The sequence below is a fragment of the Pseudanabaena sp. SR411 genome (genome assembly GCF_002251945.1).
In the GTDB taxonomy this organism is placed as follows: Bacteria; Cyanobacteriota; Cyanobacteriia; order Pseudanabaenales; family Pseudanabaenaceae; genus Pseudanabaena.
The window spans coordinates 1-57,671 of sequence record NZ_NDHW01000170.1 but is presented as its reverse complement, the minus strand read 5'-3'; the positions used below and the strand labels follow the sequence as shown (position 1 = coordinate 57,671).

The window sequence follows — 57,671 nt, the reverse complement described above, 5'->3', positions numbered from 1 at the left end:
GCAATGCTTCATCTTGGGGAACTGATTTCGACAAATGGGAAAGTTCTGGCTTATTAAAAATTATTTGTGTTTACCCTGAGTCATCTGGTCTAGAAGATCATCTACAGGTAATTAAGTCTGAAATTGAGTCCTTTAAGCCATCTCGAATTGCGATCGATTCTCTTTCGGCTCTAGCTAGAGGTGTCAGCAACAATACCTTCCGTCAGTTCGTGATTGGCTTAACTGGCTATGTTAAGCAAGAAGAAATTACTGGCTTATTTACGAATACAACCGATCAGTTCATGGGTTCGCATTCAATTACTGAGTCACATATTTCGACGATTACAGACACAATTATTCTGTTGCAATATGTTGAAATTCGTGGACAAATGTCGCGTGCGGTCAATGTATTCAAGATGCGGGGATCGCGCCATGACAGCCGTATTCGTGAATATGTTATTACCGATGAAGGGGCACAAATCAAGGATTCATTCCAAGGATTTGAGCGGATTTTAAGTGGTTCACCAACAAGAGTATCTGTGGATGAAAAATCAGAACTGTCACGGATCATTCGCGGTGTATCCGTTGAGCCTTTGGAATAACAAAGGAGCGCGTTGCGCTCCTTTGTTTTAGCAGCCTAGAGATTCGCGGGTATCAACACCTGTTTTCGAGTTTGTGCCAGAAGCGTTAATACAAAGTTTCTTTAATTGCTGCACATCTATCAATGCATTGGTGAAGTCAGTACCTGTGACATCCACACCATCAAAGGTCGATCGCAACATATTGGTATCAGCTAAGATTGCGTCACTCAGATCGACATTCTTAAATCTAGTGACGTAAGCTATTCCTGAACTAAAATCACTCCCATGTAAATTCGCTCCATCTAATAAAACGCCGTTGAAAAGTGCGCCACGCAAATCAGCATTGGTAAAATTAGCATTTTTTAAAGTCACACTTGTAAATTCAGCTCTAATTAAGTTTTTCCCAGAGAAATCCTCTCCTTCGGCTTTGTTGAGAATTGATCCAGTCACACTGGAGGAGCTAGCGGCTTGTACTGGCAAAGGGCTTAAAAATAAAACAGTTGCTAGGATAATGCTGGTGATGAATCGCCAATATTTCATGATTTATTGAGAATAAGTTAGGATAGTTTGTCTTTTGTTAATAACTATTAAATCTCAATTATAGTCAGCCGTGTTAACTGTTCCTGCACAAAACCCAAAAGGCGACGCGTTGCAACGCGTCGCCTTTTGGGTTTGAGCGCAAAGCGCTGTAGTTCGAGCTTTGCTATAGCAATGTTAGTTTTGCTTAGGACATAAACCCAAAAAGATGAGTGGCGGCGCTTCGCGCCGCCACTCATCTTTTTGGGTTTGATTTGTCTAGCTATCTCTTGCGTTGCTATATAAATTAAAAAGGCTTCCAGTCGGGCGATCGCAGCATCTTGAAATGTTCGAGACGATAGTGGAAGTAACTATCATCAAGTTTGCTGTGATTATGCACGATCGCCGACTTGACACTGATTGCCCATGACCAGATCTGCGCGACTTGCATTAAGGGTTGCATACATTTCAACTCAATGTCCTCAAGGGGCTGGGCTGATTGATAACCATGTAAAAAAGCTTTGCGGACGCTAGGACTGATACCTGCTTGCAAAGTAACTTGCAAAAATTTGGCAATATCAAACGATCGCCAGCCATAACCACATTGATCAAAATCAAATAGGGTGATCTCATTGGTTTCCGTAAAATGCACATTACCACTATGCGGATCACCCCAGCAGACGCTCCAAATGGGAAATTCTTTGGGTAAATGATGGATTTGTTCTTTGATTTGGGCGATCGCCTCATTCATATAGGATCTGGCTGAGCCACGCAAAAACGGTGACAGTTCTCGTAAGGAGTCATCTAGCAAATATTCGATCGTCAAATGGGGACGATCAACATGACAGTGAAAATTTTGGGCTGTATTGTGCAGCTTGGCTAAGGTTTCCCCTAATCTTTGAGCCTGTACTTTATTTAGATCCCCAACAGCCACTTGACCTGTAGCGTAGGTAAATAATGAAGCATAGCGTTTACCCTCAAGGGCTGGAATTTCGATCGCTAATTGTCCATCATTGGTGGTGAGGGGATAGGCTACGGGAATATAATTTTTATGTAAAAACGCTAATAATTCTAGTTCAAATTCAATTTCAGCCTTAGATCGCCAATGGGCATGGGAAACTCGCAATACATAACGGCGATCGCCTGCTTCCACTAGATAGATATCGCTCAGCCCCCGCATCCAAAATACACAACTAGTAATTTCACCCACGGCATAGCGGGATAAGACACGATCTACCAATGCTTGCGGCGCAAGGGTGGAATAGGTAATGGGGAAAATATGGTGGTCAGACATACTGGGGAAATGCTTTAAAGACCAATCCGCGACAGGCATAGCGATCGATAAGTTGGTGAATTTTTAGCGTTATCCAGATATATCGCAGAGCTGGGATCAAAAGTGTTTACCAAAAACCAAAAGTCGTTTTTTGTCAGTTGTTTTGGCATGATCTGAAGAGGTATCCTTAAATACTATGCAAGACTCCTCAACTCCCCAACCCAAAACATCCCCAACCGAAATCATTGTCAACGTTAGCAATGAAAATGTTTCGCGACGGGCGCGTGTGCGTGAACACGTTAATCCATTAGCTAAAAAATACAGCGTGGCGATCGCACCACCAGTCTGGACAGAAGTTTATGCTGATTGGTCAAAGCCCTTAAGTCTAGATATTGGCTCGGCAAGGGGACGTTATATTTTGCAAATGGCGCAACTTAAGCCAGATTGGAATTTTTTGGGTTTAGAAATTCGGGAGCCGCTAGTCGATCGCTGTAATGAGGTGCGTGATGAACTAGATTTAAAAAATCTGCATTATATTTTTTGCAATGCCAATGTGTCGCTAGCAGGACTATTAACTAAAGGCTCATTGCATGAAGTTACAGTCCAATTTCCCGATCCTTGGTTTAAGCGTCGCCAACAAAAACGCCGCGCCGTCCAACCTGAGTTAGTGGCAACTTTAGCGGAGTTACTTATGCCTAATGCCGATGTATTTTTGCAGTCTGATGTATTGGAAGTCGCTGAGGATATGCGCCAACATTTCGATGCCAATGATAATTTTATTAATCTCGCTGGGGCTGGAAATTTTGCCGATAGTTCGATTTTTCCTGAGCATATTCCCACCGAGCGCGAAAGTTCAGTAATCTCTCAAGGTCTGCCAGTTTATCGAGTTTATTTCAAACGAAAATAGACTGTTTCTCATAAAAAAAGGCGGTGCGAAGCACCGCTTTTTTTATTATTCATTGGGCTTCAGTGCATGAAACCCAATGGAATTGCCTTCTGTATCGAGAATCAGTCCGATAAAACCTGGGTCACCAATATCGGTTTTTGGCATATAAACCTTGCCGCCATTTGATTCTACCCGTTCGAGTGCTTGCTCTAGGTTCTCAACAGTACCCAGATTTAGGTAGATCAAAGTACCTGTCGCTGAAGGAGTTAATCGATCGCTTTTGACGATCGCGCCACCAACACTTTCTCGATCCATAGGAAAGAAAGCCTGTGGCTCTCCCATAAATTCTGCCTTTTGGATATCCACTGCCAGCACGGCGCTGTAAAAGGCGACTGCACGATCAAAGTCAGTCGCAGGGATCTCAAACCAGTTAATTGCATTCTGCATACAAATTCTTTCTGAGCGATAGGACTTCTAAAGGTTACTGCACTGCATATTGGGGGACAAGTTCCCTCAATACATCTTAATCTTTGAAAAGCGTACGAATATCTTTTAAGCAGTATTTAGAGTTTTAAAAGCTGTCTCCACAGCTTTTTCGCGCCATTCATGTAATACACGATCGAGGTAACTTGATTCTTTTACTACTTCATCATATTTAGTTTGAATTGGCTTAAGATGCGCGATCGCCGCATCAGTCAGTACAGTCTTAGAATCACCCCAACCGCGCCATGTCGCCGCTTCAGCTTGTACTTGCTCCTTAGTTTTGTTCGCGAAAATTACATATAAGCCGAGAAGATTATTCGCTTCAGGGCGATCGCAACATAGTAAGAATTCATTAACTTTGCATCAAAATTGATGTACGTGCTGTTGCTGCTCTTAACTCAGCTTCAACTAATTGATCTAGCTCTTGTTGTTGATTGATTGATAATTCTTGGTCTTGATCTCGTGCAAGTCTCCACAAGTCCATTAACTCAGATAGGCGTTTTTGTTGTTCCGCCCCAAACAATGAGTCAGGCTGAAAGCTTTGAATAAGAATGATCGCACTGAATTCTATTTCACCTAGTTGAGCCGTTAATGCGTCTAAAGCTTGCCCCGCAGTTTTGCCCTCAGAGTGTTTGTCACCTGCAAGGGCGCGATATGATTTTTCACCTTTAGGATCAGAAATTGGCAAAATTGATACGGTAGCCATGCTTTCATCTCAAAATTGTTGAACCAATCATAGCTTACTCAATAACATAAAGTTCATTGTCCTAGTTGTCTTGATTTCTCTATTGTTGCCCCATTTTCTAGCCATACGAGTGCATTTTCTTCTGGCTTATCAGGATTAACCCACATAATCTCATGTAATTCCTTTATGGATTTAGCGGCTTTATCAAATGGGTTTCTCGCTTTTTCGTCTAGAGAAACAACAATCTTATCAGTCGCGATCGCTGCTTCTAAAAGGTGGCAATCTTTCCACATTGTCTCTCGCGGTCTATCGCTTTCTGCAACTTTATCTAGTCTGTCTCTAAGTGCCTGATTAAAAGCTACATCTGCGCGGTATTCAACCTTTCTCTTAGCTACCATGCTCGAACGCCACTTTTTTGCATAGATTGATTGGTGCTTGTCCCATTCTTCTTTAATGTCATCTGTGAGTACCATGCGATGACAAATAGTTAGGACTGAGTTAAGGAAATCACGGCAATTTTTAGATGTAGGGAAAGTTGCATTGGGCGCACCACAAGATCTTGCGATCGAGGCATCAATCACTAATAACTTGGAGACTTTTGCTTTCTTCGACATGATTTAGACTGCCATCAATTTAGATTCGGCAGCATCTAAATAACGACTCTCCTCTTGCAAAGAAATCTCGCTAAAGTCTTCTGGCCAGTCTCCAAAAGCTCCTGTTTCATCAAGTTCGGCTGTAGTTACTTTTGTAAAGCCATTATCATCTTGACTAAACCAATGCAATTTCACTTTTTCAGCCGCAATTTTATCTTCAGCAATAAGTGATTGCACTCGTCTAATTAATAACTCACTATGGGTTTCGACAACGACTCTAACACCTCGATTTGCGGCATTAACAAGGAGTTGCGCTAGGTTAGCTTGGGCGCGAGGATGTAAATGAATTTCTGGTTGTTCTAAATATACTAATTGCTCTGGTTCAGCGACTAATAAGGCTACAACTACTGGCAAGGTTTGTGATAATCCAAATCCAACATCAGCAATACTAACCATGTCATTAGATTTGCTATTGCCTTTATTTACCGATCTACCAACTCTCACTTCAATTTGTGTATCGTCAATTTGTTTTGTATCAACTTTCCAAGTTAACCCTAATATTTGAAGTGCCTCATCCAGTTGTTTTAGCCGTTTATCTTTATTAATTTTCCAATCATGAATAATATTAGCAACGTAATTCTCAAATGTTCCAGTAAAACTTCCACCTACAAAGCTAACAGGATAGGTACGTTCAGGATTTCCTCTTAATCCTGGTACATGTATCAACTGACGAATTTGCATTTCTATAGAAAGACATAAACCCTCATTGCCAAATGCTTTAAGTAAACGTATTAATTCAAGTAAATTTACAGATAAACCAAACCGTGGATTTTCTATCGCCATCAAAGATGAAGAGTCCACATACAACAAACATTTATATCTTTCAATCCAAAACTTATGTTTGTCTGTTACGGGTACGGGATCATAATATGTATTCTTATAATATTTCTGAATCTGAGGGGGAAGATTATTTACTATGTTTTCGTGGGTCATATCTGATCGTAAGGTCATAGTTAGGTCTTCTTGTTTATACATTGAAGAATAAACCTGTATGCCTTTAACTTTATTTACCTTTTTGAAAATACTCTTCAGTATTTTCTGTTTTCCCATTTCTATGGAAACAGAAAAAATATTATTTGCAGACGATGAACCATTAAAGACTTTTGTAAATATTTGATCTGTTGAAGTTAAGCGAACATTTGCACCATTTAGCTTTAGAGAACCTGCATCATATATAGACTCTAAAGTTTGTTTCATTAACAATAGTGGCTGCATAATACTGGACTTACCAGAACTATTTGCACCAGAGAGAATAGTTAAAGGAGATATTTCAATACTGCATTCTTCTGCAAGCGACTTATATCCTGAAACAGAAATCCTTGTAATTCCTTTTTCGGGCTTACTATTCTGATCATCTTTTAATGTGCTTTTTGTTTTAGTCATTGACTTTAACTAGTAGAAAAACTTGGATAAATTCTTACATGTTTCAATTTTATAAGATGCAAGCAAGGAGCTTAAGCCCCTTGCTTGGAAAATGAGATATATCTGATTAACTATTATAAAGGTGGCAAATAACCCATTGCATCTTTGACAGCATTGAGGGTTTTAAAAGCAGTTTCAGATGCTTTTTCACGACCTTCTTTTAATACGTGATCAAGATAGCCTGACTCTTTGACCACTTCATCATACTTAGTTTGAATTGGCTCAAGATGCCCGATCGCCGCATCAGTCAACACAGTCTTAAAATCGCCCCAGCCGCGCCATGTCGCCGCCTCAGCTTGTACTTCTTCCTTAGTCTTATTCGCAAAAATTGCGTATAAACCGAGGAGGTTATTCGCTTCAGGGCGATCGCTATCATCAAAGGCTAACTCGCGCACTGCATCGGTCTTGCATTTCTTAATTTTCTTGGCAATCTCATCGGGCTTATCAAGCACATGAATCCGACTCATTTCCGAAGGATCGGACTTAGACATTTTTTTTGTGCCATCGGTGAGGCTCATCACCCGCGCTCCTTCCTTGCGAATTAAAGGATTCGGCACTTTCAAAACTGGTGCAAACTGATCGTTAAATCTTCCCGCAATATCTCGTGTCAGTTCCAAATGTTGCTTCTGATCTTCACCAACAGGAACTAGATCCGCCTGATACAACAAAATATCCGCCGCCATTAGCACAGGATAGTCCAGCAGCCCCACACCCACATTTTCGCCTTGCTTGATCGCCTTCTCCTTAAACTGGATCATCCGCTCCAACCAATTAAGCGGCGTGATGCAATTGAGTAGCCATGTGAGTTCAGCATGTGCCGAAACATGGGACTGCACAAAAATCGTAGAAATACTTGGATCAATGCCACAGGCAATATACAGTGCAGCAATATCGCGAGTATTGCTAGCTAAGGTTTTAGGATCGTGAGGGACAGTGATCGCGTGCAGATCGACAACACAAAAGAAGTTTTCGTAATCAGCCTGAGTCTCTACCCAGTTGCGAATTGCCCCCAAATAATTGCCAATGTGCAGATTGCCAGTCGGTTGTACGCCAGATAGAACTCGTTTTTGCATGGGATTTTTCAGATCATACAGAGAACGCTTTGCGCTCTATATATATTTAAATTACAGGTTGATAATGTATAACACCATAGAATAAGCGCTTCACGCTCATTCTATGTATTGGGGTTACAGGTTGATAATGTATTTACAGGAACAGGCGAGGGAAAAACGATCGCTCGACAAAAAGGCAAGCTAACTTTCCCCAGATCCTGCTCAAAAGCTTTTGGTATTGTACCAATTAGCGTTTCGACTATACTTTTACGCGGATCAGATGGCGCGACTTGGTAGAGAACACTCAGTACATCATCAGGAAACCAAGCTCGCACAAGGGTTAACAACTCTGATGCAGTTAATGGGCGATCGCGATTATCAGAATTTAGACGAATCCCCACTAAGCGATCGCGCTCAAAATAAATATTTGCCGTAAAGCCTCTCACATAAACGAGTTTGCGATCGGGCAAGGCATACAAGCCCTCGCCGCCTGGTTGCAACTTGTGAACGGTATATTCATCCCGATGAATCGTCGCGATCGCCGCCCAATTATTATCCTGAGCATATTTAAGAAACTGCGTCTCTAACATGCCTACATGTAAAGTATCAGGCTGTAATGGTGGACGCGCTCTCGTTTGGAGACTGGGCAAAGTTCTTACTGTGCCTAGCTTTTCATTAGCATTAGCTGAATTATCTGATCGCACCGCAGGAGTATAGGCGATCGCACTAAAGAATGTTGTCGCGATCGCCATACCAATACATATATAAGAGTTAACTCTTCTCGCCATACACTTACCTATACGGCACTACTGACAAGGCTTTAATTTTTCTGCTTCTACCTTAGCAAAAATTCTTGTTTATTGTGACTAAAAACGCCAAAATGAATTATAGCTATAGCTAATCAAGAGAGAGTTACGGCGCGAAGCGCCGTAACTCTCTCTTGGGTTTTAGTTCAGGCTGTGTAGCGGTTTCATGCTATAGGTAGTAACTAATAGTTTCTTGGCAATTTTGTTAGCTTATGTCCCTTAACCCTGAGTCAGAGTCCGATCGCGGGAAAAATAAAGCTTCCTCTAAAAGTTTTGAGGCAATGCGAAAGTTTTCCGAAAAGTACGCAAAAAATACAGGTACATTTTTTTGTGTTGATCCTAGCGTTACTAATGCCGTTATTGAAGGCTTAGCTAAGCATAAAGAAGAGTTAGGCTCGCCTCTCTGTCCCTGTCGCTATTATGAAGACAAGGAAGCTGAAGTCAAAGATACCTACTGGAACTGCCCTTGTGTACCGATGCGTGAGCGCAAAGAATGTCACTGTATGTTATTTCTGACTGAAGACAATCCCTTTGTTGGCACAAAACAAGAACTCGAAGTAGTTGAAATTGTCTACGATGCTTAAACAATAAAGGTGGTGCTTTGCATCACCTTTATTGTTTAAGCGCATCATGAGGCGATCGCGCCCAACAGACTTTTCCAGATTTTGCAAGCTCTAAAGATTTTGAGACGGCTTCACTGAGATTTTGCCATTTTACTTGCCGATCAAGCAGTAATTTACTAACTTTAGCTAGAGATTGCTCTCTCTCATAACGGATTTTAGAGAACATCAAGGGATCGATTCTTTGATAACTCGCATTACGAACTTCTAACATCGACTCATGCACCATAATCGCCACTTCTGAACCAATATTCATTTGGGCGTAATGTCGCAAATGAGCAATCCCCTTTGCGGAGGTTGCATAAAGTGGTGGCAGCCGATTTAAAGTTTTTGCCAACACATCTTCGAGACGAATAAACCGCAGATCAGATGGTGGAAAACTTTGCGCTCGGTTTTGCGCCATTCTAATGATCAGTCGCTCCAGAGAATGAACGAGATATCTGGATTCGAGGAGATAAATTTCATATTCTTTTTGCTTGGATTCAGGGACGGCATTGTATTTTTGCGTAGACTTCCCAAGATACATTTGAGAATTAACGGTTCTTCTTCCTAAAGCTCCATATTTACTAACACGCGGTGATGAGTTAGCAGAATTATATTTAGCGATCGCACTTTCTAGATTTTCTTCTAAAGCATTAGGCAAATCACACCACATGAGATTCGTCCAATTAAGTCGCTCTTGGGCATCAAGCAAAGCATAGGGTGCATTAGCTAACTCTATATCTTCCAATGGTTGAGGCTCACGTAATGGATCGCGACGCACTCCTAATAATGCTTGACGAATTGCCTTAGTAATATCAGCTTGCAGAGTCATGCATTCTTGTCTCTTTGTCTGCAAACCAACATCTGTAGAGGCAAACATCGGTGGTAACCGATTTAAGGCGTAGGCAATTACCTCATCAATATTATATTTATGCCTAATCCCACTACCTAAACCCTGAATTTGGGTATTGGCTTCTCTATAAACAAATTCAAGTAGGACGTTGCGGCAAGATTCCATGGGATTGACTGAATATCTATCTGTCAGTGCTTTCTATATAGCATTTCTAAATCATTTATAGATTTTTGGACTTGTAGAAGAGTAGAAAAACTGCTCATCAACAAGTCATTTAGAATTGGTATATTTAATACCAACTCACAAAAGTGTAACGATAATTTGGTGAATTAAAAAACAAACCCAGCAAGGGTTTGCAAAACACAAAATGGCGCAGCTATTTTGTGCTTTGGGATAAAGCTAAGAATGTAAAATCGTTGACCTCATAATATTTTCAGCTTTTAACAGGTAAAAAATTTCCTCTCTTTCATTAATGTACCCTTTAAAATATGGTCTAAGTGTTGCTGGTACAGAATTAATATTTTGCTCAAGATGATCGCTATGAATATTTACAACCCCCAAAATTTTAGGCACAACCAAGGCGAGAGAAAGTTCCTGCGCTGATATCAAAATTACTTCATAAAGTCTAATATTTTGATCTAGTGGCTGCAATCCCAATAGCATCGCCAAATCGATCGCCCAATAAACACGGCGACGACGGCTTAATATACCTAAGATACAGGACGGTTTATTCGGGACAGGAATAATGTGGGCAGCCTTAATCGTCAAAACCTCTTGGGTGAATTCACTCTCAAGTAAGCCGATAGTTTGCGGATCGATCACAAACTTCAGACAAGTATTTACATCTGGATCTGGCTTTGTGCCTATCTTTGCGTCTTTGGAATGATCGACACTCTCAAAAAGTGCTTGCATGGACATAGGTCAACTTTAGTAAACATTAATACCAATTCACAAAGGTGTGATCACACTTCTGTAAATTAAAAATCAAACCCCGTAAGGGTTTGCAAAACAAAAAATAACTACGCATTTTCTGTTTTGGTATAACCATGTATAGCGAGCAGTGAGCCCGTTTGTATACAGCATTATGGCTGCTTACGCCCCCATTTCTCGATCGCAGCCTGAATTTGCTCGACCTTAAATGGCTTAGCAATGAAATCATTCATTCCCGATGCCAAACATTTTTCGCGATCGTCCTGCATCGCATTAGCAGTAATTGCAATAATTTGCATAGATTTAGCGAGATTGGATAATTTATTCTGCCCACTTTGCTCTATAGCTCGAATTTGTCGAGTTGCCTCTAATCCATCCATTTCTGGCATCTGCACATCCATAAAAATCAAGTCATAGGATTGTTTTTGGATCGCTTCTAATACTTCAATTCCGTTGGCGGCAATATCAATACCGTAACCCATTTTCTCAAAAAGACGATTTGCTAATTTCTGATTGACAGGATTATCTTCAGCTAGCAAGATTTTGAGAGGAATTTGCTCAGCCAATTTGGGAATCTTACTTAACAAAGCTTTGTTTTCAGCAATCTCGACTGGCTCTAACACCATTTCCAAGGTCTGATTAGGAGAGCTTTGCACTGCAACGGGGTGATAGGGAATCGTAAATAAAAAGGTTGTACCTTGCTCGAAAACACTCTCAACCCAAATATCACCGCCCATTAAGCTAATCAGCTTTTTACAAATAGCTAAACCTAGCCCTGTACCTCCAAACTTACGAGTTGTGGAAGAATCTATTTGCGAAAATGGTTGAAATAATTTATCTAATTTATGAGATGGAATGCCAAGCCCAGTGTCTTTTACAGCAAAAAGAAGTTGATTGTCTTGATACTTGCTGACATCTATGGAAACTTTACCCTCAGAGGTAAATTTAATTGCATTACCCACCAAATTGACTAAAATCTGCTGTAAATAGTGGATATCTCCTGCAATAAGTGGAGAGATTTGAGGATCGATCAAGTATTTTACTTCTAAGCTTTTTTCCTTAGACATAAAGGTAACTAGACTGAGAACGGTTTCAATACATGCTCTTATTTCAAAAGGCTCTACTTCCAAACTGACTTTTCCTGATTCAATTTTAGAAAAATCCAAAATATCATTAATCAGCATTAATAGAGCCGCACCACTAGTATTAATTGTTTCCACATATTCGCGTTGCTCTGGCTCTAGCTCAGTATCTAGCAACAAATTAGTCATGCCAATTACGCCATTCATCGGGGTACGCAGTTCATGACTCATGGTGGCTAAGAACTCAGATTTAGTTCGAGCGATCGCTTCCGATATTTCCTTTTGTTGTTGCAGTTCTAATCTTAAGATATTCGTCTTGATCAAATCCTGAATGCTGAGGAAGCCAACTTTGACCACCATATAGACAAATAAAGCGCCAAAAAAGAAGATAACTCCTGTGAGAATCAGGATGAGCCATTGGATTTTCAAAGAGAACAGTATCAATATCCCCAAGTAGCCGAAGAGAAAGAAAATCATCAGCGATCGCAATATGTTCCAACTCTTGCGATACTTATTGTCTTGAAGTAAGGACAAAATCTTTTGTGTTTCTTTAATCGAAAGAAACATCACGAATCCGCCAAGGACAATTAAGACAATAGTAAAAAGATCGCTCATGCTCTTACAAACTTAGGCAGACACAAGTATATAGCAATGCAAGTTTTGCTTAGAATGTAAAACCCAAAAGAGTAATGACGGAGATAAGCGCTGTAATCCAAATGGAAAATCTTGAATGGCGATCGCTATACTAGTTATCTAGACTGAGTTAATCTTTGCACTGAAATATTTAGCTAACGCACAGAAAAAACATATGAATCTGAATCGCCGTAAGTTACTTTCTTGGTTTGGGTTAGGATGGCTGGCTACCCTTCTGCCATCGTCATTAGTTGGATGTAGTGAAGCTACTCCTCCTACTACAGCATCAACAGCATCAGCACCTGAAAGTGTCGCTGCTGCACCGAACGGAACTTTTAAAGCGATCGGTACAGTTGCTCAACTGGAAAAAGATGGTAATTTGCTATCCTCAGACAAGAAAATTGCTGTGGTACGCGATCCTCAAGATGCAACTAAACTGCTGGCTGTTAATCCGACCTGTACTCACAAAGGCTGTACGGTGAAATGGGAAAAGGCGAATAAGGAATTTGTTTGTCCTTGTCATGATGCCAAATTTGCGGCTGACGGTGCAGTTCGCCGAGGTCCTGCCGAAAAACCACTACAACGTTATGCTTCTAAAATTGAGAATGGACAAGTATTGGTTAGTGCATAACATTAAAAATCTTGCAAAGCAAGATTTTTAACTTGTGTCAAATCTCTATAAGAGAACTGTTTAGAATAAATGAAGGCGAAGCTTCGCGCCGCTTTCATTTATTCTAAACAAAACTTAGCTGCAATAATTTTGGTGTTTATGCTGTTTATAGGTAATATATTTTAGATATAACTTTTCTGATTTATATCTAAAATATATTATTTTTATGAATATTAATTATTTTAAGACGGGACTATTTGCAACTGCGGCGATCGCTTTACTATCGGCATGTAATACAACTCCTGCAACTACTGCACCAACAGAAACTGCGACTACGCCTACCGCAACTCCCACCACTTCTGCAACAACCTCTCCAACAACCCCATTTTCTGGAGAGAGAGAAAAGGCGATCGAGTCATCAGGAAGACTTTACTTAGGTTCGTTATCGAGAGCACAGCAAGCCTTCTTTATTGAAAAAGGTAAGTTTAGTAGCACTATTGATGATCTTTCAGTAGGAATCAAGGCTGAAGACAGTAATTATTTATTGCAAATCACTGACACTCAGCCGAAGTCAGTCACCATGACCGCAACTGCTAAACAAGATAATGTGAAAAGTTTTGCAGCTTCAGTATTTGCTGTTGGCAATACTGGTAGTGAGACAACCCTTTTTATCGTCTGTGGCACGGATAAACCATCCAAAACACCTCCTACAGGGATCACTGCACCTAAATCTGAGACCGATAAACCAACTTGTCCCACAGGTTCTTCTCCAGCTAAATAACTGATGATCGCATAAATGACTTATAGCGCTTCGCGCTCAAACCCAAACCAAGAGATTTTTTGAAAGTGTTGCGAAGCAACACTTTCAAAAAATCTCTTGTGGTTCGTTTAATCGGTAATTGCTGTAGGATTGCTATATATTGGTTAATATGGCGATCGCAGAATAAAAGCATAATTAAAGGATAACTATGTCAGGACATATCCTGCTTGTGGATGATGAACCAGGGCTGAGAGAAGCGGTACAAGCCTATCTGGAAGATAGTGGCTTTGCAGTACAAGTTGCCAACAATGCAAGGGATGCATGGCAACTGCTTGAGCAGACCACACCCGATCTCGTGATTTCGGACATCATGATGCCGCAGGTGAGTGGGTATGAATTTCTGAAGCAAATGCGCGAAGATGTGCGTTTTTTAAATTTGCCTGTGGTGTTTTTGACGGCAAAGGGCATGACTAAGGATCGCATCGAAGGCTACAACGCTGGTTGTGATGCTTATTTATCCAAGCCTTTTGATCCTGATGAGTTAGTGGCGATCGCTGAAAATTTGATAGCCCGTCGAGCAATCCAAGCGGTTACGGCAAATAGCAATACCTCAGAAATCACTGATCTGGCAGGTCAACTTGCCGAAATCAAGGCTCTGCTGAAACAAAAACCAGCGATCAATGTGACACCACCACCGATCAAGCTTGAATTTACTCCACGGGAGCAAAGCGTTTTGGAGCTTGTGGTTGAGGGCTTGATGAATAAGGAAATTGCTAAGCGGCTTGGCACAACCATTCGGAATGTGGAGAAATATGTCAGTCGGCTATTTAGTAAAACTGGTACAAGCAGTCGCACTGAATTGGTTCGCTATGCATTGCAACATGGTTTGATTGATGCTTATTCATAATTTAGTCTGGGCATATTTTAGGCGATCGCCCTTACATGAGCTATTTCGCGATCGCGTATACTCCGAACTTGTGATGGCAACACAGAAACAACGGCAACCGTCTCGCCTGTAAAGAGCATAAACTCGACTTCATAGCCTTTCTGTTGTTTATACACAAATACCACAGTGCCAATGTCACCAATTTCTAAGTCTGCTTCATCAATGCGATCGGCTAATACAACACGGTCTAATTCTTTAATCATTTTTTTGTGATTTATGCAGCTTTTTTGTCAGGTGTATAAAACTCAGCATTTTTACGATCTAATTCTGAAATGGCTGATTGGATTACATCAACTTCATGTTCAGCAAAATAGACTTCGCCACACTGATCGCAAACAAAGGCAGGAATTGCATCCCAATGTAAGTAGTAACCATTTTTCTGGATGCTAAATGGTGCAGTCTTTCTCTCCATGTGACCTTTGCAGTAAATACATTCCATTGTTATAACCTCTCTCTAAAATTGTTTGTCCATTGACTGCTGCTGGGTAGGTAAGCCGTAATAATTGCAAGGTATTCTGATTTAGGGGCACAAACTACATGAATTATTCGATCTGTTTGTACTGATTTGAGTAGTAAGCAGCTATGTCCTCTCGCATCTTCTGGATAGTCTTCTATCAATTCTCCTGTCATGACAGTTTCTCTAACTTCTTGAGTAGTAATCATTCGTTCTAGTCGAGACATTTGACGGAGCGCATGAGGAAGAAATAATATTTGCTTTTTTGCTGATTCTCTAACTCGTTGAAGAACGTCTTCCATAATTTTGACTCATGGCATGATTAAGTGTTCTTCTTGACGGCGCTCATCTTCGGGATAAAATAGCAATGGTTCAACCTCGTTATCTATTGAATATTGTTTAATCTGATCAACTGTTTCCACAGAGATATTTTGTTTCCCAAGGAGAACAAACGTTGGAAAGAATTTATTTGGACTATCTGGCGGATAGTGTTGCATCCTTAAATCCTTTAGTTTATTAATGTCTTTTTTCCATTCAATAATCTTTTGAGATTCGCTATGGTTAGTCCTAAATAGTTTAAGTTCAAGGATTATAATAGAGCTTCCCCACAAGGTGTATCCTTTTCGTGAATATAAGCTTCCTGAAGGATTTACATCGTATGTCTGCTTGTCAAGAATGATAATGTCTGGAACTTTTGTGAGCAAGTATGCCTCACCTAGAAGAGAAGGGTTACAGTGTATTCCAATCTGTTTGCTATTTGTTTTGTCACCCCAACCGGACTCTTTTCTAAGATCATACAGAAGGTGATGAAAAATCCATGCCTGTAGATCTGCTTCGGTTAATACCATCTTAGTATTACCAGTCTTTACAGCTTTTGTACAAAACCTATTAATAGATTTGATTACCTTGTTGAATAATTCTTCATTAACAGAGGAATTAGAGTTAAAAATTGGCATTGACTTTCCTCAAAAGAATCTTGATAACACTTTAATCCTCAATCTCCTCACAATCAAACCATCATCGTAAAAAATAATAATCGTATTACCAATTACATTAACGTCATTGACCCACTCGCGCAAAACCAAAATCAATGAGGTAAACATTGAGATAATTATCTGCCAGAATATTTTCAGGCTTAACGTCACGATGGATTACAGGCGGCATTCGCTCTTGCAGATGCACTAAAATTTCTAAAATCTGCACCGCAATTTGCTTAATTTGATCAGGCGTAAAACTCCGTCCCACCGCCAAAGTGTCCGCAGGGAAGTATTCAGTAACCAAGCAATAGCCGTTATCCGTCTCAAACTTGTCTAAATATTTGGGAATACCGCGATGACTTAAACCCTGTAGGCTTTGGATCTCACGCTCGATCGCACTAAATCCATCCCACCCCGCACTTTTAGAAAATTGAAATTGCTTGACTACAGCATCACAATTATCAGAAAGACGTTTTGCTAGATAAGTAAACCTGCCTCCCTCTGAGTTATGCCCCAATTCTTTGATAACTTGAAAGCCATGCGCCGCGAAATCAGGGAAAGAAGTCATAGGGTTTTAGTAATGAGTGACTACTAAATTAATTAGCTTGATTTTAGCTTTTTTACCGCAAGACGGCAATACAATGCTTTGCGCTTCAGAATTAATGATTTGACTTGGCGATCGCCGCTAATTTATCGAAATTAAATAACAATAGGAAGGGACTCGATCTCTAGGCTCCAATCTCTGCTCCTGCTTAACATAAATGAGTAAAGCGATACCAATTTTAATAGCGCGTCGAAGCCCAATGGGTTAGCTGCTAACATTTTTCTGGAAATTTCTAACCTAAAATACATTGCCCTTAATAATTAAACCAGAAGTAAAAAACTTTATTTTTTACTTCTGATTTTGTAAATATTTTTATATGCAGTGGTTTAAGTTTAATTGGCTGAGTATCAAATCGAAACTGATTGTCATGTTACTGACGGTTAGCAGTAGCTCAATCCTCGTCACCGCTTATCTGGGCTATCGCAGTGGTCAGGCTAATTTGACCGATCGCGTATTTAATCAGTTAACCAGTGTCCGTGCTTCCAAGGCTTATCAAATTGAATCCTATTTCAAAATGATTCGCAATCATGTACAGACCCTGAGTAATGATCTATCGACAGCATCGGCGATCGCTGAATTTACCAATGCTTACCGACAGCTTGAGAATGTACCATTACCTGCGGATACTTCTTCCAAAATTAATGGTTATTATGAGAATGAATTTCTGCCAAAGTTAGCACAGACAGAGCAAGGTTCACCTGTTCTCAATTCATTTTTACCAGAATCGATCGCCAGTAATTATCTGCAATATCATTACATCGCTAATAATTCTAACCCGCTAGGCAAAAAACATCTCTTAGATAAAGCTAAAGATAATAGCGAATATAGCCGTCTCCATGAGCGTTATCATCCGATCTTTCGGAATATCATTGAGAAGTTTGGCTACTATGATTTGTTTCTCATTGATCCTGATGGTCGCATAGTTTATACAGTTTACAAAGAGACAGATTTTGCGACTAGTCTCGTTGTTGGCGCATATAACGAAAGCAATCTTGCGCGGCTCTTTTCATCGGTAAGACGTTCCAAAGAAAAAAATTATGCAAGGATCATCGATCTAGAATCCTATGCTCCTTCCTATGGCGCACCTGCGGCTTTTATTGCGGCTCCTATTTACAGTCAAGATAAATTTATTGGTGTACTAGCGATTCAAGTCCCTGTCGATGAGATCAACAATGTAATGACGGGAAATCGCAAATGGGAAAGTGATGGCTTAGGCAAAAGTGGTGAAACTTATCTAGTCGGTCAAGATTATTTAATGCGCTCCGTTTCCCGATTTTTGATCGAAACTCCTGACGAATATATCAAGACTCTAGTTAATTTGGGTGTAAACAAAGAAACGATCGCCCGCATACAACAATATAAAACGTCGATTTTGGCGCAGATTGTGCGAACTCCTGCGGTTGAAGAATCGCTAATGGGTAAACAGGGACTTAAACTCATTCGCGATTATCGAGATATTCCTGTCTTGAGTTCCTACGCTCCTTTACAAATAGAAGGATTAAAATGGGCAATTTTATCGGAAATTGATTTAGCAGAAGCCTATGCACCGATTTATGACTTTGAACGTCAGTTATTGATTTCGGCAACTCTATTGATGTTGTTGGTAATCATCCTCGCAATGGTGATGGCTTCTCTATTTGTGAAACCGATTAATCAATTGATTGAGAGCGCTCGGAAAGTGGCGGCTGGTCAACTGAATGAGATCGCCGTTTTAGAGACTAAAGACGAATTTGGCGAACTTGCCCAATCATTTAATTTGATGGTAACAAGTTTGCATGATCAGACCAATTTAGTCGAAGAAAAGAATCGCGAGAATGAGCAATTGTTGCTGAGCATCTTCCCTGCGGCGATCGCCAAACGTCTAAAGCAAGGTGAAAAGAATATTGCCGAAAGTGCTTCTAATGTAACAGTGCTATTTTCTGATTTAACGGGCTTCTCAAAGTTGTCAGATTCACTCACCGCTTACGAAATTGTGAGCATTCTCAATGATCTGGTTACGAGTTTTGATGAAACTGCCGATCGCTATGGCATGGAAAAAATCAAAACCATTGGTGATAGCTATATGGCAGTCTGTGGCTTGTCAGTTCCCTATCTCGACCATGACAAACGGGCGATCGATTTTGCGCTGGAAATGCAAGCAATCGTGCGGCGGTTTAGCCAAGAGCGTGGTTTCCAACTAAACATTAGTTTAGGAATTAACTCTGGTGATATCGTGGCAGGCATCGTTGGCAGAAATAAATTTATCTACGATGTTTGGGGTGACACGATCAATATTGCTAGTTCCTTAAAGTCAGCCTGTCCCGAAGGCTCTATCTTGGTTTCTAACGAAATTTACCATCGCCTCTGCGACCTCTATGAGTTTGCACCACTAGCCACCAAAGTGGAAGATGGCACAAACCTATTACAAGCATGGCAACTCAAAAGCCCGATCAAAATCAAACCGAGTTAAAAACGTGACTACACCATATTTTTAACCTTATTGGGAAATTACAATATGCTCCAACCTAGTGCCAATTATTTATTTATTTGGGCGATCGCTTTAATTGTCGGATTAGCTCTATCAGTAATTATTCTCGGCGAAGTAATCTATCGCTTACAACATCGTCGTCGCCCCCTCGCCGCCACATTGCAGGTAGTGCGAAACTTGGTGTTGCCAATGCTCGCCTTCATGTTGTTTATCCAGTACGTGTTACAGCGTCCAGCCAATGACGAAATCGTGAAGAGTGTGCAGACTCTTTTTTGGATTTGCGTACTCCATGCAGCGCTCTCTTTGCTGAATGCCGTGATTTTTGAGCAAGCAAAGGCTGACACTTGGCGGGCGAGAGTTCCTAAGCTCTTAATTGATTTGTTTCGTTTGTTTTTAGTACTCCTAGGCACTGCGATCGTGCTAGCTACGGTCTGGAATGCTGATCTTGCAGGACTAGTTACGGCTTTGGGAGTTAGCTCGATTGTGATTGGTTTAGCGCTGCAAGATACGCTCGGCAGCGTCATGTCAGGGATTGCCCTACTATTTGAACGACCTTTTTCTGTGGGAGATTGGCTGACAGTGGGCGAAGTGACTGGTCAGGTGATTGATATCAATTGGCGCGCGGTGAGATTGCAAACCTTCGAGCGGGAAATGGTGATTATTCCCCACAAGCTCATCGGTAATGAAATTATTCGCAACTTTAGCCGCCCGATCGCCATTCATGCGGAAAGGATTCGGCATGGTTTCTCTTATAATGATCCGCCCAATTTAGCCAAGCATGTCCTATTGACTACTGCTTTAGAGACTGAAGGGATCTTAAAAGACCCTGAGCCAGAAATTTTTACGATTTCCTATGATGACTTTGCAATTACCTATGAAGTGAAATTTTATATCAGTGATTACTGCGACATTGAAAGCATTCGCGATCGCTTTATGAGTCGGATCTGGTACGCCGCCCAACGCAATAACCTGACGATTCCTTTTCCCATTCGGACTCTTTATCATTTTAATGGTCCCACCCTACAAGCTCAGGGAACTTCCAAAAAATTTACCGAGAGCCTGCAATCTATACCTGCCTTTGTGCCATTACAAAACCCTGATGCAGTTGCTGATGGGATTGATCTACAACATTATGGCGCAGGGGAGAAAGTCATCTGGCAGGGAGTCAGTAATAATTCCCTATATATTGTGATTGCAGGGCAAGCGATTATGACCGTAAGCGATCGCGACCATCTCGAACATGAGCTATTAACGATCAAGACGGGCGAGTTTTTTGGTGAGATGACCCTCTTTTCTGGTGAACCTAGTCCCATATCCATAACAGCGATCGCCGATCTAGAAGTAATGATGCTTTCGGCAAGTGCTGTTAATCAAATGATTGATCGCCAGCCCAGTTTTGCCCGTGAGATTAGTCAGATCTTAGAAACTCGCCGCCGCCTTGTAAATACAATCCAAAAAGCATGAAGCCCAATTCTTGGTTAGCGGCGCAAAGCGCCGCTAACCAAGAATTGGGCTTGAGCGCTTTGCGCCGCCAACTTGACTACCTCTTTGTATAGGTACAGCCAAATAGTCATCCATACCTTTAGCTAGATTCACATCTCGAAATACTTTGTTATATTTCTTTACATAAGGAATTCAAACAGAGGAAAAAACAATGACTAACAGCTACAGAGTAGATGAAAGAGGCGTTCTCAACAACTTCGCAATTGAACCAAAGATGTATGTTGATGATACTGAGAAAGCTGGTTTTACACCTTATGCAGAATTACTAAACGGTAGACTTGCCATGATTGGTTTTGTCTCTCTTCTAATTACTGAAGCTGCTACGGGGCATGGTTTGATTTGGTTGCTGGGGAATCTATAAATTTTGATTGTTACTCATCAGAGTATTTGAGACAAAGTAAAAAAGAATTTAAACAGAGGAAAAAACAATGACTAATAGCTACAGAGTAGATGAACGCGGTGTACTCAACAACTTCGCAATTGAACCAAAGATGTATGTTGATGATACTGAGAAAGCTGGTTTTACACCTTACGCGGAATTACTAAACGGTAGACTTGCCATGATTGGCTTCGTGTCTCTCCTCATTACCGAAGCTGCTACGGGGCATGGATTGATTTGGTTACTGGGGAATCTATAAACCTTGACCGTTCCCAATCAAAATGTTTGAGACAAAGTAAAAACGATTATTCGACCCTACCGAAAGGTAGGGTTTTTTATTTAGATTTTCTGCCAAAGCTGGATTTCATAACACAGATGCTTATGAAAAAGATTAGAGGCTTGTAGCCCTTCAGCAATCAATTTTTTGATTGACTTGCCGAAGAAGTAGCGCAGAACTTTATAGATTGGTGGCACGGCGATCGCGATCAGATTGCCGACATATTTCATCGTAGAAACCCCAAAGGTTTGGAAGCTCTGGACGCAGATATCTAGAGTTGGGGCAATATGTGCGGAAATATCATCCGTCTTAATCAACTTAAATCCAGCCTTCTCCATTGACTTATGCAGATCGGCATTAATCAAACAGTTGGAAAACATTCCTTCCTTATATTCAGGATCTTTCCGCAACATATCTGCTAACAGTACATAACTGCCAGATTTCGTCACCGCAGCCGAACCTTCAGCAATCATTTCTGGTGACATATATTGAGTGCTTTCACTAAATAGAACTAGGTCATAGGTAAGCTGTGAAGAATACTTCGCAGGGGCTTTCACAAATTCTTGAAAAATATCAATATGAAATAAAGCCTTGCCTTTGGTACGTTCTAGGAAGTTAGCTTGTTGCAATGGATCAGGGGCTAATCCCTCAACTTGCAAACCCTTCTCAATCATCGCCACGGCATTATCACCATTGCCACAACCAACATCTAAGACTGTATGAATATCGGTTGGCAGAAAAGAGAGAAGATGTGTTGCATAGGCTTCTTGGGCAGCACGCAGTTTGGTGACAGTCAACTCATCTGTGGGTAAAGGAATTGGTTCCCAATAACCATAGTGAAGATAAGAAGAGCCTGTCAGATCTCGGTAGTACTGGAGTGCAGCGTTTTGGTATCGAATTACATTGTTCATAGATTAGTTAATATAGCAGATTTCACATTAGGCATCTGGAGCTTAATACTTAATAAAGAACCCATTTTTTGTAAAAGCTGCTTAGCTGCCCTCACAAAAAGCGGTTCTTTAATTACTGATGTTACGTGGAACTCAGATGATGAATCTCTTGCTGCTAGCGTAACAGGGCAACCACGGGGTGATTGCCCCTACTACAATAATTTATATTCTGTAGGGGCTGCGCCCCCGTGCCAGCCCTAGACTTATATTATCTCAGGAATTCTATCCACGTAACATCAGGAATTACAACTTTTTTGCGCTCATTTATTTAATATGAGTTTCTAGGCAAGGTTGAAACTCTTCCCATCGGCGGCTGACTTGCTCGTAACAGTCGGGAGGAAAAATTTTCAGGTTTTGGAAGAGATTAATTTCGAGATGCTGCTCCATTTTCATCAGTAGAACCAACTCTTTATGTGGGGCATAATTCCCGACAGCTTGCACAAGAACAGTGATCAATTCTTGATCGAGAGAAAAAGCTTGAATTGAAGAGATTAATTCTTGTTCAGCAATAAATTGGGATTTGAATTGGGTAACTTCTAAACCTGTGTTACTGGGAGCGATCGCACTGCGATCAACATCACAAACTACGACTCCTCGACCATTTTGCAAAAAGCCTTGCCATGCCGAATAGCCGATCATCATTAAGTTGTTGTGAATAAAGCTTTTTTGCCAATAGCCAAAATTGCCTTGCCAGTCGCTATCTTTTAACTTCATCTATTACCTCGTAGATGTCGATTTATGGATTTGAAATGAGCTTCGGCGGGCGTTCTGACTCTTTCTGCTGATCAACAGAAAATCACAGTTGCGGGACAGCGTTGGATTTACACCAATCTTTCCCCATTACTTTCAGTGACTGCTCCTCACTAAAACCGAAAGCTGAAGTCAAAGTATAACATCTATGGCAATTAGCAATTTTTCATAGACAGGTTTGGTTTTTAATTCACAAAAGTGTTAGCACACTTTCGTGAATTGGTATTGCATCCGTTATATTAGGATAGGCAGCACTTGATATGGCTCATCTTCATCCTAAAATCCGACTATGGATCTTGAACTTTCGCGATTTTATAAGGCTTGTAATCCAACGCATCCCCTTGATTCTAGTAACGAAGAGGATCGCAGCTATTATGTCGATCTCTCAACAGTTCGCGGCGAGAAGCTGATTGAAAGTCTGTCCCGTAAGATTGTGCGGATTTCGCCCGATGAGTCAACCTGTCAGTTATTTACAGGGCATATCGGCTGCGGCAAATCGACGGAGCTTTTGCGGCTAAAGCATGAGTTGACCGAGAAAAAATTTCATGTGGCTTATTTTGAATGCGATCGCCAGTTGGAACTGAGCGATGTTGATGCTAGTGATATTTTGTTAGCGATCGCAGGGCAACTCAGTAATGGTTTAGAGAAAGAGGGAATAAACATCATCCCAGAATATTTCAGAAAATTGTTTGGCGAACTGAAGGATATTTTGCATACTAAACTCGATTTGAGTGCAAATTTCAAGCTGTCAGTGGGAATTGCTGAGATTACGGCTCAAGCCAAGAATAGCCCGTCATTGCGTCGGCAAATGCGCGAAAGATTGGAATCACGCACCAATAGCATTATCAATTCGATTAATAAGGAGTTACTCGCTCCTGCTAAGGAAAAGCTGAAAGCTAAGGGGCTGAATGGCTTAGTAGTGATTGTGGATAACCTCGATCGCATTGAAAATCGCATCGATCTGAAGGAGCAGTCAAGGGCTGGATATTTATTTGTGGAACGTGGCGATCAGTTGCGGGGTCTGGATTGCCATGTGGTGTATACGGTTCCATTATTATTGACTTTTTCTAATGATGCCGCGATCGTCACGAGTCGATTTGGAACTGACATTAAGACTTTGCCGATGGTTCCTGCGCGGTTGCAAGATGGCAGTGAGTGTGAAGCAGGAATGGCGCTACTCAGACAAATTGTGATGGCGAGAGCCTTCCCAAAGGTGAATTCTGTCCAACGGATTAATAGTGAATTTGTAAATAAAGTATTCGACACACCCAAAACTCTTGATCGCCTATGTCAAGCTAGTGGTGGTCACGTTCGTAATTTATTTCGATTACTGTATGGTTGTTTGGAACAGGACGATCCTCCGATTACGGCTAAACTGGTTGAGAGCATCATCGCTAAGGAACGGAATAAGATGATAAAAACGATTACTGATGATGAATTAGAATTGATTCAGAAGGTGAGACAAGATAAGCGGGTTCGGGGTGAATCGGAGTACCAGACGCTAATCAAGAGCCAGTTTGTGTTTGAGTATGAGTATCAGGGTAATAGTTGGTTTGATCGAAATCCGATTTTGGATGATTAGAGGAAAGTTCTATGAGCGATCGCACCGATATAATTGCAGATAATAATCGCGATGCCTTACGCAGATTGACGAGAATTGTGACGCGATCGCAAGGGTTTTCGTTGTCGATCGCTTTATCTAACTATCGAATTTTGCAAGAGCGCGTATTACAGGACTTGCGATCGCAACTTGCAGAGAATGGTTTACCAGAAACTGCGATCGCAATACTTGAACTAAAACCTGATGCAAAGACTTTACTTGCACCGATTCAGGAATTGATGGGCGAAGTGCAGCAATTACCACCAGAGCAGAAGCCCAAGGTTTTGATGGTTTTGGGCTTGGATGCGGTTACGGAAATCGAAGCGGTTTTGAAGTCGGCAAATCGGGTCAGGGAAGAATTTGCCAATTGTTTAGAATTTCCGATGGTGCTGTGGCTGAACGATCACACTCAGGATATTTTGACTCGCGAGGCGAGCGATCTGGCTAATTGGACTACAGCGGGGGCGATCGAGTTTCAGCTTGAGGCGATGGAATTAAAGGAACTGGTGCAAGATTCGATCAGAGCTACGTTTGATCGCTATTTGCAGTCTCAAGGTTTGGGGGATTGGGATGCGAGTTTGCAACAGTTTGAACTAATTACGGCGATCGCGGATTTAGAGGCTCAAGCGATTGAGCTTAGCGATGAGATTAGCGCAGGTTTAGATTTTGCGTTTGGCTGTATGGCGATGACTGAGGGGGAAATCGGGAAGGCAAAAGTCTTATTTGAGAGGAGTTTAGTTTTTTGGCGACAATCGGGGGAGCAGCTTAAACAGGCTGTATGTCTATTGCAATTGGGATTAGGCGATCGCAGTTTGGCGATGCGTGAGCGCTACCAGAAGCAGCCTTTTTATGTAACTTCTCAGCAGTATTTAGCTGAAAGTATAGATATTTTGCGGAACCTGCAACGGGGGGAATTGATGGCTTTTTATATCAATTTCTTGACTGCAACATGGGAGGAGTTATTAGCTCTCAGCCCCAGTGGGGCTGAGGAATTAGAAGCGCTTGTCAATGAAGCATTATCTCTCCATCAAATCTATCCCAATCTCCTCCGCGAATCCCACGATCGCGGGATTCTTGCGTCAGTGAAATTGATGCAACAGGACTATCGGGCGGCGAAGGAATCGGCGGAAGCGGCAATGGCGCTATATGCCCAAGGGGAAGCGCTGCAACTGTCTAACCTTGCACCTTCGCGGCGCTATGGCTATGCCAAATATGAGCTTTGGTTGGCACGGGCTTTGGAGGGATTGGGCGATCGCCAAGGTGCGATCGCGAGACTAGAGGGTGTGCGAGATCGCTGGCTTCGTGAGCAGCATCCCTATGACGCGCAGATCTATGTATCGGTTTTAGAGGAGTTGCGATCGCTTTACACTGCTTCGGGTTTATATTTGGAAGCCTTTGAGACTAAGCAACATCAGCGATCGGTGGAGCAGCAGTATGGGCTAAGGGCTTTCATCGGTGCGGGGACTTTGAATCCGAAGCGGGAAAGAACAAATTTCGATATGTATGCGAATGTTGCGGAACAGTCTGACAAAATCGCGCAGGAAATTGAAGCTTCGGGGCGGATGTTGGATGTGGAGAAGTTGGTCGATCGCATTGGTCAGGCGCGATATCCTTTGACTGTGATTCATGGCGATTCGGGTGCGGGGAAAAGCTCGATTTTGATTGGAGGCTTGGTTCCTGCCTTACGCACAAAGGGAACCATTGATGGGCGCAAGGTGTTAGTTTTCGCGATTAAAAATTACAAAGATTGGAGTGCGGAAGTCAAACACAAGTTACAAAAATATTTTGGTGATCGCCGTCCCGATCTCGACCCAATTCATCATTTCAAACGGAATATTGATGAGAATTATTTGACGGTGTTGATTTTCGATCAGTTTGAGGATTTCTTTTTTAAGAAGGAAGATTTTCGCGATCGCTTGCCGTTTTATAAGTTCCTGAAAGCTTGTTTGCATACGGATTTTGTGCGGGTGGTGTTGTCGCTGCGGGAGGACTATCTGCATTATTTGTTGGAATGCGATCGTGCTGTGGATTTGGAAAAGGTGGAGAATGATATTCTCGGTAAGCAGGTGCGCTACTATTTGGGGGATTTTACGCAGGATCAGGCGCGTCAGGTGATCGAGGCGTTGACTAGGCGATCGCAGTTACGTTTGGAGCCTAAGTTGATCGATCGCCTTGTGACGGATTTGAGTGGTGAGCAGTTGCGGATTTTGCCGATTGAGTTGCAGGTGGTGGGGGCGCAGTTGGAGTCAGAGGTTCCGCCAATCGCGAATCTGCGTGAGTATCTTGCCTTGACGGGGGATACGCATCGTAAGCCTAGTGAGGTGTTGGTGGAGCGGTGGTTGGAGAATGTGGTGCGGGATTGTGGGGTGGCGAATAAGGATTTGGCGGAGAGGGTGTTGTATGCGTTGACGGGGAATGAGGAGAAGCGTCCGCAAAAGACGCAAGCAGAGCTTGCGGCGGAGTTGTTGGGGGAGGATTCTGGCGATGGTTTAGGGGTTAGATCCCCCCTCCCCCCCTTGCAAAGGGGGGCTTTGGATACTTTAGGAAGTATAGATAACTCAGTCCCCCTTTCTAAGGGGGATGCCGAAGGCAGGGGGATCGAACCTCTCAACGAAGCAGAAAATCTCTCGCTGGTGCTAGCGGTTCTTGTTGGTTCTGGGCTTGCTTTTCGGGTGAGTAGTTCGCCTGATGACCGTTTTCAGTTGATTCATGATTATTTGGTTAGCTTTATTCGCAAGAAGTATGTCTTCGGCATGGCGGAAGAGTTGCGGATGACCAAAGAACAATTGCGATCAGCTCTAGAAGCAAAAGAGAAAGAACTCCAACGCGCCGAAATTGCCGAAATCGAAGCGGTGAGTATCACTTGTGAGGCTTATTGGCTAGCGCATAAGGAGTTAGATGCGATGGTGGCAGGATTAAGAGCCGCCAAACGTATCTTCGATCCTGATATCCGTAAGATCGTTCCTAACTATACTGAGGGTAGAACCTTTGGGCGATTATGGGAAGTTATCTATAATATTCGCGAAGCTAATCGCCTTGAAGAACATAGTAATAATGTTTGGAGCGTTACCTTTTCGCCCGATGGCAAAACCATTGCTTCTAGCAGTTCTGACAACTCCATCAAATTATGGAATCTCGAAGGTAAAGAACTACGGACGCTCACGGGACATAGCAATGGGGTTAGGAGCGTCGCCTTTTCTCCCGATGGCAAAACCATCGCCTCTGGCAGTGATGACAACTCCATCAAATTATGGAATCTCRAAGGAAAAGAACTGCGTACCCTCACGGGACATAGCAATGGGGTTAGGAGCGTCGCCTTTTCTCCCGATGGCAAAACTATCGCCTCTGGCAGTGATGACAACTCCATCAAATTATGGAATCTCGAAGGAAAAGAACTGCTTACCCTCACGGGACATCGCAGTCAGGTTTTGAGCTTAGCCTTTTCACCCGATGGCAAAACCATCGCCTCTGGCAGTAATGACAACACCATCAAGTTATGGAATCTCGAAGGAAAAGAACTGCGTACCCTCACGGGGTATCGTAGTTTTGTTAAGAGCGTAGCCTTTTCGCCCGACGGTAAAACCATCGCCTCTGGCAGTGACAACACCATCAAACTATGGAATCTCGAAGGAAAAGAACTGCGTGCCCTCACGGGGCATCTCAATTGGGTTAATAGCGTAGCCTTTTCACCCGATGGCAAAACGATCGCCTCTGGCAGTTCTGACAACTCTATCAAATTATGGAATATGGAAGGAAAAGAACTGCGAACGCTCACGGGGCATCTCAATTGGGTTAATAGCGTAGCCTTTTCGCCCGACGGTAAAACCATCGCCTCTGGCAGTTATGACAAGACGATCAAATTATGGAATAGTAAAGAACTGCGGACGCTCATGGGGCATAGCATTGGGGTTTGGAGCGTAGCCTTTTCGCCCGATGGCAAAACTATTGTATCTGGCAGTCAAGACAACACGATCAAATTATGGAATCTCGAAGGAAAAGAACTGCGGACGCTCACGGGGCATATCAGAGGGGTTATGAGCATAGCTTTTTCACCAGATGGCAAAATCATCGCCTCTGGCAGCGATTTCAAAAAAATCAAATTATGGAATCTCGAAGGAAAAGAACTATGGACGCTCACGACGGGGCATAGCAGAGGGGTTACGAGCGTAGCCTTTTCTCCAGACGGCAAAATCATCGCATCTGGTGGCGTAGACAACACGATCAAATTATGGAATCTCGAAGGAAAAGAACTGCGGACGCTGACGGGACATAGCAATGGGGTTTGGAGCGTAGCTTTTTCTCCCGATGGCAAAACTATCGCCTCTGGCAGTGATGATAACACTATCAAATTATGGAATCTCGAAGGAAAAGAACTACGGACACTGACGGGACATAGTGCTAGGGTTAGGAGCGTATCCTTTTCGCCTGATGGCAAAACCATCGCCTCTAGCAGTAATGACAACACGATCAAATTATGGAATCTCCAAGGAAAAGAACTGCGGATGTTCACAGGTCATAACAAAGGGATTAGGAGCGTAGCTTTTTCTCCCGATGGCAAAACCATCGCCTCTGGCAGTGATGATAACACCATCAAATTATGGAATCTCGAAGGAAAAGAACTACGGACACTAACGGGACATAGCAACAACGTTAATAGCGTTGCCTTTTCACCAGATGGTAAAACAATCGCATCTGGTAGTTCTGACAACACAATCAAATTATGGGATATCGATCCAGAGTTAGCAATTTCTGAAGCCTGCGATTGGCTACGCCCTTATCTCACCAATAACCCCAATGTTTCTGAAAGCGACAGACAGCTTTTGGAAAGTAAAAAGTAGAAAGGAAAAAGGAAAAAATTTGATTTTGGTCAAATTGTGAGGGGCGAGATCTCCGACTTTTTCTGTGTAATTACAGATCACCTTTCTCCACCACCAAAAAAGTCGGAGATCTGTATCCTTTTCAGGCAGACTCAATCAGCAAATACTACGCTTTCAGCGATCGCTTATCCCTGCATTTCCCTCCACACCTTCAGCGATAAATCATCCCCACATTGCAAAGTTCTGGGCAAAGCATTCCCAAAACAACGCAATCTTCAAAATTGATAGATTACTGCGGAAATGCTTTGCCCCTACATGACAATCTGTAATTATCTGCTTTATTAACGGTCTATAATTGTCAATAAACATCTAAACACCGAAGATAAAAAATGTCCGATACTAGTTCCTAACAACTATCACAATCTTAGAAGACAATGAAAGCACTTAAATCAATGGCGACCATTAACGAGCAAGGACAACTAACCCTAGATTCTCCTCTCATAAACGATAAAAATAGCCGAGTAGAAGTTATCGTTCTTATTCCCGAACAGATAGACCTAGAAGATCAATCACAATCAGAAGTCTTAGCAGATTTTCGTCAAGCTTGGCATGAAGCCATGACAGGAAAAACCATCCCAGTATCTCAACTTTAGAAGATATTCAGAGCATCATTGCCGCATATGAAACAGGCGATACTAATTAAAAAGTCACTCTATTTTTCGTAGTGAAATTTGCAACTCAAAATGATCACCGCATCCTCACTCACCTTATAGACCAAACGGTGTTCATCCGTAATCCGCCTTGACCAACAACCTTTCAATTCATGTTTGAGAGGTTCAGGTTTCCCAATACCTGTAAATGGATTGCGTAACGTATCATCAATCAATTCAACAATTTTGGCATAGACCTTTTTATTTTCCTTCACCCAGCCATTAAACTGTTGGAAAGCCTTTTGCTCAAATATGATATTTCTCATGCCACTCCTCTGCAGAGAAAGAAACCAAATTTTCGCCACTCTCCACATTGGCGATCGCAGCTAAAAGGCGATCGCGATTTGCCTTTGTCGAAAGTAAATACTCTGTTTCATCCTGAGACTCAATCAACAAAATCACTTCAATTGCAGTACCTTCAGCTAATTCAGGTGCATGAAGCTCAATTTTGCCATCTTTGCCCACAATGCCAAACTGCTTAATTGCCGTAACCATTGCCATACCTCCAAATCTAGCAAAAACCTAGCATATTTCCCAAGGCAAATATGCTAGAAGAAATAAACTTGATATATCCACTAAGTATAAGCTGCAAAAGCAAGAGAGCTACAATATATCCGTCTCCCGTATAATTTGAGTAAATAGCCAGAAATTAACTCAGGGACACAACAAGATTCATGGACGTAAAAGCCGCAGTCGCCTTCGCCGCAGGACAACCACTCAAAATTGAGACAGTCCAACTAGATCACCCCAGAGCAGGAGAAGTCCTCGTCGAGATCAAAGCCACAGGAGTCTGCCATACCGACGCATTCACCCTCTCAGGCGATGACCCCGAAGGACTATTTCCCGCCATCCTCGGACATGAAGGCGCAGGTGTCGTCGTCGAAGTCGGCGCAGGTGTCACATCTCTCAAAGCAGGCGATCGCGTCATTCCTCTCTACACCCCCGAATGCCGCAACTGTTCCTACTGCCTCAGTGGTAAAACCAACCTCTGCCAAGCAATCCGAGTCACCCAAGGTCAAGGCTTAATGCCCGATGGAACCAGTCGCTTTTCGATCAATGGCGAAAAAATCCATCATTATATGGGAACATCCACCTTTGCCAACTACACCGTTCTCCCTGAAATTGCCCTAGCCAAAATCCGCGATGATGCCCCCTTCGAGAAAGTCTGCTACATCGGCTGTGGTGTCACGACTGGCATCGGCGCAGTAATTAACACCGCTAAAGTCGAAGTTGGTTCCAATGTCGTGATCTTTGGTCTAGGAGGCATTGGCTTGAACGTGATCCAAGCCTGTCGTATGGTCGGCGCAAACATGATTGTCGGCGTAGACATTAATCCCAAAAAACGCGCCCTCGCTGAAAAAATGGGCATGACGCATTTTGTGAATCCCTTAGAAGTAGAAGGCGATCTCGTTCCCTATCTTGTCGATCTGACCAAAGGCGGCGCAGACTACACCTTTGAATGCATCGGCAGAACCCAAACCATGCGTCAAGCTCTCGAATGCTGTCACAAAGGTTGGGGTGTCAGCGTGATTGTCGGTGTCGCAGGCGCAGGACAAGAAATCAGCACCAGACCATTCCAATTAGTCACAGGTCGCGTCTGGAAAGGCACAGCCTTTGGTGGCGCAAAGGGACGGACTGACGTTCCCAAAATTGTCGGTTGGTATATGGAAGGCAAAATCGATATCGATAGCCTGATTACGAACGTGATGCCGATTGAGGAGATCAATGAGGCATTTGCAATGATGCATAGAGGTGATGCAATTCGGACAGTACTAACCTTCTCATAGATAGAAGATAGTGGCGTGCCACTATCTTCTATCTAAACTGTTCCATTAACCATGCAGTTGTTGCGGACTGGTTTTCTTGGCGACTACGTTGCAGAGCTTGCTCCAAAATCTCCAGCTTCAGTCCCGACAATACTATCGATTCACGAATCCGCTTAGTACTACCATCCATCGCAATTGTAAAAGCAAAAATTTGCATGGTCTGAACATTCACAATCCAATATTCCGAAATACCTAGCTCCTCATACTGCAAGCGTTTTGTGCCTAAGTCATCGGAGATAGAGGTATCTGATATTTCAATAACCAGATTGGGTAATGGATATTGATTTAGATCAATAATTCTGGTTCCCCAAGGTATGACATCAGCTTTGTCACCAATGTAGTACGACGCATCAGGCTGAAACTCAGTAGCTCCTGTTTTACGATAGGAACAGCCATCATGTCCATTGATTGGTATATTTCGCAAAGCTGCAAATACACCAACACTCAAGATAATAGTCATGTGATCTTTAGAATGATCGGAGCCTGTGGACATATTTTCCAACCTCATCTTGCCGTTGTAATAGTAGCTTTTAAGCTTGTTGGAGTCTGGGGCATCGGCAATATTGACAAACTCTTCCCAAGGCACAGCTATCCAAGTATCTAGTGAAGTTTTGGTTTGCAGTAGGGGCATGGTGTTCACCGAGGGACGCAAATAGGCGATCGCGTATGTTTTATTTTACATTGCCCAAACAAAAAGAGAAGCATCGCTAAGCGATGCTTCTCTTTTAAAATCAAAAAGCGCTATGCGCTATTAACAACTAGACAGCCGAGAAGTTAGCAGCGACGAAATCCCAGTTGATTAGCTTTTCAACAAAGTTAGCCATGAAGTTAGGACGGCTATTTTGGAAATCCAAATAGTAAGCATGTTCCCAAACATCCATTGTCAACAAAGGAACTTGACCTTCATGAACTAAAGGATTTTCTGCGTTAGGAGTCTTGGTGATCTTCAACTTATCGCCTTCAGCAACGAGCCATGCCCAGCCACTACCAAATTGAGTAGCACCAGCATTTTTAAATTCTGTTTTGAAGTTATCCAAGCTACCAAAACTAGCATTGATAGCATCCAACAAAGCACCAGTAGGAGCGCCGCCACCAGCAGGCTTGATGCCGTTCCAGTAGAAGGTGTGGTTCCAAACTTGAGCCGCGTTATTGAAGATTCCAGCTTTGCCTTCTTTGTAGCTAATCTTGATGATTTCTTCTAAGGATTTGTCAGCAAGATCGGTATCTTTAATCAGGTTGTTGAGGTTATCAACATACGCTTTATGGTGCTTACCATAGTGAAATGATAGGGTCTCAGCAGACATACCCGAAGCTGCGAGAGCATCTTGGGCGTAGGGTAAAGATGGGAGTTCAAATGCCATTGTTGTTTAACCTGTTAAAGTTTGAAGTGATTTCTCAGCTTTAAGTATTGTTACAATTATAATCGAGATTGTAAACCGTAGTAGTTGTTACAGCTTTATATTTTAAGGATTGCGATCGCCAAATTCCCCATCCATCGCCCCATCGACTTTCGTAGATTTAGTTAAAGCCATAAAAAGTCCAAAGTGATTAGCAATACCAATGCTGAATATCAACCATGAATAAAAGAGATTTATTACTAACTGGAGCCGCGATCATTGGGGGCTTTTGGCTATACCAATTTGGGCAGAAATCCAGAGAGTCCACATCCCTAGACTCAGCGATCGCATTAGACACAGTAGACTTAACTAAAGCAACTAAGAAATATCAAATTATGAAAACTGAAGATGAATGGAAGCAAGTTCTTACCCCAGAGCAATTTAAAGTATTGCGTAAACACGGCACTGAGCGGTCATTTAGTAGCCCACTAGATAAGGAATATGGTAAAGGTGCTTACAACTGTGCAGGTTGCGATTTGCCATTATTCACATCTGATACGAAGTTCAATAGCCGTACAGGTTGGCCGAGCTTTTTTGCACCGATTGAAGGCGCGATCGCCACTACGACTGATACCTCTTTGTTTATGAAGCGCGTTGAAGTGCATTGCAGCCGATGTGGTGGACATTTAGGGCATGTCTTTGATGATGGGCCAAAACCTACAGGACAGCGCTACTGCATGAATGGAGTTTCTCTCAAATTTATTCCTGCCTAAACTACCGCAATTACCACTTTCACCAAACAAGAAATTTTTTACAAGTGTTGCTTCGCAACACTTGTAAAAAATTTCTTGTTTGGGTTTAAACGCAAAGCACTTTAAAAAGAGGCGGTGCAAAGTACCACCTCTTTTTAGTTACGTCTTTCTATTCCATTTTGAACAGTCGTCACATTAGAAGGTGGGCGCGTCCAGTTAAAATCACTAATCCGAATCAGAAACTCCCCCAACCCTTGATTGGGGTTATACCGAACCAATACAGAATAAGTACGCCTTGCATATTCCAAGGAATATACAGAGTCAAACAAATTACCACTATCTAAGCTCCAACTCTGTTGAATCCCAAGGCGAATTGGCCCATAAATTTGCTGAACTATTGCTGCGGTAAGCACTCTCACATCGGAGACCTGATCAAAGAAGAATGGCGATTTACCACTAGCAAATGCTTGGGTATAGCTCATGCTTAACGCCGTATAATCAAGAAAATCCTTAGCGAAATGACCAACTTCCGCCGCTAGCCCCACAGTTCCATATAAAACTCCTTGACTAGCGCCATTAGAATAGAAAGAAGTCACCCCTTGCGCTGACAAAAAGGCATCTAATTTCGGCACAATTGGTTTTGGAGAAAAGCGTAATCCTGTTTCTTTTTCGGCGGGTAATGGCTCACCGCGCAACAGCGGAAAAGCCCGACTTACAATCGCAGCACCTTGGACTCTAATTAATGAGCCAACGGTACTCGGTTGCAGATCAGATCGTTGCGCCCCAACCAACTGAGCAGAAGCTTGATAGCTTACAGAAATTTGAGAATCGCCAAGAACATAGTTGGGTGATAACAAAGTTGTTCCCAAAATGTTATTTACATCTTGAAATCCTAACGAACCATTGAAAACGCGATCGCGAAAAGCATACTGTGAGAGCAAAGTATGGTTACCAAACACAGGAAGCTGATAGGTAGCATTAGCTCGTAACAAAGAATCAAGCCTAGAGAAATCTAAACCTGAGAAACTGGCTCTTGCCGATAAACTAGATCCATCGTCAAAAGCCCCACTTAAAGTCGCCACAACCCCAATAATATCGAAGCCTGAGAATCCACTCTGACTGGAAAAAGCACGTTGAAGCAGCAATTGTGGTGATAACTGAAAACTCAAGTTAGGTTCAGTAACGACATCAAAACTCTGTTGATAAAATACACCGCCGCGATCAGTGCGATCAAATCCCACCAACGCAGGAGCAAAACGCTGAAAGCGATCAAGCGTAATACTATTAACTGGCAATGGCAGAGAGAAGCCTTGATCAAAAACAATACGGGGTGATTCTAAATCCAGACGGTTTTGGGTTGGCGAAATCGGTGTTAGAGTCGCCTTACTAGTGGTCAGTTCTAGTTCAGGTGGACTGAAAGGATCGTTAGTAACGCGCAAATTTTCAGCAGTCCAAGTCTCCCCATCCAGAATTAAGCGATCGGCAATAAAACCAAGACGGCGTACTTGCCCATCATTGGAATTTCCTGACCCGATCGGGGATATGGTGATGGAGTTGCTGGCAGTTTCCGCAGGCGATCGCGATACTTCAGAACTATTCAAAGTACCAAGATCAACGGCTCCTGATGCATTCAGAAGTTCGCCCTTAACATTGCCGTAATTATAAGTAAGCTTTGAACCACGAATTTTTTGATCGCCACGTGTAAAAAATACATTACCTTCAGCGACAACTTCTTGCGTTTTGGTATTTAACTGCACGCGATCGGCTTTAAGCTCAGATTTTTTGTAATTAATGAAGACATTGCCTTCAGCGACAAATACCTGCGTGTTGATGTCATATTCTTGGCGATCGCTGACCACATTTAACTTTTCACCCACGCGCGGTGGCAAGACTGGACGAGGTTTATCGTTAGGCTTGGGTTTAGGTAAACTGTTTGGCTTGATTGGGCCAGCTTGAGCAAGCAGCTCGACTTTAAATTGCTGAGCGATCGCATCGGGATCAGGCAATGTTTCTAAAAGAAGCTGTAGCTGCGCTCTCACCTCTATCGGCAGTTCAGCAGGTAATTTAGAAATACGACTAGGCAACGTTGGCGGTGATGACAACGTTTGACTAGAGCTAGCCTGTCTCACCTCAGCATAGGAGCTAGGTGGCAGTTGAGTTGAAGGCAGTGGTAAGAAATCCATACTTCAACTAAGTTTACAGGATTTTTCTCTGAGATATAGCTGTCATACTAAAACATAAAACGGCATAGCCTTTTTGTGTTTTTAAAACCTTTACTGGGTTTGGCTTTCAATTTACAAAAGTATGACGACACTTTTGTAAATTGGGTTCGCTACTGCATAAAATAAAAGCGTTGCTTTGGGCAGCTTTTATTCTAATACTCGTCTAGTTGCGAATTTGCACAGGCATGAGAAGATAAGTCATTTTGCTTGCCCCAATTGGTACAAGCACGGCTGGACTCGTTGGGTTATTCATCTGAATTTGAATTTCATTACTTGGCAGAGCCTTTAAGCCGTCCAGTAAATATTTAACGTTAAAGGCTATTTCCACGTCTTCACCCGAAACTTGAGCAGGTAGAGACTCACGTCCTGCGGCGACATCAGGAGCCTCAACGGAGAGGGAAACTTCTTGCCCTGTGGAATCAATCGAAATTTTGACAATGTTGTTTTTTTGGTCAGCCAATACGGCAATGCGCTCTAAAGCCGATAAAAACAATTTACGCTCTAAGGTCACTTGCCGATCAAAGCGACTAGGAATCAATTGGCGGTAGTTAGGATAAGTACCATCTAAAAGTCGGGATATCAAGATTTGGTTAGCACTTTGAAAAATCATGTTAGCGCGATCAAATTTAACCGCGATCGCCCCCTCGGTCTGTTGATTGAGCATTCGTTCTAGTTCACGCAAGGCTCTAGCTGGAATCGTCACTTCTAGATTAGTCGTCACTGTATCCCCTGTCACAGGCGGCTCATCTGCATCCAAAAATCCTGTCTGTAACACAGACAAGCGATGCCCATCAGTAGCAGCAAACTCCAAGCGATCGGCACTTGCCGTTAGATGCACACCCGTTAGAATTCGCTTGGTTTCATCAGCCGAAGTGGCAAACAGGGTTGAGGCAAGCCCACTCAGCATCGACTCAACTGGCAGATAGGTAGTTTCACCATCTTCGCCAATTTGAGGCAATTCAGGAAACTCTTCTACAGGCAAGCCATGCATTTGGTAGCGCCCTGAACCACAGACAATCGATACCATCGTGTTGTCCTTGTCCACGCTAAGCGTAATGTCTTCGTCGGGCAACCGCGACACAATGTCGTTGAGCAACTTCGCAGGTAGGGTAATCGATCCCGCCTCGACGACTTGAGCAGGAAAGGACACCTGAATTCCCAGATTGAGATCAAAAGCCGTCATACCAAGGCTTTGATTGGAGCCATCCGCATCTAAACGAATATTTGCCAAGATCGGATGTGTGGGACGAGAAGCAACTGCACGACCGACAAGGGCAAGATTAGCAGCGAGTTGATTTTGGGGACAGACTAGTCGCATAGTTTGGCAAGAGGATTTCTAAACTGTGGTGAAACTGAGTTGTGAGATTGAACGTGAAGACTAAATTTTAAATAAACTTTTTAAGTTTTTATGAGGATGCAAAAAATTTAGACTTTTGCTGTCTAGGCAGCTTTAATTTTTGAGTTTAAGTTTTGAGAATTTTTTAAGGTTTAAAGATTTTTATAAAAATCGGGAAATGTGTTTAAAACTACTTTGCAAGAAAAACGAGAATTTTTAAATAAACTTTTCAACAAAAGTTTTTTACTTTTTATTTTTTTGATTTGTGGAAGCCAATCATACCATCGTTGTAATTTTTTGCACTATCAAAATCAAATTTAAAATCTCGTTATTTTTTCATTCGATCTAATAATTACTCTTTTAAAGAATAAAAATATTAAATAGTAGTAGTAGGGGCTGTGGAAAATGTGGAAAACTCGGAGAAAACTTTATTTGATAGTACTTCTAGCATTTTTTACCTGTGGATAAACCTGTGGATAAAGTGGCTAGTTTTCCACAGAGTATAAATACCTAGTAAAAGTTTTCCACATTTATTCAAAAGTTTTCCCCAGATATTAACTACTTTTCCACAGAAAGATAGTAGTTTTCCACAGGTTTTCCACAGGCTAAAAACAAATAACTAGATTTATCAACAGATCAACAACCAAAATGTTTGTAAAAAACTCTTTTGAAATTTATCCGTGAAATCTTAACAATACTTAAACAACCAGAATTTATAAAGATCAAAATTGCTTTTGCTAATTTCCTGATTTGGGGAATTGCCACTTGATTAGTAATTTTGATCTGTTGATCCCGTCTTAATAAACCTAAAATTTTAACTGTATTTTGATCGTGATTGTGGACTTAGACCCAAGGCGATCGCCAAATTTTCTCTATGATTTCTTTACGCATCCTTGGGGATTGATATAGTGATGAAAAGTTAAATTGCCTGATTAAATTTTAAATATATTAAATATAGGTTTAGAAATTGTGATTAAGATTGTGCTTAAAAATTTGTTGAGTCGCCTATGTTTGGGGGCGATCGCCTTACTATTTAGCTTTAATTTATGTATAGGTACGGCTCTGGCTTTGCAGGTATCAGATATCCCTGACTTAGATGAGATTAAGACTCTGACTGAACAGACTTGGGTAATTGATGACTCTGAGGTACTGAGTGCTTCTACTAAAGGGGCGATCGCTAGCAAAGCCGAAAAACTAGCAGAATTAACGGGAATTGAAGTGCATGTGTTAGCCATTCGCCGCATTGATTTAGGTCAACCTGCATCGGAGTTTACCTCGGAACTATTTGATAAGTGGTTCCCTACGGATGTGGAAAAGGCGAATCAAGTATTATTATTTATGGCAACAGAAGATCATCGCACGGCGATTCAAACTGGTGCAAAGGTTAAAGAAGTTCTGCCCGATAGCATTGCCAATAGTATTGCTGATGAGACGATGCTCTATCCTGCGCGTAAGGCTAACTATAACCAAGCTGTCAATGAGGGAATTGCACGTTTAGAAACAGTTTTGAAGGGTAATCCTGACCCTGGTGCGCCTCTATTAGCTGTAGAAGAAACGGAAACGAGTAATTATGCAACTAAGGAAGAAACAGAGGCTAGTTCATCCAATGTGGTGGTAATTATTTTGCTGATTTTGGCAACGCTTTTGCCAATGGCGACCTATTATTGGCTGCAAAGTCAACCTTAGAACCCAAAATAAGAATGGCGGCGCGAAGCGCCGCCATTCTTATTTTGAGAGACGGGCTTTGCCCGTCTCTCTTAGTTGTCATCAAAATCTTGGGCTAAATTTGGGGGCGTAACAGCTCGAGTAACTCTCACCTTATGGCTTTCTCGTTGAGTTTGCGCTTCGATCGCGATCGCTTCAAAGGCTACATCAATACTACTGAGTGGAATCGATATATTGGTACGGGTTTCAATAAACTCGGCATTAGGAACCTTACTAAAATCTAATAACCAACGTGGTCCATCGACAATCATGCGAGTTTGCAAATCTTTAATCCAGAACTTCACGAAGAACTTAGGGGAGATCGCAGGTAAGCGCACCGTTATTTGCATCGGTGTTCCTGAGAGCATCTCACCTGCGGGAATAATGATCTCAGGGATCGGAATAGGTTCTTGGTCTGATAAAGCCTGTGGTGTCGATTCCTGAATATTGCGAATTGTTCGAGCGGTCTCCGATAAGGTGGAGGCAGTAGCATTATGGCTGGTAACAGTGCTAATGGGAAAGCTATTGGGATCAACAGATTCTTCCCAAACATATTCATTTAAAATGAGGTCTGGCTCGGAGGTAAGTAAACGATCTAGTTCGACATCAAGTTCGAGATCGAGTTCAGCAAGACTAGTCGCTTCGGCGATCGTGCGGGGAGATTGTTCGGGGTTATCTAGATCGATGGATATGTTGGTTGAATCACTAGCTCCTTCATCTAGTAAAGGATCACTGGGGGCAAATGTATCGAGTAATAGTTCTTCCGTCCGTTGGTTGGCTTTTTGGGCAGCGATCGCTTCCGCAGATAAGGTTTGCAGCTTATTCAGAAAACGATTACTACGAATACGGGAACGCTGATCATTAGGCGATGGCAGTGGATTACTGGTAAATTGTGAAGTTTCTAGCCGTGGTTGTTCGAGTAGCTCTTCGTAGTTTTGAGGAAGTTCCTCTTCAAAGCTGTAAAGTAGTTCTGGTTCTTCTTCATAGGCTAATGGATTTTGGTGATCAATATCAGCTAAATCACCAGTATTTATCGGATGAAATTCTGGTTCGATTTCCTGAATATCATCAGCTTCTACCTGTGGAAAACTTTGAGAATAATTATCGTCTATATCTGGATTTGCTAGATTCAAATCTTGATTTCCAGCTTTATTTTGTAGAGATGGTAAAGATGGTAATGACAAAGCAGTGGCAGGCTTTTGTTGCTCTAAACCCTCTCCCTGATTAGCTTTAGATCTATTAGAAGGTATGGGTGGAAGACTAAGCGAATTGGCTGGTTTTGGTTTTGGTGATAGATTTTCAGGTTTATTTTCCGTTGGTGGCGATACCTGTGGAAAACTCTGTGGAAATTGTGAGTAACTAGGCTGATCGATAGATGTTTCTGTAGTTTGAGAATGCTCAAGAGTATTCTCTGGTGGTGAATATCTTTGAGCTTCTTTAATGAGTTCAGGTAGGACTCTTGATGCAGGATAGGAAACAGCGATCGCCTGTTGCGTTACAAACAAATCCATATCCTGCTGAAAGTCTTGCTGGGGGTGGATTTGTACATCACCAATCAGGACTTGAATCTCTGAAGGTGGCGGCACAGTAATTTGATAACTGAAGGGGATTGCGCCAGTTGCGGGATTGCGATCGCTAGAGTTGACGATCGCGAAGCGCTGATTGACGATGATATCAAGGGTTTGGGGATCTTTGAGGCTGACTTCGATTTCTCCTTGAGTGTAGACTTCTCCTGTAAGCTGGAAGCTGTTGTCCTCATTGAGAATATATTGCGGCTGTTTTAAGCGTAATAGAATACGAGGCTGAAGGGGAGAGTCTGTTTCTGTGAAAATGTTTTCACTAGATGGTTCTACCTGTTCCAACAGATTAGGATGATCGTGGGGAAGTTCTACTTCAGATTCTAGATCTTCGTTATCAATTACTTCATCAAGTTCATCTTCGTCATTAAAGAGGGCAAACTCTTCAAACATTGATTGGACAAGTTCCGTTGATCTCTGCTCAGCAATATCGAGAATTGGCGAACTATAACTTAGCGGTGTTGGTTCAGTTTGGATAATTCCCAAGGCATTAGTATGGGCTTCATTGGGAATTTCGGCGGGATTGTCTAAATCTTCTTCAATATCGCTATATTGCCACTCTGAACCTGATTCTGATGAGATTTGAATGACATCAAACTTGACTGTCTTTTTCCATGCAGGAGTTGAATTAGTATTTGCACCAGTATTTGCTGAATCTGTACCAGATTCCCCATCAGGTTCTGTAGCCAGACAATCAATCTGCCATAGCCCTGGCACAAAATTGGTGTAGGGCATCACGATTAGCAAACCATCGTGGCTGATGCGCTTGGCAATTTTTTGTTGAAAAGGCTGATGCCGCACATCGGCAAGAGGTCGATAGGCGATCGCAATTCCAACTAGCGCATTTGCTAAAGCAGAGCGTGCAGCAAGTCGATACTGCCCTTCTAAAATCTCTACGGTTGGAGATTCTAAGGGCAACCAGGACTTGTCACCTTTGCGTTGTAGCAAAAACTCCCAGTTTTCCATATTCGGCGATCGCGGGTTAAGGCGGTAAGGTGTGCTTAGTTATCGCAAATACTAACCGATCTAGGCTTGTATAGCAATTGTGTTTAAAGAGGTGACGCGAAGCGTCGCATCTTTGATTTCAAGAATTTTGAAAGGGTTGCGAAGCAACCCTTTCAAAATTATCCTGTGGTTTATTGACTAGATAGAAAGACCGAGTTTAAGTCCTAGCAAGGCATGGGCTACCAAAAGTACGACGATTGCACTGCCTAGATAGGCATGGGCATTGCGAAGTAATGGTTGATTACCACCAAACCCAGTGAGCGAAATTGTGCCATTGATGGCTAGCAAGGTCAAGACAACTGAGCCTGTAATAAAATGGGGACTCTCTAGCAAAGGTTTACCCTGCATCACCAGTGACAGCAATCCGCCTGTATAGCCTGCGGCTAAGAATACGGTCATCAGAGGAGCTACTTTGCGATGATCAGCTTTGTTCTTGGTTGCAACTTCAGTATCTGTAGTCGTGCGACTGCGCCATCCTGAAATTGCCACAAATGATCCCATTGCGACAATGACGATCCCCATAAAAAATGGATGACCCCAGTGGGTAATTGGTTCGGGGATATGTAGGGATTTAAATTGCTCGGAAATTGGCTGAAGTGACTCAGCGAGTCTAGTGGCTAGTTCAGTCATAGATTTGGAGTAAATTGGATGGAAAACTACAAAAAACTTTACATTCTTTAATAATTGTAGCGTTTTTTGCTAGGTTTCCCCATGGGTGAACTTGTAGGATTGCTATAGTAATAACGATTCACAAAAGTGTGATCACACTTTTAGATTTTAAAACCCAAACTCAGTAAGGGTTTTTAAAATCTAAAATGGCGTAGTTATTTTAGATTTTGGGATGTAGCAATGCAAGTTTGGCTTAGGACATAAACCTAGAAGATGAGTTGCGGCGCTTCGCGCCGCAACTCATCTTCTAGGTTTATGTTTGTGCTATAAGATGTCTGTGTCGATTACGCTATCGCGATTGCGGTAAAACAAAACAGGTGATTCAGGTCGAACAGTCGATCATGCCTTTGGAAGAGATACCTTTGGAAGAAATAGATTCCCAAAATAGACGATCGCTAGAAATATTGGCTAGAGCGATTAATCTTTTTCAGGGATCTTTTTCGCTGATTATTGTTAATTGTAATTACCGTAGTCTTAGACAAAAGCTACTAACTGCATTAGCCTCAAACACAGGATCGCGATACCGTGAGATCTGGTGGCAATCCCATGAGACTCTGTATGGCAAATTGCAAAATCTTTGGCGCAATGGTCAGATTGAAAATATTTCGGCTCTAATGTGTTTGGGGTTCGAGCAAACTTATCCTGAAAATTTAGAAGATTTATTTTTAGAAGCTAACCTATTTCGCGATCGCCTAAAGCAGCAAATTAAATGTCCACTGGTATTGTGGCTGAATGATCGTGAACTCCAACAGTTATGGATTAGCGCTCCTGAGCTAGCAAATTTGGCAGCCCCGCCGATCAAATTTGGATTGACACATGCAGAATTAGATACAGAAGTTAATCAACAAGTAGCGCGATTATTTGAGATTACTAGAGATCCTCAGATTCCCTTATTTTGGCAAGACACCAAAATCGATGCTGATTATGAATCATTCTCCTACAGTGAGCTAGAGTTGGCGCGGCGAGAATTGAGAATTGCTCAATACAACAATAATCAAGAGATTTCCTTAGAATTAGAAGCAAAACTAGATTTTGTCTTAGGACGGTTATTGTGGAGATCTTCTGAAGCTATAGCTAGTGATGTGTATGAAGAATCTCAAGGAGAAGTCCATAGTGTCTCGCAAATTTACTATCAGTGCAGTCTTGCCTATTGGCAAAAAGTAGATCGACCGATTGAGAGTGGTATCGTTTTATTTTATCTAGGGAATTTGTGGTGGCATAATTCTTTTGTAAATGGGCGGTTGGCTCATGCGTCTTGGGGCAAGGCTAAACAATTTTTTGAAGAAGCGATCGCCGCTTTGAAGCAAGCCCATCAATGGGACTTAATTGCTAAATATAGCCGAGCCTATAGTGGTGTGCTTGAACAACTCAAGCAATGGCAAGAACTAGAAATATGGATTGAATCATTGTTGCTATTGCATCAACAGATGCCCCTTGAACTCGCTCAAGATTATGGATACTTAGCCAAAATTGCTGTCGAAAGAGGATTATGGCAGCAAGTGAAAGATTATGCAGGTAAAGCTCTCGCTACGTTAGATCCAGTTCCTGTTTTTCAGGAAGAAAGCCTGACCCACAATTGGTTGCGGATGCGCCATATTCAGCGAGGTCAATATCAACTCTTACTCACCCAGAGCTATCTTCAGCTTAAGGAACTAGACCTAGCTTCAAGTGTAATTGAAGCGACGATCTCTAACTTTAATCTTAATTATGAACCGAAACTCTATATTCGGTTTCTCGATACTTTTCATGATATTGCCTTTACTCAAGGTCGCTATCTCCAAGCATTCCAAGCAAGACAAAGACAGCGATCGCTAGAGCAGCAATATGGACTGAGAGCTTTTATTGGTGCTGGCACTCTCCAGCCTAAACAAACTTCTCCTAATGCCAGTATTACGGAGTTAGATGCGAGTAAGTTTGACATCAATACTGTTGAAATTGCCGCTTCAGGGCGTACTCAAGATGTGGAACGCTTAGTGGAGAGGATACTCTCCATTGAGCATCAACTCACGGTAATTCATGGCGAATCAGGAGTTGGTAAAAGTTCATTGGTAAATGCAGGTTTGCTCCCTGCTCTATTGCAGCGATCGCTGACAGGGCAAGAGTTACTACCAATCAAGATCCATGTTTATACAAATTGGATTAATGTCATTTCTGCGGCTATTTATAAAAGTCTTCATCCTCATACCAATGGCTTCAGTAGAGCAGATGTCTTATCGAGAGATCGTGAGGCTCAACATTTACTACATAAGTTTAGACAATTAGCGTCTCAAGGCACTCAGATTGTTTTAATCCTTGACCAGTTTGAAGAATTCTTTTCTACTTGTACCCAATCAGCGGAAAGACAAACTTTTATTGATTTTTGGCAAAATTGTCTAAAAATTCCCCTACTCAAAATCGTAATTTCTCTCCGTGAAGATTATCTCTATTTGCTCCTAGAACTAGAATCGGCGCATCCAGAAGTCGATATCTTAAGCCGTAATTTTCGTTATGCATTGGGAAATCTCTCCCCATCGGATGCTAAATCTCTGATCGAAAATCTCACTGACCATGCCAATTTTCCTCTTGAGCCAATCCTTGTTGATGAGTTGGTAAAAGATCTGGCAGGCGATCGCGGGTCAGTGCGCCCGATCGAATTGCAACTAGTTGGCTCTCAACTGCAAGATCGCAATATCACCACGCTTGCCGCCTATCTTGCGGCTGGAGCTAAGCAACGTCTTGTCGAACAATCAGTTGAAGAAGTAATTCAATCCTGTGGTAACGCGGCTTTTCTCGCTCAACAGGTATTGATCTTGCTCACTGATGATCAAGGTAAACGTCCATTGCGAACTTACAATGAATTGCGAACAGGATTGTTGTCTTACTCTAGCAATACTGAAGATCTTGATTTAGTTTTAGAAATTTTAATTGGCTCAGGTTTAATCTTCCAATTGTCTGAAGTTCCCAGCAATCGCTACCAACTTGTCCATGATTATCTAGTTTCATTTATACGTGCTAATCAAGAAGCAGGTTTACTAAATGAACTACGCGAAGTCCGCTCCTCCGCTCAACGTAGCCAAGCTAATCTCAATCGCCTGACAAAGTTTGCCTTGATAGGAACAGTTGTGGGACTGTTTGTGATGGCGGGTTTAGCCTTTCAAGCCAATCGTCAGCGCCAGCTTGCCGAATTTGGTGAAATTGAAGCATTGATTTCTTCCGCCAGCTCTAGTTTTTTGCTCAATCGTCAATTGGAATCACTGGTCACCATTGTCCAATCTGCGAAGAAATTAAAAGACACAGATGAAGGAATTGATAAAACTAGGATTACCCAATCATCCTTTGAAAATCTGCAAACAATTGTCTATAACATTCGTGAACGCTATCGATTTCAATCAATCAAAAGGGATTCTCCATTTTATGCCGCAAAATTTAGTCCTGATGGTAATATTTTTGCCTTTGGTAGTTTTGATGGGAGCGTAGATCTATATCAAAATAACGGCAAGTTGATCGCCCGCTTAGTTGGTTTGAAAACAAGTGAGATTCGCGGCTTAAGTTTTAGTCCCGATGGCAATAGGATCGCTTCCGCAGGAAAAGGCAAGAGTGTGAGGATTTGGGATATTCGCACTGGTAAATTGATTAGTAAGTTCTACGCCCATGAAGATGATATTTTTAGAGTGAATTTTCATCCTGATGGTAGAAAGTTGCTGACTGGTAGTAAGGATGGCATTGTCAAGCTTTGGGATAGCGATCGCGGCGTTGAACTGCTGACTTTAAACCCTAAAAATGTTGGTAATAACTCTCCCATCAAAGAATCTGGCGCGATCCAAGATACAAGTTTTAGCCCTGACGGTAATTTGATTGTGACGGCTAAAAACACCACGATCGCACTCTGGGATTTGCAAGGTAACTTACTCGCGAGTGCGATCGCCCATGATCAAGAGCTTTACAGTGTCAAATTTCATCCCAATGGCAAACAGTTGCTAACTTCGGGGCGAGATCAAACGGTGAAGCTTTGGCAGATTACTGATCAAAATCGTCAAATCCAATTAATCCAAATTTTGAAAGGAATCTCAACCGATGTGTTGAGCTTAAACTTCAGTGCCGACGGTGAGAGGATTGCGCTTGCTTCTCAAGATAGTACGATTCAAATCCTTAACTCTGACGGAACATTAGAAATGAAATTAGGCGGACATACCGATGGCATTTTTGATGTTAACTTCAGTCCTGATGGTCGCTATCTCCTATCTGCTAGCAAAGATCGAACTGTGAGGCTTTGGGATCTCAAAGCTACTTTGCTCAATACCCTCTATGGACATACGAGTAGTATTTGGTCAGTGAATTTTAGCCCTGATGGGAAAATGTTTGCCTCAGGTAGTGTTGATAAAACTGTCCGTCTTTGGAATGCCGATGGAACCTTTAGAAAAGAACTCAAAGGACATGAAGATACTGTCTATGGTGTTAGTTTTAGCGCTGATGGAAAAAAACTCGTCACTTCTGGTGATGATAAAACTGTAAAGATTTGGGATAGTGCTACGGGTAAACTATTGCATTCACTGAATATTCATGGAGCAAAGCTCATCTATGCCACCTTTAGCCCAGATCAACAGCTTTTAGCGACTCTTGGTTGGGATAACAAAATTAAAATATGGCAATGGAACAATACCAATAATCCTAAGTTATTGCATGTGCTAGAGGGGCATAAAGGTACGGTCTGGTCGATCGCCTTTAGCCCTGATAGTCAGTCAATAGCTTCGACCAGTAATGATCAAACCGTGAGAATCTGGAATGTGAACAGTGGTCAGAATGTGCATACGATGGAAGCCCATACGAATGGAGGTCTGTCGGTTGCCTATAGTCCCGATGGTAAACAGATTGGCTCGGCTGGTAAGGATGGAAACTTAAAACTATGGAATGCTCAAACAGGTGCTCTTGAACAAGTAATCTTAGTGGCTCCTGATGTTTGGATTTTTGGCATGACTTTTAGTCCCGATGGTAAGGCGATCGCTGCGGCTAATGCCGATAAAACTGTCAAAATCATGGATCGGGCTAGTGGTAAACTGCTCAAAACCCTATCTGGACATACCGCAGAAGCCTATGCTTTAACTTATAGTCCTGACAGTAAAAAAATTGTTTCCGCTAGTCGCGACAATACCCTCAAATTGTGGAATGCCGAGACTTTGAGCTTTAATGAACTAGTTCAAAGAGGCTGTGTGCTATTAGAGAACTATCTGGAATCATCACCCACATTGCCTCTAGAACAAAAACAAATGTGTCTTAAGAATTAATTTATTTTTGTGATGCGGCTTTGCCGCATCACAAAAATAGCACTTTCCGATCAAAGGAACCACAATAAAATTTTTGAAAGTGTTGCAAAGCAACACTTTCAAAAATTTTATTTGTTTGGGGTTGAATGCAAATCGATGTAATACCAATGCACAAAAGTGTGACTACACTTTTGTGCATTGAAAACCAAACCCAGAAAGGGTTTTCAAATAAAGAAATGGCGTAGCCATTTCTTTATTTGGTATAAAGCAGCCTCGCCGCTTTGCGCTCAACCCATTATTCTCTTGATGATTGCTATATGATCGAAAGCCGTAAACTATAGGAAAAAGTAATGCAAGACCAAGAAACAAGCTGGCAATCCTTAGTCCTAGTTGCCATAGTAGGAATTCTCGCGGTTATCAGTTTTAACTCATTTGTGATTATCAACCCTGGTGAAGCAGGCGTGTTGAGCATCTTGGGGAAAGCCAAGGATGGGGTATTGCTAGAAGGTGTTCACTTTAAGCCGCCTGTCATTTCGCAGGTCGATGTCTATGACTTGACTGTGCAGAAATTTGAAGTGCCAGCCCAAAGTTCTACCAAGGATTTGCAACAACTCACAGCAAGTTTTGCGATTAACTTTCGCCTTGATCCGATTGAAGTGGTCACGATTCGTCGTACTCAAGGGACTTTGCAAAATATTGTCTCCAAAATCATTGCTCCCCAAACTCAAGAGTCTTTTAAAGTTGCCGCAGCAAGGCGCACTGTGGAAGAGGCGATTACCAAGCGTGATGAACTCAAGCTCGATTTTGATGAGGCTTTGAGTCAACGCCTGAGTAAATACGGCATTATTGTTTTGGATACGAGCGTTGTTGATTTGAATTTCTCGACTGAGTTCTCTAAGGCGGTAGAAGAAAAGCAAATTGCTGAGCAACGCGCTCAGCGAGCCGTATATATTGCTAGAGAAGCAGAGCAAGAAGCTGAGGCAACCATTAACCGTGCTAAGGGTCAAGCTGAAGCACAGCGACTATTGCGTGAAACTTTGACTTCTGAGTTGTTACAGAAACAAGCGATCGAAAAATGGGATGGCAAGTTTCCTCAAGTATTAGGAGGAAATGGTGCGGTTCCATTTCTTAACCTAGATATTACAAAATCTCAAAAGTAATAATAAAGAGTGCGCGAAGCGCACTCTTTATTATTACTAAAGCCCTTTCGCGTAACTCTGAATTTCGCCAATGTCGAATACTGCCCCAAACTTCAATCCTTCCTTAGCATAAAGCTCAGCCCCTCCCTGTTGGCGATCGACGAGTGTCAATACATGAGTCACCGTATAACCTGCATCACGTAACTTTTCGACAGCAAATAATGCTGATTGCCCCGTTGTCACCACATCCTCTAGTACTACCACATTTGTATTTGGTGCAAGCTCTGGCCCCTCTATCCAAGCGGCTGTCCCATGTCCTTTGGGTTGTTTGCGAATAATCAGTGCAGGAATTGGTTTGTTTTCGTAGGCTGAGACGACACTGACTGCGCTCACGATAGGGTCAGCACCTAATGTTAATCCTGCAACTGCTCCAGTGCCTATTGGCAACATTTCTAATAGCACTTGTCCAGTCCACAATCCACCAAAGGGATGCAGTGTAACTAACTTGCCATTGATGTAATAGGTGCTTTTTTGTCCAGAAGATAGCGTAAAGTCACCGCTTTTGTATGCAAGACGACAAAATAGATCCAGTAACTTTTCACGATTTGAATGTTCCACAACTTTGATTTCGTTTTTGAGCTTAATAAATACTTTTTTAGTGTAAAGGCTGCTTATCCCCTCTCGATAGTAAATTAAAGTGATTTATACCAAAGGACAAAATGGCGTAGCCATTTTGTCCTGTTAAGACCCTAAGATTTTTGTTATAGCAATGCAAGTTTTGCTTAGGACATAAAACCCAAAATATGAGTGGCGGCGCGAAGCGCCGTCACTCATATTTTGGGTTTTGATTTGTCCTAGCTATCTCTTACGTTGCTATAAAAGTGTTGCAAAGTAACACTTTTAACAAAAATCTTAGGGTTTGTCCCTGAAAGCAGTCAATTTATGACTGGATCTGCTACATTAGTCAGCGTCCAAACTGTGAGGATTCATACTTATATGAGTACTAAGTTCTCGTGGCTAGCTTCATCACTAGTTGCAGCATCAACGCTACTAGCCAGTGGTGTGGCTTTTGCCGATCCCCTACTTACGGATCAAAATCAATATCCTCGAAACTTTCCTGCTACCTACCCTCAGGCTCAGAACAAAGTTTTAGATATGACCTCTGATCCTAACTTACCTAATGCCTATATTCAAACCACATTTAGGGATCAATGGATTGAGCGGCAATCTAACGCTTTTAGAGCAATGAATCGAGAAATGCTGGACTTGCAAACTCTTAGCGATGCGACTATTCGCACTCGTGATTTGCCTAGTTCTTACTGCTCATCTTTGCTAAGTGAAGGATTTAATGCTTGTGCTGCTCCCGAAGAACCTGCTCCTGCGGTTCCTATGCCTAGGTTTGAAGCTCCTGCCGTCCCTTCTCGTCCTGTTCCAGCCTTGTGGTAATCGTTGGAATTACCCTAAATAAGTTTTTTGTGTTGAGTCTAAAATAAAACCCCAATAATAAAGGCGGCGCGTAGCGCCGCCTTTATTATTGGGGTTTAAATATTGCTATGCATTATTACTCACTTTCAGGCAAATTCTCATTGAGAGGACGAATATTTACAATTGTGCCACCCATCCGAGCAATACTCCGCATTTGTTCGTTCATGCGATTGTATGGCACTTGGATAAAGACATTATCCATAGGGCGCATCGAGTAGTTAAAGTTTGTAGGTTGTTTGTACTGATTGAGTCCAGATACTTCATAGACAAAAAAGCGAGTATCTGTGCTGGAAGTAGAAGGTGTCATAAAAGTAAATTTTTAGTTGTAAATAGTTTAAATTTGAATGAAATCAATATGGGCTTTATGGTTTTCAAGTTGTCGTAGACAACTTGAAAACCACGATATTACTGAGCGATCGTCACACTAGCGACTTTTCCACCCATTTTATTGATGCGTTGCAAGGTGCTGTTCAACTGCTCGTAGGAAACGATGTACTCTCTATTGACGCGGCGCACTTTTGGATATCTTTGTAAAGTGGCTGCGGCAACTTCGATGCGATAGAGGCGATCAGTTGAACCTGTGGAGGAACGACCAAAAGCGCGATTAGGCATGGAACCTCTGGCTGGACGATAAGCCCATCCGTCGGTACTGCCAGAAGCACCAACGATCGCGGAAGCACTATTTTGAGCAAGCTCAGTTGCTAATCTCGAATTATTACCTTCAAGTTGAGCGCGATCGCTGTTAGCGTATCCACGATAGAGGCGGAACATTCTGGTAAAGCCAACGGTTCTATCGCCAACTTTATTGTCGAAACCACGGTAGTAAGGTACTGTCGCGTCACCAAAATTAGCTTCGTATTCATCCGAATCAAGGTAGGAATCAATATCAGCATCAAAACCTTCATTTTGATAGCGATCAAGATGCTCGACTACTTCAGCTTCGCTGTAGGGAGCGCGTCCCAAAAGATGCTTGAAGTTTAGTTCAATGACGCGAGTGTGAAAATTAGGGTAGAGAAACTTAGTTTTGTAAAGCTCTGACTTGGCAACAGCACGCACAAATTCACGGACGGTGATTTGACCATTGCAAAGTAGAGACTCTAAAGCTGTTAAGCGCTCTGATGCCATGATGTAATCATTGCCCAATACATGACGATAAACGGCATTAATTACTGCTTGGGCATTCTCTGGAGTCCAGTTAGGACGGAGTTCGGTGGGGCTGGTCTCACTATAAGCAGAAGTTCCCAAACGGGAAGCAGCATTTGTAATCACTATATTTTGTTCTCCTTTGATGTTTGAGCAAGTTAGAGTTTAACCGCTTTTTTATAGCTAGGCAAAACCGAGCTATAAAAAAGCGGAGTCTCTTAGAGCGCTTGGCGCTGAATTAAAATCTAAATTATGTTAAAGGTCTTAATTCAATACCTTTAACATAATTTAGGCGATCGCATTAAGCAAGAGAAATTTGCGTAATGCGGCTACCACGTTGGTTGAGTCTTTGTAACGTGGGTGAAAGTTGATCGTAGGAGACTAAGTACTCGCTGACACTGCGACGAATTTGGGTAGTCCGTCCGCGATCGGCTTGAACTGCTCTAACTCGATAGAGTTGTCCACGATCATCACCAGTATTGCCAGATAGTGCTTGACCAAAATGAGGAGTGCGGATTGGATTAGCGCTATTACGAGCAAGATCGTCTGTGAGCCATGTCGATTTGTTTTTGCCTTGAGCGCGATCGCTGTTAGCATAGCCACGATAAAGCTGGAACATGCGGTTGAAATCTACGTTTCTACTGCCACGTTGAGTCTCAAATGCTCGGTAATAAGGAACGATCGCTTCGCCAAAATTCTCTTGATATTCGTCAGAATCAATATAGGAATTGATTTCTGCTTCATATCCATGGTCAATATAGCGATTGACATGTTCGGTAATCTCTGCCTCATCATGGGGAGCGCGTCCCAACAGATGCTTAAAGTTCAATTCGATAAAACGAACTTGTGGTGTGGAGGAGAAAAACTTTGTCCGATACAATTCAGACTGAGCTAGAGAGCGGACAAACTCACGAACGGAAATATTGCCACTAGCAAGCAGAGATTCTGCACTAGATAAGCGTTCTGACAACATCAGATGCTCGTTGCCAAACACCTGTCTGTAGGTTGCCGAAATAACTGCTTGAACGTCAGAATCACTCCAGTTTGTCCGTAATTCCACAGGAGAGGAATTAACGAAAGGCTCAAATCCTAAACGGATTGCTGCCGCAGAACTTGTCATATCGAAGCTCCTTAATAAATTTTTTAATGGTTTTTTAAAATTTTTTAGTTATTTAGTCGGCAGGCTATACCGACTAGCCTAACCAATATAGATCAATAACAGACACAATGCAGAAAACGGTAAGCACCTCCCCTCAGGGTGTACTTACCGTCTTCGGGATTTTCTTTATTGAGATAATTTTGGTGTAATGAATTGATTCATTACTTCCTCAAGAAAATCTTAGCTGAGGGCATTGATTGCGTAGTCAATGTAGGAATTAGCTTCCAAAGCTGCATCTCCGCTCAAGCCATGATTAGCTTTGATCGATTTCAAAGCTTCAACATACCAGCTAGGAGCTAGATCGAATGCGCGGTTGATTTCGGTCAAACCACTTACGAGGTAGTCATCCATAGGACCTGTGCTACCAGCAATGAGGCAGTAGGTGATCATGCGGATGTAGTAGCCGATGTCACGAACGCACTTTGCTTTACCACGAGGGGTAGAAGCGAAGTTGTTGCCTTGTTGTTGGGTGGTGTAGGGATATTTTTGGTAAACAGCATTTGCTGCACCTTCAGCCAAGCTAGAAGCTTTAGCGCTCAATCCTTTAGCAGCATCAAGGCTAGCTGCGGCTGTGCGTAGACGACCAAAGGCGGCTTGCATTTCGGGAACACTGAGATAGCGTCCTTGAGAATCGGCGGTAGCAACTGCTTCGGTTAAAGGAGTTTTCATACTTAATGTACCTCTAGGAATTTATATGAGAAGTTTTGAAATTGCGAGAAAAAGAAAAAAATAAAATATTGCAAAAAGTTAATGCAAAAAATTTAATGATTAACCTACGGATGCTGCTGCTTTATCGAAATAGCTAGCTAGTTCAGCGATAAGAGCGCTACAGTCGCCACGGGTTACGCCATTAGGATCGTTAGCAAGTGCGATCGCTGCTGCTTTCATCTTGTCGATGCCAACTGCTACAGATCCACCAGGTACGCCCAATGCGCTGTAGGTTTCACGCAAGCCATTGAGGCAACGATCTTCCAATACGCTAGCATCGCCAGAGAATACAGCGTAGGTTACATAGCGAAGGATGATGTCCATGTCGCGCATACAAGCGGCGATACGACGATGGGTGTATGCATTTCCACCAGGAGCGATGAGTTGAGGCTGATCTTCAAACAAGGCACGAGCTGCATCTGTAACGATCGATGAAGAGCTAGCGGTGATGCGATTAACGACATCCAAGCGCTTGGTGCCATCTGCAACTAGTTGCTTCAAGGCATCAATTTGAGAATCACTTACAAAAGCTCCGCGAGTATCTGCCTGAGCAACTACTTTAGTAAAAGCATCTAGCATTTAAAGAATCTCCTTTTTTTTAAAGATGTATAAAAGCGAATCATTCCTAGCCTAACTATTGTTGTAGATATCGATTTATGCAGATATCCAACACGAATAGAATCTTAAGTTTTACTTGATTAAACGATAACCAATTTAGATCAGGCTTACTTAATAGAACTAAACCTCAACTGAATAAGTGTTTTGGCTTAGTGGCTTTGGGATTAAAACGATTAAAACAACTAATTTGTGCAGTTTTTGTGCAAAGCGTTGAGTGATGTATATCAAGTTAGATAAAATGAATACAGAAATCACAGAACCTTTGCTAGTCAAGAGCTTTAGATATTTATACTTAATTGCTAATTGTTAAGTGTTCTTTGTATTTGATCTTATTTCTTAATATAAAGATTAATCACAAACCATTTTTTTTAACCGTTTTACCTTGTGAAAATTGCCTACAACAAAGAATAGGGTGATGTTCTACAATTTTCTTCTCATTATCTTGGGTAGGCATTTGTAAATAGATGAATAAATATTAAGCAGGTTGCGTGGGAATATGCTTAATATTTATTCATAATTGAGAAAGGCTTTGATGGTTTCATAAAGGAGATCTAATTGGTTCAGATCTCCGACTTTTTTTGTGCAAGCAAAGATAATTTGTGCTTGCACAAAAAAAGTCGGAGATCTTGGCTGCCTGCTAATTACGTTCGTCGAACTCACGTTAAAATGAGGAGAAGCTAACTTAAAGGCGCGGAATCCTAAATGTGGAATCTGTAATTCTGTAATATAGATGGACTAAATTGCCCAAAATAAAAAACTCTTGATTTTTAATCATGTGGTGGTAACAAGAGTTCTGCTTCAATTGCATCCCACGTTGCAGGGGAGAGTCTAGCTGCTTCTTTCTTGCATTTGAGGAGGATGTCGATGCTATAAAGATATTTGTTTAAAGCTTGGGATTCTTCATCGTTGTAAGTAATAAGTTCTTCAGTCAGGTGAAAGGCTTCGAGATAAGCAGATTTAACTAGTTCAGCTACTTTATTAATTAGGGTAATATTTGATTCTTCTTCAGCAGATTTAAGATCTTGTAATTGATTTGTAAATTGGGACAATTCTAGTTCTGTGAAGATGCCTGATTTTTCTAATTTGTTGTCTCTGGCGATGATTCTAGCAATAGGTCTAGTACTCAAGGTTTCGATGGTGATGGCAATAGCGATGTCTTTGGCGATGGCTCTATCGATGGCGGCGATGGTGGCGATGGCTCTGTCGATGGCGATGGCTCTGTCGATGGCGATGTATCTGACGATGCCTTTGGCGATGTCTCTGAAAGCCCTGTTGCTGTCAATAGCGATGTGGATGGCTCTGGCGATGCCGATCGCAACCGCACGTTTAGCCGCAGGTTTAAAATTACCTGATGAACCTGCCGTAACTTTATCTGCCCATTGCAGTAATGCTTTCACCTTAGGATGACGTGCATACTGTTTTGCTGTTTTGTGCATTTCTAGAAGAAGTTCATCTGAACCTCTATCTACCATCAAACCCGAAGTCAATAGAAATACTTCTCTCCATCGCTCATCAGTTAGATATTTCTCTACCATCTGCGAAACTTGACCATGAGCATAGATATATCTTGCCGTCAGATATTCCTGCAAAGTCAAGTGCGATAAAGAATACACATCCTCAACTCTTTCTACCAAGATACCTTGCTGAATAGCGATCGCATCTAAAACCTGTTCCCCACTCAGTTGTTTAGGCGCATTCAGGTTACTTGATAAAAATTTCTTAATTCGCTCAACCAATTGAGATTGAGGAATAAATAAGCGATCTGCCTCAAAACCCTCACAGGCAATTTCTGAAAGCAACACTTCCTCTAACTCTACGCTCAAACCCTCATAGATTGCCTGTCGCATAATCCGCTTTTCGGCAGCCCATTCCTCCAAGAGAATCCGCAAAGCCTTCTTGTATAGCCCACTGCGATTATTGGCAAAAGTCTGTGACTTGTCATAGGTCAAGCATAGAAAGGTTAGCAAAATCGGACTATGGGCAAGTTCCTTTGCCGCTTTATTTTCATCACGTTTTAGCAATTCCCAACAAAGCGCCGCCGTTCCTGCCTGTTTATCTTCTTCGGAACGAAACCAGTTATTGATAAACTGCTGAATCTGTTCATCATCAAACTCCGACAAAATTACATCGCTAAAGCGCTTGAAATTGTAGCGATAGGCGGCAGTACGACAGGAGGCAATGTAGCGATTTTTGTCGTAGCGATCTACAAAATCTTGAATCGCATCAATAACGGAGTTGACATTCGCCGAAGGTACTTCATCCAGACCATCTAGCAAAATCAGCAATTTGCCCTTTTCTAAAGCACTTTCTGTAAATTCTTTAGGCTTAGGAAATCCACAGGTAGTAAACTCCGCCTCAATCAACGCCTTGAGATCGATTTTGCTTTCAGTAAATTTCTTAAGCTCTAGCAAAACTGGAATGGCTTGATGCTTAAAGTTGCCCTTTTTTCCTTTAAAAGATTCCAAACCAATTTTGCGAAGAAAAGTAGATTTCCCTGCCCCTGGAGCGCCCAACACCATCAGAAATTGCTTTTGACTCGCAACAGTAATCCCATCTTGCCTTTCCTTAGAGCGATATCGCAGTAATCTCTGATCTGCTTTACGATAAAGCTTTTCCAAATCATCAATAGTTGCGAATTGCTGAACCTCATCCTCACCAAGTAACTGAACCGTCGTAAATACATCATCCAGTTTGACAGGATCTCTCATTCCCAACACTTTAAGTTCGCCATGACGCTTGGTGTAGCTCTTTATATACTGACCTGCCGCCTTAAATACGACATCCTGAAAATCCTTACCGACATCTCGATTCATCAATCGAGCAATTAGACCTTCAGATTCCTTCTTGCCACTGTCTTTGAGTACATCAAGCATGATGCTAACTAGAGGCGCGACAAATGGTTCTAATCCAGTCATGAGATTTCGCAATTATAGTAGCCAGATCCTAAAGGATTTACAGTTGCTTGTAAATTAAAATTCGTTTTTCTCCCAGTTCCTTTTAAGCTAAGCATCTAGGCAACGGGGAAATATCAACACAGATATCTGCGAATGAACAAGTAGATCGGCGAAAAAAAGCTATAGACTGCCCAGATCTCCGTCTTTTTTTGTGACTAGCAAAAGTGATCTGTAATTGCACAAAAAAAGTCGGAGATCTTAATCTCAGCTTTAAAATGGATGTTACATAGAACAAGCATAGTCCTAATGTTTTAATGTCATATTGAAAGAGGGCTTGGAGACCAAGCCCCTTGTATCTAGGAAGAAAAGTAAAGGATAAAATCTTTACTACAATCCGAAAAAGCAAAAGCAGAGATAAACTCGTTCTGCCCCTAGGGACACCAAGCCCGTACTGTAGATAGAGTCGTCTCTGCTTAAACAGTGAAAAGTAAAGACTGGACAGTATCAGAGGTCGCCCAACGGGTAAACCTGCATTCACAAGGATAGTTCAATACCACTGATTGCTTGATGGACAAATCTAGCAAGAGGAATGCACCCACCAATGAACAATAACAATG

The 57,671-nt window shown here is 42.1% G+C and carries 52 protein-coding genes, 1 pseudogene and 1 riboswitch (1 of these 54 running past the window's edge); of the genes and pseudogenes, 20 read left to right on the top strand and 33 right to left on the bottom strand.

The window, feature by feature from the left end; translation table 11 throughout:
* Nucleotides 1-581 carry the 3' portion of a circadian clock protein KaiC gene (kaiC, locus tag B9G53_RS17610; RefSeq protein WP_094534623.1) on the top strand. The gene continues 988 nt to the left of window position 1, outside the view, so 581 of the gene's 1,569 nt are visible here — the last part of the coding sequence; its start codon lies beyond the left edge, outside the window; its stop codon occupies nt 579-581.
* 27 nt (nt 582-608) lie between these two features.
* On the opposite strand, the gene B9G53_RS17605 is transcribed toward kaiC, so the two are convergent.
* Nucleotides 609-1,100 (bottom strand): pentapeptide repeat-containing protein, encoded by a 492-nt coding sequence (locus tag B9G53_RS17605; protein ID WP_094534621.1) that lies wholly within the window; start codon nt 1,098-1,100, stop codon nt 609-611.
* Nucleotides 1,101-1,383: 283 nt separating this feature from the next.
* Nucleotides 1,384-2,409, bottom strand: a complete 1,026-nt coding sequence (locus B9G53_RS17595; protein WP_094534618.1) for a homoserine kinase — start codon at nt 2,407-2,409, stop codon at nt 1,384-1,386.
* Between the two features lie 136 nt (nt 2,410-2,545).
* On the opposite strand from B9G53_RS17595, the gene trmB reads away from it, so the two are divergent.
* Nucleotides 2,546-3,256, top strand: a complete 711-nt coding sequence (trmB, locus tag B9G53_RS17590) for a tRNA (guanosine(46)-N7)-methyltransferase TrmB (RefSeq protein ID WP_094534616.1) — start codon at nt 2,546-2,548, stop codon at nt 3,254-3,256.
* A 45-nt stretch (nt 3,257-3,301) separates the two neighbouring features.
* On the opposite strand, the gene B9G53_RS17585 is transcribed toward trmB, so the two are convergent.
* From B9G53_RS17585 to B9G53_RS17555, 6 genes are all read right to left on the bottom strand, one after another.
* Entirely contained in the window at nt 3,302-3,682 is a 381-nt protein-coding gene (locus tag B9G53_RS17585; protein ID WP_094534614.1) for a VOC family protein, read from the bottom strand.
* Between the two features lie 388 nt (nt 3,683-4,070).
* Nucleotides 4,071-4,424 carry a hypothetical protein gene (locus B9G53_RS17575; RefSeq protein WP_094534612.1) on the bottom strand — a complete coding sequence of 118 codons (354 nt, stop codon included), beginning with the start codon at nt 4,422-4,424 and terminating at the stop codon, nt 4,071-4,073.
* Between the two features lie 53 nt (nt 4,425-4,477).
* Entirely contained in the window at nt 4,478-5,017 is a 540-nt protein-coding gene (locus B9G53_RS17570; RefSeq protein WP_094534610.1) for a hypothetical protein, read from the bottom strand.
* 3 nt (nt 5,018-5,020) lie between these two features.
* The gene (locus B9G53_RS17565) at nt 5,021-6,439 is read right to left on the bottom strand and encodes a DUF3696 domain-containing protein (protein ID WP_094534608.1); all 1,419 of its coding nucleotides are present in this window, start codon (nt 6,437-6,439) and stop codon (nt 5,021-5,023) included.
* Nucleotides 6,440-6,552: 113 nt separating this feature from the next.
* A complete protein-coding gene (gene trpS, locus B9G53_RS17560; RefSeq protein ID WP_094534606.1) occupies nt 6,553-7,551 on the bottom strand; it encodes a tryptophan--tRNA ligase in 999 nt (332 codons plus the stop codon).
* Nucleotides 7,552-7,652: 101 nt separating this feature from the next.
* The gene (locus tag B9G53_RS17555) at nt 7,653-8,318 is read right to left on the bottom strand and encodes a hypothetical protein (protein WP_141211812.1); all 666 of its coding nucleotides are present in this window, start codon (nt 8,316-8,318) and stop codon (nt 7,653-7,655) included.
* 230 nt (nt 8,319-8,548) lie between these two features.
* On the opposite strand from B9G53_RS17555, the gene B9G53_RS17550 reads away from it, so the two are divergent.
* Nucleotides 8,549-8,920 carry a ferredoxin-thioredoxin reductase catalytic domain-containing protein gene (locus B9G53_RS17550; protein WP_094534602.1) on the top strand — a complete coding sequence of 124 codons (372 nt, stop codon included), beginning with the start codon at nt 8,549-8,551 and terminating at the stop codon, nt 8,918-8,920.
* Between the two features lie 28 nt (nt 8,921-8,948).
* On the opposite strand, the gene B9G53_RS17545 is transcribed toward B9G53_RS17550, so the two are convergent.
* The 3 genes from B9G53_RS17545 to B9G53_RS17535 all read right to left on the bottom strand — a co-directional run bounded on the left by B9G53_RS17545 (nt 8,949) and on the right by B9G53_RS17535 (nt 12,418).
* Nucleotides 8,949-9,956 (bottom strand): late competence development ComFB family protein, encoded by a 1,008-nt coding sequence (locus B9G53_RS17545; protein WP_094534599.1) that lies wholly within the window; start codon nt 9,954-9,956, stop codon nt 8,949-8,951.
* Nucleotides 9,957-10,190: 234 nt separating this feature from the next.
* Nucleotides 10,191-10,709 carry a chemotaxis protein CheW gene (locus B9G53_RS17540; RefSeq protein WP_094534597.1) on the bottom strand — a complete coding sequence of 173 codons (519 nt, stop codon included), beginning with the start codon at nt 10,707-10,709 and terminating at the stop codon, nt 10,191-10,193.
* Nucleotides 10,710-10,873: 164 nt separating this feature from the next.
* Entirely contained in the window at nt 10,874-12,418 is a 1,545-nt protein-coding gene (locus B9G53_RS17535) for an ATP-binding protein (RefSeq protein WP_094534595.1), read from the bottom strand.
* Between the two features lie 193 nt (nt 12,419-12,611).
* Between B9G53_RS17535 and B9G53_RS17530 the strand changes: the two genes are divergently transcribed.
* The 3 genes from B9G53_RS17530 to B9G53_RS17515 all read left to right on the top strand — a co-directional run bounded on the left by B9G53_RS17530 (nt 12,612) and on the right by B9G53_RS17515 (nt 14,713).
* On the top strand, nt 12,612-13,067 hold the full coding sequence (locus B9G53_RS17530; protein WP_217901617.1) for a ubiquinol-cytochrome c reductase iron-sulfur subunit: 456 nt from the start codon (nt 12,612-12,614) through the stop codon (nt 13,065-13,067).
* 205 nt (nt 13,068-13,272) lie between these two features.
* On the top strand, nt 13,273-13,827 hold the full coding sequence (locus B9G53_RS17525) for a type IV pilin-like G/H family protein (protein ID WP_094534593.1): 555 nt from the start codon (nt 13,273-13,275) through the stop codon (nt 13,825-13,827).
* Nucleotides 13,828-14,014: 187 nt separating this feature from the next.
* Nucleotides 14,015-14,713, top strand: a complete 699-nt coding sequence (locus tag B9G53_RS17515) for a response regulator transcription factor (RefSeq protein WP_094534589.1) — start codon at nt 14,015-14,017, stop codon at nt 14,711-14,713.
* A 17-nt stretch (nt 14,714-14,730) separates the two neighbouring features.
* Here the strand turns inward: B9G53_RS17515 and B9G53_RS17510 are convergent, their stop codons facing one another.
* From B9G53_RS17510 to B9G53_RS17490, 5 genes are all read right to left on the bottom strand, one after another.
* The gene (locus B9G53_RS17510; RefSeq protein ID WP_094534587.1) at nt 14,731-14,955 is read right to left on the bottom strand and encodes a DUF4926 domain-containing protein; all 225 of its coding nucleotides are present in this window, start codon (nt 14,953-14,955) and stop codon (nt 14,731-14,733) included.
* Between the two features lie 11 nt (nt 14,956-14,966).
* Nucleotides 14,967-15,191 carry a YgiT-type zinc finger protein gene (locus B9G53_RS17505; RefSeq protein WP_094534584.1) on the bottom strand — a complete coding sequence of 75 codons (225 nt, stop codon included), beginning with the start codon at nt 15,189-15,191 and terminating at the stop codon, nt 14,967-14,969.
* A gap of 2 nt (nt 15,192-15,193) precedes the next feature.
* Nucleotides 15,194-15,508: a DUF4258 domain-containing protein gene (locus B9G53_RS17500; protein WP_217901616.1), complete on the bottom strand. Its 315-nt coding sequence runs from the start codon at nt 15,506-15,508 to the stop codon at nt 15,194-15,196.
* A gap of 9 nt (nt 15,509-15,517) precedes the next feature.
* Nucleotides 15,518-16,162, bottom strand: coding sequence for a hypothetical protein (locus B9G53_RS17495; protein WP_094534580.1), 645 nt, complete (start codon nt 16,160-16,162; stop codon nt 15,518-15,520).
* Nucleotides 16,163-16,265: 103 nt separating this feature from the next.
* Nucleotides 16,266-16,751, bottom strand: coding sequence for a protein kinase family protein (locus tag B9G53_RS17490; RefSeq protein ID WP_094534578.1), 486 nt, complete (start codon nt 16,749-16,751; stop codon nt 16,266-16,268).
* A 352-nt stretch (nt 16,752-17,103) separates the two neighbouring features.
* Between B9G53_RS17490 and B9G53_RS17485 the strand changes: the two genes are divergently transcribed.
* The 4 genes from B9G53_RS17485 (at nt 17,104) to B9G53_RS17470 (ending at nt 21,395) form a co-directional block, all read left to right on the top strand.
* Nucleotides 17,104-19,236, top strand: coding sequence for an adenylate/guanylate cyclase domain-containing protein (locus B9G53_RS17485; protein ID WP_094534576.1), 2,133 nt, complete (start codon nt 17,104-17,106; stop codon nt 19,234-19,236).
* Nucleotides 19,237-19,281: 45 nt separating this feature from the next.
* Nucleotides 19,282-20,718: a mechanosensitive ion channel family protein gene (locus tag B9G53_RS17480; protein ID WP_094534574.1), complete on the top strand. Its 1,437-nt coding sequence runs from the start codon at nt 19,282-19,284 to the stop codon at nt 20,716-20,718.
* A 190-nt stretch (nt 20,719-20,908) separates the two neighbouring features.
* Nucleotides 20,909-21,118 (top strand): chlorophyll a/b-binding protein, encoded by a 210-nt coding sequence (locus tag B9G53_RS17475; RefSeq protein ID WP_094534572.1) that lies wholly within the window; start codon nt 20,909-20,911, stop codon nt 21,116-21,118.
* Nucleotides 21,119-21,185: 67 nt separating this feature from the next.
* Nucleotides 21,186-21,395, top strand: a complete 210-nt coding sequence (locus B9G53_RS17470; RefSeq protein ID WP_094534572.1) for a chlorophyll a/b-binding protein — start codon at nt 21,186-21,188, stop codon at nt 21,393-21,395.
* Between the two features lie 80 nt (nt 21,396-21,475).
* On the opposite strand, the gene B9G53_RS17465 is transcribed toward B9G53_RS17470, so the two are convergent.
* Together B9G53_RS17465 and B9G53_RS17460 are read right to left on the bottom strand one after the other, a co-directional pair.
* On the bottom strand, nt 21,476-22,324 hold the full coding sequence (locus tag B9G53_RS17465) for a bifunctional 2-polyprenyl-6-hydroxyphenol methylase/3-demethylubiquinol 3-O-methyltransferase UbiG (RefSeq protein ID WP_094534570.1): 849 nt from the start codon (nt 22,322-22,324) through the stop codon (nt 21,476-21,478).
* Nucleotides 22,325-22,627: 303 nt separating this feature from the next.
* Complete coding sequence (locus tag B9G53_RS17460) at nt 22,628-23,077, bottom strand: hypothetical protein (RefSeq protein WP_094534568.1); 450 nt, start codon at nt 23,075-23,077, stop codon at nt 22,628-22,630.
* 26 nt (nt 23,078-23,103) lie between these two features.
* Nucleotides 23,104-23,252, bottom strand: a riboswitch (cobalamin riboswitch).
* A gap of 150 nt (nt 23,253-23,402) precedes the next feature.
* Here B9G53_RS17460 and B9G53_RS17455 point away from each other — a divergent pair.
* The 3 genes from B9G53_RS17455 (at nt 23,403) to B9G53_RS17445 (ending at nt 30,183) form a co-directional block, all read left to right on the top strand.
* Nucleotides 23,403-24,695, top strand: a complete 1,293-nt coding sequence (locus B9G53_RS17455; RefSeq protein WP_094534566.1) for an ATP-binding protein — start codon at nt 23,403-23,405, stop codon at nt 24,693-24,695.
* Between the two features lie 11 nt (nt 24,696-24,706).
* Nucleotides 24,707-29,551: a WD40 repeat domain-containing protein gene (locus B9G53_RS17450; protein ID WP_094534564.1), complete on the top strand. Its 4,845-nt coding sequence runs from the start codon at nt 24,707-24,709 to the stop codon at nt 29,549-29,551.
* 413 nt (nt 29,552-29,964) lie between these two features.
* Complete coding sequence (locus tag B9G53_RS17445) at nt 29,965-30,183, top strand: hypothetical protein (RefSeq protein ID WP_094534562.1); 219 nt, start codon at nt 29,965-29,967, stop codon at nt 30,181-30,183.
* Between the two features lie 59 nt (nt 30,184-30,242).
* Here the strand turns inward: B9G53_RS17445 and B9G53_RS17440 are convergent, their stop codons facing one another.
* A complete protein-coding gene (locus B9G53_RS17440) occupies nt 30,243-30,506 on the bottom strand; it encodes a Txe/YoeB family addiction module toxin (protein WP_094534560.1) in 264 nt (87 codons plus the stop codon).
* On the bottom strand, nt 30,487-30,735 hold the full coding sequence (locus B9G53_RS17435; protein WP_094534657.1) for a hypothetical protein: 249 nt from the start codon (nt 30,733-30,735) through the stop codon (nt 30,487-30,489). The genes B9G53_RS17440 and B9G53_RS17435 overlap by 20 nt, the downstream gene beginning before the upstream one ends.
* A 179-nt stretch (nt 30,736-30,914) precedes the next feature.
* On the opposite strand from B9G53_RS17435, the gene B9G53_RS17430 reads away from it, so the two are divergent.
* Complete coding sequence (locus B9G53_RS17430; protein WP_094534558.1) at nt 30,915-32,027, top strand: S-(hydroxymethyl)glutathione dehydrogenase/class III alcohol dehydrogenase; 1,113 nt, start codon at nt 30,915-30,917, stop codon at nt 32,025-32,027.
* Nucleotides 32,028-32,055: 28 nt separating this feature from the next.
* On the opposite strand, the gene B9G53_RS17425 is transcribed toward B9G53_RS17430, so the two are convergent.
* The gene (locus B9G53_RS17425; RefSeq protein WP_094534556.1) at nt 32,056-32,697 is read right to left on the bottom strand and encodes a Uma2 family endonuclease; all 642 of its coding nucleotides are present in this window, start codon (nt 32,695-32,697) and stop codon (nt 32,056-32,058) included.
* Between the two features lie 127 nt (nt 32,698-32,824).
* The gene (locus tag B9G53_RS17420) at nt 32,825-33,427 is read right to left on the bottom strand and encodes a superoxide dismutase (RefSeq protein ID WP_094534554.1); all 603 of its coding nucleotides are present in this window, start codon (nt 33,425-33,427) and stop codon (nt 32,825-32,827) included.
* 215 nt (nt 33,428-33,642) lie between these two features.
* Here B9G53_RS17420 and msrB point away from each other — a divergent pair, with 215 nt between their 5' ends.
* Nucleotides 33,643-34,176 (top strand): peptide-methionine (R)-S-oxide reductase MsrB, encoded by a 534-nt coding sequence (gene msrB / locus B9G53_RS17415; RefSeq protein WP_094534552.1) that lies wholly within the window; start codon nt 33,643-33,645, stop codon nt 34,174-34,176.
* Nucleotides 34,177-34,310: 134 nt separating this feature from the next.
* Here the strand turns inward: msrB and B9G53_RS17410 are convergent, their stop codons facing one another.
* Both B9G53_RS17410 and dnaN read right to left on the bottom strand, forming a co-directional pair.
* Nucleotides 34,311-36,338 (bottom strand): DUF3769 domain-containing protein, encoded by a 2,028-nt coding sequence (locus B9G53_RS17410; protein ID WP_094534550.1) that lies wholly within the window; start codon nt 36,336-36,338, stop codon nt 34,311-34,313.
* 202 nt (nt 36,339-36,540) lie between these two features.
* A complete protein-coding gene (dnaN, locus tag B9G53_RS17405) occupies nt 36,541-37,695 on the bottom strand; it encodes a DNA polymerase III subunit beta (protein ID WP_094534548.1) in 1,155 nt (384 codons plus the stop codon).
* A gap of 987 nt (nt 37,696-38,682) precedes the next feature.
* Here dnaN and B9G53_RS17400 point away from each other — a divergent pair.
* Entirely contained in the window at nt 38,683-39,399 is a 717-nt protein-coding gene (locus tag B9G53_RS17400) for a photosystem II repair protein Psb32 (RefSeq protein ID WP_254923702.1), read from the top strand.
* Between the two features lie 71 nt (nt 39,400-39,470).
* On the opposite strand, the gene B9G53_RS17395 is transcribed toward B9G53_RS17400, so the two are convergent.
* A complete protein-coding gene (locus tag B9G53_RS17395) occupies nt 39,471-41,960 on the bottom strand; it encodes a hypothetical protein (RefSeq protein WP_094534544.1) in 2,490 nt (829 codons plus the stop codon).
* A 177-nt stretch (nt 41,961-42,137) separates the two neighbouring features.
* Nucleotides 42,138-42,629 carry a DUF4079 domain-containing protein gene (locus B9G53_RS17390; RefSeq protein WP_094534542.1) on the bottom strand — a complete coding sequence of 164 codons (492 nt, stop codon included), beginning with the start codon at nt 42,627-42,629 and terminating at the stop codon, nt 42,138-42,140.
* 356 nt (nt 42,630-42,985) lie between these two features.
* Between B9G53_RS17390 and B9G53_RS17385 the strand changes: the two genes are divergently transcribed.
* Both B9G53_RS17385 and B9G53_RS17380 read left to right on the top strand, forming a co-directional pair.
* On the top strand, nt 42,986-47,929 hold the full coding sequence (locus B9G53_RS17385) for an AAA family ATPase (protein ID WP_141211811.1): 4,944 nt from the start codon (nt 42,986-42,988) through the stop codon (nt 47,927-47,929).
* Between the two features lie 329 nt (nt 47,930-48,258).
* Entirely contained in the window at nt 48,259-49,068 is an 810-nt protein-coding gene (locus tag B9G53_RS17380) for a prohibitin family protein (RefSeq protein WP_094534538.1), read from the top strand.
* 36 nt (nt 49,069-49,104) lie between these two features.
* Here the strand turns inward: B9G53_RS17380 and pyrE are convergent, their stop codons facing one another.
* Nucleotides 49,105-49,665, bottom strand: a complete 561-nt coding sequence (gene pyrE / locus B9G53_RS17375; protein WP_094534536.1) for an orotate phosphoribosyltransferase — start codon at nt 49,663-49,665, stop codon at nt 49,105-49,107.
* 324 nt (nt 49,666-49,989) lie between these two features.
* Between pyrE and B9G53_RS17370 the strand changes: the two genes are divergently transcribed.
* Nucleotides 49,990-50,493 carry a hypothetical protein gene (locus tag B9G53_RS17370; RefSeq protein ID WP_094534534.1) on the top strand — a complete coding sequence of 168 codons (504 nt, stop codon included), beginning with the start codon at nt 49,990-49,992 and terminating at the stop codon, nt 50,491-50,493.
* A gap of 115 nt (nt 50,494-50,608) precedes the next feature.
* Here the strand turns inward: B9G53_RS17370 and B9G53_RS17365 are convergent, their stop codons facing one another.
* From B9G53_RS17365 to B9G53_RS17345, 5 genes are all read right to left on the bottom strand, one after another.
* The gene (locus tag B9G53_RS17365) at nt 50,609-50,839 is read right to left on the bottom strand and encodes a phycobilisome linker polypeptide (RefSeq protein WP_094534532.1); all 231 of its coding nucleotides are present in this window, start codon (nt 50,837-50,839) and stop codon (nt 50,609-50,611) included.
* A 98-nt stretch (nt 50,840-50,937) separates the two neighbouring features.
* Entirely contained in the window at nt 50,938-51,804 is an 867-nt protein-coding gene (locus tag B9G53_RS17360) for a phycobilisome linker polypeptide (RefSeq protein ID WP_094534530.1), read from the bottom strand.
* Between the two features lie 172 nt (nt 51,805-51,976).
* Complete coding sequence (locus tag B9G53_RS17355) at nt 51,977-52,795, bottom strand: phycobilisome linker polypeptide (protein ID WP_094534528.1); 819 nt, start codon at nt 52,793-52,795, stop codon at nt 51,977-51,979.
* A 219-nt stretch (nt 52,796-53,014) separates the two neighbouring features.
* Nucleotides 53,015-53,503 carry a phycocyanin subunit alpha gene (gene cpcA, locus B9G53_RS17350; protein WP_094534526.1) on the bottom strand — a complete coding sequence of 163 codons (489 nt, stop codon included), beginning with the start codon at nt 53,501-53,503 and terminating at the stop codon, nt 53,015-53,017.
* Between the two features lie 99 nt (nt 53,504-53,602).
* Nucleotides 53,603-54,121: a phycocyanin subunit beta gene (locus B9G53_RS17345; protein ID WP_094534524.1), complete on the bottom strand. Its 519-nt coding sequence runs from the start codon at nt 54,119-54,121 to the stop codon at nt 53,603-53,605.
* Between the two features lie 724 nt (nt 54,122-54,845).
* Here B9G53_RS17345 and B9G53_RS29120 point away from each other — a divergent pair.
* A pseudogene (locus B9G53_RS29120) lies at nt 54,846-54,890 on the top strand (hypothetical protein); the annotation flags it as partial.
* A 37-nt stretch (nt 54,891-54,927) separates the two neighbouring features.
* Here the strand turns inward: B9G53_RS29120 and B9G53_RS17340 are convergent.
* Complete coding sequence (locus B9G53_RS17340) at nt 54,928-57,075, bottom strand: NACHT domain-containing NTPase (protein ID WP_094534522.1); 2,148 nt, start codon at nt 57,073-57,075, stop codon at nt 54,928-54,930.
* Nucleotides 57,076-57,671 lie beyond the last annotated feature (596 nt).

Excerpts from the sequence above, each read along its gene's own strand:
- B9G53_RS17605 (WP_094534621.1), bottom strand. The coding sequence starts at position 1,100 with ATGAAATATTGGCGATTCATCACCAGCATTATCCTAGCAACTGTTTTA.
- B9G53_RS17595 (WP_094534618.1), bottom strand. The coding sequence starts at position 2,409 with ATGCCTGTCGCGGATTGGTCTTTAAAGCATTTCCCCAGTATGTCTGAC.
- trmB (WP_094534616.1), top strand. The coding sequence starts at position 2,546 with ATGCAAGACTCCTCAACTCCCCAACCCAAAACATCCCCAACCGAAATC.
- B9G53_RS17585 (WP_094534614.1), bottom strand. The coding sequence starts at position 3,682 with ATGCAGAATGCAATTAACTGGTTTGAGATCCCTGCGACTGACTTTGAT.
- B9G53_RS17575 (WP_094534612.1), bottom strand. The coding sequence starts at position 4,424 with ATGGCTACCGTATCAATTTTGCCAATTTCTGATCCTAAAGGTGAAAAA.
- B9G53_RS17570 (WP_094534610.1), bottom strand. The coding sequence starts at position 5,017 with ATGTCGAAGAAAGCAAAAGTCTCCAAGTTATTAGTGATTGATGCCTCG.
- B9G53_RS17565 (WP_094534608.1), bottom strand. The coding sequence starts at position 6,439 with ATGACTAAAACAAAAAGCACATTAAAAGATGATCAGAATAGTAAGCCC.
- trpS (WP_094534606.1), bottom strand. The coding sequence starts at position 7,551 with ATGCAAAAACGAGTTCTATCTGGCGTACAACCGACTGGCAATCTGCAC.
- B9G53_RS17555 (WP_141211812.1), bottom strand. The coding sequence starts at position 8,318 with ATGGCGAGAAGAGTTAACTCTTATATATGTATTGGTATGGCGATCGCG.
- B9G53_RS17550 (WP_094534602.1), top strand. The coding sequence starts at position 8,549 with ATGTCCCTTAACCCTGAGTCAGAGTCCGATCGCGGGAAAAATAAAGCT.
- B9G53_RS17545 (WP_094534599.1), bottom strand. The coding sequence starts at position 9,956 with ATGGAATCTTGCCGCAACGTCCTACTTGAATTTGTTTATAGAGAAGCC.
- B9G53_RS17540 (WP_094534597.1), bottom strand. The coding sequence starts at position 10,709 with ATGTCCATGCAAGCACTTTTTGAGAGTGTCGATCATTCCAAAGACGCA.
- B9G53_RS17535 (WP_094534595.1), bottom strand. The coding sequence starts at position 12,418 with ATGAGCGATCTTTTTACTATTGTCTTAATTGTCCTTGGCGGATTCGTG.
- B9G53_RS17530 (WP_217901617.1), top strand. The coding sequence starts at position 12,612 with ATGAATCTGAATCGCCGTAAGTTACTTTCTTGGTTTGGGTTAGGATGG.
- B9G53_RS17525 (WP_094534593.1), top strand. The coding sequence starts at position 13,273 with ATGAATATTAATTATTTTAAGACGGGACTATTTGCAACTGCGGCGATC.
- B9G53_RS17515 (WP_094534589.1), top strand. The coding sequence starts at position 14,015 with ATGTCAGGACATATCCTGCTTGTGGATGATGAACCAGGGCTGAGAGAA.
- B9G53_RS17510 (WP_094534587.1), bottom strand. The coding sequence starts at position 14,955 with ATGATTAAAGAATTAGACCGTGTTGTATTAGCCGATCGCATTGATGAA.
- B9G53_RS17505 (WP_094534584.1), bottom strand. The coding sequence starts at position 15,191 with ATGGAATGTATTTACTGCAAAGGTCACATGGAGAGAAAGACTGCACCA.
- B9G53_RS17500 (WP_217901616.1), bottom strand. The coding sequence starts at position 15,508 with ATGGAAGACGTTCTTCAACGAGTTAGAGAATCAGCAAAAAAGCAAATA.
- B9G53_RS17495 (WP_094534580.1), bottom strand. The coding sequence starts at position 16,162 with ATGCCAATTTTTAACTCTAATTCCTCTGTTAATGAAGAATTATTCAAC.
- B9G53_RS17490 (WP_094534578.1), bottom strand. The coding sequence starts at position 16,751 with ATGACTTCTTTCCCTGATTTCGCGGCGCATGGCTTTCAAGTTATCAAA.
- B9G53_RS17485 (WP_094534576.1), top strand. The coding sequence starts at position 17,104 with ATGCAGTGGTTTAAGTTTAATTGGCTGAGTATCAAATCGAAACTGATT.
- B9G53_RS17480 (WP_094534574.1), top strand. The coding sequence starts at position 19,282 with ATGCTCCAACCTAGTGCCAATTATTTATTTATTTGGGCGATCGCTTTA.
- B9G53_RS17475 (WP_094534572.1), top strand. The coding sequence starts at position 20,909 with ATGACTAACAGCTACAGAGTAGATGAAAGAGGCGTTCTCAACAACTTC.
- B9G53_RS17470 (WP_094534572.1), top strand. The coding sequence starts at position 21,186 with ATGACTAATAGCTACAGAGTAGATGAACGCGGTGTACTCAACAACTTC.
- B9G53_RS17465 (WP_094534570.1), bottom strand. The coding sequence starts at position 22,324 with ATGAACAATGTAATTCGATACCAAAACGCTGCACTCCAGTACTACCGA.
- B9G53_RS17460 (WP_094534568.1), bottom strand. The coding sequence starts at position 23,077 with ATGAAGTTAAAAGATAGCGACTGGCAAGGCAATTTTGGCTATTGGCAA.
- B9G53_RS17455 (WP_094534566.1), top strand. The coding sequence starts at position 23,403 with ATGGATCTTGAACTTTCGCGATTTTATAAGGCTTGTAATCCAACGCAT.
- B9G53_RS17445 (WP_094534562.1), top strand. The coding sequence starts at position 29,965 with ATGAAAGCACTTAAATCAATGGCGACCATTAACGAGCAAGGACAACTA.
- B9G53_RS17440 (WP_094534560.1), bottom strand. The coding sequence starts at position 30,506 with ATGAGAAATATCATATTTGAGCAAAAGGCTTTCCAACAGTTTAATGGC.
- B9G53_RS17435 (WP_094534657.1), bottom strand. The coding sequence starts at position 30,735 with ATGGTTACGGCAATTAAGCAGTTTGGCATTGTGGGCAAAGATGGCAAA.
- B9G53_RS17430 (WP_094534558.1), top strand. The coding sequence starts at position 30,915 with ATGGACGTAAAAGCCGCAGTCGCCTTCGCCGCAGGACAACCACTCAAA.
- B9G53_RS17425 (WP_094534556.1), bottom strand. The coding sequence starts at position 32,697 with ATGCCCCTACTGCAAACCAAAACTTCACTAGATACTTGGATAGCTGTG.
- B9G53_RS17420 (WP_094534554.1), bottom strand. The coding sequence starts at position 33,427 with ATGGCATTTGAACTCCCATCTTTACCCTACGCCCAAGATGCTCTCGCA.
- msrB (WP_094534552.1), top strand. The coding sequence starts at position 33,643 with ATGAATAAAAGAGATTTATTACTAACTGGAGCCGCGATCATTGGGGGC.
- B9G53_RS17410 (WP_094534550.1), bottom strand. The coding sequence starts at position 36,338 with ATGGATTTCTTACCACTGCCTTCAACTCAACTGCCACCTAGCTCCTAT.
- dnaN (WP_094534548.1), bottom strand. The coding sequence starts at position 37,695 with ATGCGACTAGTCTGTCCCCAAAATCAACTCGCTGCTAATCTTGCCCTT.
- B9G53_RS17395 (WP_094534544.1), bottom strand. The coding sequence starts at position 41,960 with ATGGAAAACTGGGAGTTTTTGCTACAACGCAAAGGTGACAAGTCCTGG.
- B9G53_RS17390 (WP_094534542.1), bottom strand. The coding sequence starts at position 42,629 with ATGACTGAACTAGCCACTAGACTCGCTGAGTCACTTCAGCCAATTTCC.
- B9G53_RS17380 (WP_094534538.1), top strand. The coding sequence starts at position 48,259 with ATGCAAGACCAAGAAACAAGCTGGCAATCCTTAGTCCTAGTTGCCATA.
- B9G53_RS17370 (WP_094534534.1), top strand. The coding sequence starts at position 49,990 with ATGACTGGATCTGCTACATTAGTCAGCGTCCAAACTGTGAGGATTCAT.
- B9G53_RS17365 (WP_094534532.1), bottom strand. The coding sequence starts at position 50,839 with ATGACACCTTCTACTTCCAGCACAGATACTCGCTTTTTTGTCTATGAA.
- B9G53_RS17355 (WP_094534528.1), bottom strand. The coding sequence starts at position 52,795 with ATGACAAGTTCTGCGGCAGCAATCCGTTTAGGATTTGAGCCTTTCGTT.
- cpcA (WP_094534526.1), bottom strand. The coding sequence starts at position 53,503 with ATGAAAACTCCTTTAACCGAAGCAGTTGCTACCGCCGATTCTCAAGGA.
- B9G53_RS17345 (WP_094534524.1), bottom strand. The coding sequence starts at position 54,121 with ATGCTAGATGCTTTTACTAAAGTAGTTGCTCAGGCAGATACTCGCGGA.
- B9G53_RS17340 (WP_094534522.1), bottom strand. The coding sequence starts at position 57,075 with ATGACTGGATTAGAACCATTTGTCGCGCCTCTAGTTAGCATCATGCTT.